The sequence below is a fragment of the Blautia sp. MCC269 genome (assembly GCF_018785655.1).
Classification (GTDB): Bacteria; Bacillota; Clostridia; order Lachnospirales; family Lachnospiraceae; genus Blautia_A.
The window spans coordinates 1-41,594 of the sequence record NZ_WQQE01000018.1 but is presented as its reverse complement, the minus strand read 5'-3'; the positions used below and the strand labels follow the sequence as shown (position 1 = coordinate 41,594).

Sequence of the window (41,594 nt, the reverse complement as noted above, 5' to 3'; positions counted from 1 at the left end):
GTGGAAGTGTGGTAACACATGGAGCTGACTGTTACTAATCGGGTGAGGGCTTGACCAACTAGCCGAGGAAGCGGGCAGGAAACAGCAGGAATGAATCGGAACAAGCTTGCTTGTGGAGAGGCATTCATGATGATTCCTGGACATTTGCGAAGCAAATGACATCGAACGACGGAGTCGTGAGATGACCACCGCTGGAGTAGCCTAAAAAAACAGGCGATGCAGCTTTAGCTGCGAGCCCGTGAAAAAAAGGCAAATCGGCACGCAGGTAAAACTTGATTCAAAAAGATTAACCATCAACAAACATGTATGTAGTTTTGAATATACAATACCAAAGAAAGTGGCTAAAACAGCCGCTTTTTTTATTACCACAAAAAACTGTCCCCTAAAAAAACATAAAAATTGCCCCTTGTAATACACCCAAACAAGCAGTACCATAACACCCGTGTTATTACATTCATACACTAAATTATTCACACACTAAAGTAATAACAAAACACGAGAGGGGAATTATTATGAACACACAGAACAACACAGTAGTCAAACTTGCAGAAACTGCATTATTAGCAGCTTTATGCTACGTATCCTTCACATTCCTGCAGATCAAGATCCCAGTACCAGGCGGAGATGCAACATCCATCCATATCGGAAACGCATTCTGTGTACTGGCAGCACTGCTTCTGGGCGGTGTATACGGAGGCCTTTCCGGAGCAATCGGAATGGGAATCGCAGACATTATGGACCCTGTTTACATCACAGGAGCACCAAAAACTTTTGTACTGAAATTCTGTATCGGTCTGATCGTAGGTCTTGTAGCACACAAAGTTGCAAAGATCAACGAAAGTACAGATAAGAAATATGTATTCAAATGGAGCGTGATCGCATCCATCGCAGGACTGGCATTTAACGTAGTAGCAGATCCTATCGTAGGATATTTTTACAAACAGTACATTTTAGGACAGCCTCAGGAGCTTGCACAGGCACTTGCAAAAATGAGTGCGGCAGCAACCTTCATCAATGCAGTGGTATCTGTAATCCTGGTAGCAATCATCTACAACGCAGTACGTCCGGTACTGATCAAGAGCCATCTGATCACCGTTACCAACAACAAGAATCAAGTTGCATAAAACAACATAACACAAACTTATTAACAGAAAAAACATTAAACAGTGAAATGGAAACGAATATCCATTTCGCTGTTTTTTTATGCAGGCAGAGGATCATTTTATTTATACGTTTGTCCTTACGATTTTTCCTATATTTTGTGCAGACTGAAATAAAAAAAGCTCTCTTTTTTGTACAGAATTCCAACATATTTTAAAAATAATATTGACATACGCCATCAATATAGTTATAATTCTAAACGTTTGAATTATAACTATTAAAAAAGGGAGAAAGATATATGAACGATTCCTTTCACTATCTGTCCATGGCAAACCACATGATGGTCCAGAAAAAACTGATGGAACAGCTGAAAGATACAGGCCTTACCCTGGGTCAGCCCAAAGTCCTGGATTACCTGAAAGATCACGACGGCGCCAGCCAGAAGGAAATTGCGGCAGGATGCCTGATTGAAGCAGGATCCCTGACATCGATCCTGAATCGTATGGAAGAAAAAGGGTTGATCGAGAGAAAAATGCTTAACGGAAACCGTCGTACCTTTCATATTTTTATGACAGAATCCGGAAAGAAAAATCAGAAGCTGGTAGAAGAAACTTTTGAAAAGATTGAAGAAACGGCCTTAAACAATATTTCAGAAGAAGAGCAGAAAGTATTTATGGAGATATTTCACAGGATCTACAGAAATCTTGCTGAGATAAAATAAACAGGCGGAGGTCCGCTTTATGATAACCGGATAATGGCTGCATAGGCATAATTATCCGATTAAAATCTGTACAACGAGGAGGAGACAAAAAATAATGGAGAAACTAAAACGATACTTGATATTTCTGGTGGGACTGTTTGTAAACTCCCTGGGAGTCAGTCTGATCACCAAGGCAAACCTGGGAACTTCACCGATTTCATCGATTCCCTATGTGTTAAGCCTGAATTTTCCATTTACACTTGGAAACTTTACCATTTTTTTCAGTATTTTTTTGATCGTGCTGCAGCTGATCATCCTGAGAAAGAACTTTAAACTGGAGCACATCCTTCAGATTCCGGTATCCATCATATTTGGATATTTTATCGATCTCACCATGATCCTTTTTTCCTGGGTCAACCCGGAAGCGTATGTCATGAAGATCGTATACCTGCTCATCGGATGTCTGATTCTTGGTGTCGGTGTATATATGGAAGTTCTGGCAGACGTTGTTATGCTTCCTGGAGAATCCTTTGTCCGCGCCATTGTCCTCACATGGAAAACAAACTTCGGAACAACCAAGATCTGTTTTGACGTATCCATGGCAGTGATCGCTGCAGTACTTTCCTTCGTATTCGCAGGAAGACTGGACGGCGTGAGAGAAGGTACGGTTATCGCAGCCCTTCTGGTAGGCTTTATTGCCAGACTCATCGGAAAGAAACTTGCATTCCTGAAAGACATGATCTTCCTGGAAACAGCATCTGTGGAAAACGAGAGCGAAGCAAACGAGCAGACAGCAGGAACTTATGGAAAAAATGTCATCGCCATTGGAAGGCAGTTTGGAAGCGGTGGCCACGATATGGGCAAGGCACTCGCAGAAAAGCTGGGCTACGATTTCTATGATGCAGAGATCATCCAGATGACAGCAGGAACCACAGGCTACACACCGGAATTCATTAAGAAAAATGAGGAGATCATGACAAACAGCCTTCTCTACGATCTGGTCAATCAGATGTATCTGAACACAGATATGCAGGACGAAGCATCGAAGGACAAGATTTTTGAAGCAGAATGTCAGGTCGTACGTGATCTTTCGGAAAAAGGCAGTTGCGTCATCGTAGGCCGCTGTGCAGATTACGTTCTCAGAAATTCCGCAAACTGCCTGAAAGTATTCTTCTCCGCGCCACTGGAAAGTAGGATCAAAAGAGTAGCAAGGAGACAGAACATCTCCGAGAAAGAAGCAAGAGCTGTTGTCCAGAAAAACGAAAAACTCCGCGCAGACAACTACCGTTATTACACACGCCGTATGTGGGGCGCAGCAGGAAATTTTGATCTCAGCCTGAATACAGATCTGGGTGAAGAGTATATTGAGAGCTGCATCCGCGGTGCTATGAAACTGTAAAAACATAGAAAGCCTTATTATATTTGCTGTAAATAGTATAGTTACTCAAAGACTGGCAATTTAAAAAGTCAGATTTTAGGACATATCAGACCTATCATTTACAGTAATATTATAAGGCTTTTTCTTTTCTTACATATAGAAACACATACAGGTTTTATAAGGTATTCCGGTACTCCGCAGGCGTCATATGGAACTTTTTCTCAAATATTTTGTAGAAGTGTGTAATGTTGGAATAACCGATTTCTTCCATAACAGCAGTGACGGAACGGTCCGGCTGTTTTAACAGCTCCGCCGCTCTGGACAGGCGGATATTCTGGATAAGAGAGGAAAAAGTCTGTCCTGTATAGTTTTTCAGGATTCGGGTCAGCTGCCGTTCGCTGTAATTAAAAAAAGAAGCCAGCTCCGGAAGGGTGAGCGTTGCGTAATGAAGTTCAATATATTTTAGTATAAAAATAATATTTTTTTCCTGCTTCTTTCCTGCCGGGTTTGGTACGATCATGTTTTTCTCATGGTTTCTGAGAAGACAGATAAAGAAGATTTCAAGCAGAGCGTTTATCATAGAAGGACTGTACCGTTTTTGCGCCCGGTATTCCTTCAGGATTTTTTTGAATAAATTTACAAGCTGTGGGTCCTTTCCGGATTTAAAATACAGATAAAACTGAGAACCGGGAGAATAAAGTGCACGGCTGAAAAAATCATGTAAAGTACCATATTTAGGAAGCGAATTTAAGAATACAGCTTCAAAAGTCTGGCTCTTTATCAGAAAATTATAGATCACGCAGTCATCGCTAAATGCACTTAAAGCATGGATGATGGAAGGTGCCACAATACAGATATCACCAGCCTGCATGGAAATCGTATGAGAAGTAAATATATTTTCACAGGTTCCACGAAGCACATAGATCATCTCAAAAAAAGTGTGAGAATGTAAAAACGCAGGAGAATATCGGTTGTGGCGGAAAATGATCGTATCTTCATCAGAAGGAAGAATGGTTTCATCCAGAGCATTTCCCGGATGATAAGTAAAACCGGCTGCTGCATGGGAAGATGCTTCCGGACAGAGTTTTTCTATTTCTTCCACTGTATGTGCCTGGTCCAGATGAGCCTCCGGATATTCCAGAAAAATCCGTTTATAAAATATTTCATCAGGTTCCATTTCAGGAATCAGTTCTGTTAAACTTTTGTATTCTTTCATAAAATCACCTAAATTACTTGTCGACAAGCTTCAACAGGAAACACATATATGTCCGAAAAGGATAAACTATATGTCGTTTAAAGACGTTATCCTGTTCCCTTATTTCTGATAATATCACTATCAACAGGAAAACACAAGAATGACAGAAGGTGATAAATAAAAGTAATTTTATAAGAGCAGAAAACACGGAAGATGCAGAAAACCCATCAAAAGAAAAAGGGAAAAGGAGAAAGAGATATGTTTAGTTTGGCAAGTAAACACAACGATCCCAATGCCAGCCTGGCATGGAGCGAACGTATCGGTTACGGAACAGGCGGATTTGCCTTTAATATGATCAATGGTATCATTGGTTCTTTTCTGACGATTTATTTTACCAGTACAGTAGGACTGAACGCAGGTATCATTGCCACAATTTTTGCAGTATCCAAAATCTTTGACGGAATCTCAGATGTGATCGTAGGACGTATGGTAGACCGTACAAAGTCAAAACTTGGAAAAGGCCGTTCCTGGCTGTTACGAATGTGTATTCCATTTGGAATCACCACGATGCTGTTGTTTTTTGTACCGCAGAACTTCCCGGAAATGGCACAGTATGTATATATTTTCCTGATGTATAACATTGTAAATGCTGTATGCCTTACAGGAATGCTGGTACCGTATTATTCCATGATCTCATTGATGACAGCAAATCCTTATGAGAGAGGATTTCTTGGAAATATCCAGCAGATTTTCCAGACACTTGGAAATGTAGTTGTAAACTCAACATTTGTTACCTTACTTGGAATCTTTACAAGCAGTACAGAAACCATTTATACACAGAGAGCATTTACGATCACAATGTTAATCTACTGCATCGCAATGATCGTAATTACTTTCTTCAGTGTTTTCTCAACAAAAGAGAGAATACATTCTGCTGAAAGCGCAGAGGAAGATACTCAGAAATCAGCAAGTGCAGGCAGAGAAGCAGGCACATGGGAAACTGTAAAAGCACTTTTTAAGAACAAATACTGGGTGATCGTAACAGTTGCAAGTTTTGTAGTATTTTTCGTAATCATCATGTATGCAATGGGAAATGTATATTATTGTCAGTACGTTCTCTATGATATGGGACAGTACAGCTGGGTATCCAACTCCATTTCCATTGCACAGTTTGCAGTCATGTTTGTAACACCTGCATTTATGAAAAAGTTTGGAAAAACAGCTGTTTATGAAGCTGGAATGGTAGTTATGGGACTTGGATTCCTTGGATTCGCTGTTTTCGGCGGTTCCAGCACGATCGTAATGATCATCTTCAATGTACTGAAAGGTTGCGGCGTTGGGATGGCCGGCGGTATGGCACTTGGAATGGTTGCAGATACCATTACATACGGAACAAAGAAAACAGGAATTGATACCGTTGGCCTTGGAAATGCCGGTGTTTCTGCAGCACAGAAGATCGGTCTCGGACTTGGAACAGCTGTATTTGGCTGGGTTCTCAATGGTGCAGGCTATGACGGATCTCTGGATGCACAGGGCATCGCACAGCCGGAAAGTGTTTCCACAGCAATTAACTTCCTGTACAACTGGCTGCCATTTATCATGGTAATCGCTATCTTTGTACTGATGGTAATCCTGTATCATTGCGAGAGAGATTTAAAGAAAATGGAAGCAGCTGAATAAAGCTGATAAATAAATAACTGAGAAAAAGCAGAGAAAACTGCTTGCGCCTCCGAAAATTAGACATACATTCTAGTCTTTGGGGGCGTTTCTGAAGTTGTGATCGTGGATATTCCAGAGTAAGAGGAGAAATATAAATATATGAAAGTTGCAAATATAAGAATCAATGGCATGGAAAATCCGGTGGGATTTGACTTTGAGACCGTATGTGTATCATGGAAAGTTCGTGAGACATCTGCCAGAAGACAGCAGAATGCAAAAATAGAAGTATCTTTGAAAGAAGATTTTTCAGAGATTCTCTGGGAAAAAGAAGGAAAAGATCTTAACAGCGCGGCAGAAAAACTGGAGTTTACCAGGAGTGCATATACAAGATATTATGTAAAAGTAACCGTCACAAACGATAAAGGAGAAACAGCTGTTTCAGAACCTGCATATTTTGAAACCGGAAAGATGGATGATCCATGGATGGGAAAATGGATCACAACAGAAAAAGAAGATACTTTTCATCCTCTCTTTATAAAAAACTTTGAAGTAAAGAAAAAAACTGCTTCAGCCAGACTTTATATTTGCGGTCTTGGACTTTTTGAGGCAAAATTAAACGGAAAAAAAGTCGGAGAAGAAGTTCTGACTCCTTATTACAGCAATTATCACGATGAAGAACAGTACCTTACATTTGATGTTACAGAAGATATTAAAAATATTGATAACCATACAGAAATGCAGAAAACAGCAGAAAACCAGCTGGCCGTATCGCTGGGAAATGGCTGGTATAAGGGAAAATTCGGACTGAACAGTCAGAGTAATAATTTTGGTGATACCTTTAAACTGATCGCAGAACTTCGGCTGATCTATGAAGATGGCGAAATTCAGGTGATCGGAACAGATGAAACCTGGAACTATATTGGTTCTGATGTGGAAGATGATGGAATTTATGACGGCGAGATCATTAACCATCTGTTATGGGAAGAAAAAGAAAATCAGGCAAGACCGGCAGTTCTTACAGCGGCAGAAGGAAAACTGGTTGCCAGATACAGCCTTCCTGTAATGGAAATGGAAGATATGCCGGTAAAAGAAGTGATCCATACACCGGCAGGAGAAACAGTCCTGGATTTCGGACAGAATTTTGCCGGATATGTAACATTTAAAAATCACCTGACAAAAGGAACCAGAATTATATTTGATCATGGCGAAATTCTCCAGGATGGCAATTTTTATAATGAAAATTACCGTGCTGCAAAATCTCAGTTTGTATATGTATCTGATGGCAGGGAGGAGCTGGTACGTCCTTCTTTTACATATTTTGGATTCCGTTATGTGCGTGTGACAGGATGGCCGGGAGAAGTAAATGCAGAAGATTTTACAGGAAAAGCAGTTTACTCAAAGATGAATAGGACCGGATATGTGGAAACAGGCCATAAGGGAGTAAACAGACTGTTCCTCAATGCACTTTGGGGACAGAAATCAAATTTTGTGGACTTTCCTACAGACTGCCCACAGAGGGATGAACGACTTGGCTGGACCGGGGATGCTCAGGTATTTGCCGGAACAGCAAGTTTTAATATGGACACTACAGCTTTTTATCAGAAATTCATCCACGACCTTCGAAATGAGCAGGTAAAATACGATGGAATCCTTCCGGGAGTGATTCCGGTACTTGATCCAAACGGACCGATCTTTTCCAGTGTATGGGGAGACATTGCCACATTCCTTCCAATGGTGGTTTATGAACATTCAGGAAATACAGAAATGCTGAGATCCAGTTATCCGATGATGAAGGACTGGGTGGATAAGATCACCAGGGAAGACCAGGCAAGAGGACAGAAATATCTTTATGATTTCGGAAATCAGCTGGGTGACTGGCTTGCACTTGACGGAAGAACCGAGCAGAGCATGGAAGGTGGAACAGATGCCTATTATATTGGCTCCAACTACTATGCAATGTCTGTGCAGAAGACTGCAAAAGCAGCAGAAATTCTCGGCTATGAAGAGGATAAGCGTTATTATGATGACCTCTATCAGAAGATCAGAGAAGCGATCATCCGGGAATATTTTACAGAAACGGGACGTCTGGCAATTGATTCCCAGACTGGATATATTGTAGCTTTATATTCCGGGATCTACAGAGAAAAAGAAGCTGTTGTGGCAGGACTGAAAGCAAGATTTTACAAAGACTGCTACAAATTAAAGGGCGGATTTACAGGGGCACCGATCCTTTGCAGGGTTCTCGCCGAAAACGGATTCGAGGAAGACGCTTTTTATTTCCTTCTTCAGGAAGATTATCCGGGATGGATGCACTGCATCAATCTTGGAGCAACAACAATCTGGGAAAGATGGAATTCCGTTCTGGATGACGGGCATTTAAGCGGTACGATGATGAACTCCCTGAACCATTATTCTTATGGCTCTGTTGTAGAATATCTCTACAGAGATGTGGCTGGCTTAAAAGCCCTGGAGCCTGGCTTTAAAAAAGCTCTGATCACACCGTTGATGAACGGAAAACTGAAATATATGCATATGACTTATGACTCTGCATATGGCGAATACAAAGTAAACTGGGAAATCCTGAAGAACGGAAAAGTAACAGTAGATATCCAGGTTCCATTTGGATGCAGTGCAGTGATCGGACTTCCGTTCTATGAAGGGGAAGTGATGGAAGTGGAAGCCGGAAATTATCACTATGAATATTGTCCCACAGAAGATCTTCGCCAGCGCTATAATAACAAAACCATGTTTAAGGATATGATGCATGATCCGGAGGCTATGAAAGTGATCGAGAGAGTATCTCCAATGCTGATGTATTTCCTTTCTACCGGAAATCAGGATTATTTTTACGAGAGTATCCAGAGTCTGGAAAAACTGTTTTATATGGGATTTACCAGAGAAATCGTGGATAATCTTCGAACAGAGTTATCCAAACTTCTTGATATGGAGGAAGAATAAAATGGCCGATTTTTACAGAGCAGAAAAAGTAAACGACAGAGTCACAGCAATCCTGAGTCTCACCGGTGAGATCATGTATCTGGTAAACGGATCGGAACGCTCCCTGCTGATTGATACCTGTGTGGGAGCCGGAAACCTTCGGGATTTTGTGGAAAAACTTACGGAGAAACCTCTTACAGTACTTCTTACCCATGGTCACGTGGATCATGCAATGGGAGCTCCGGAATTCACCGGGAACGATGGAAAAAAAGAATGTGAGATCTACATGAACCATGCAGATACCCAAGTTTATCTGGGGATGAATTCCATAGAAAACAGAAAAGGATATGTACTGGCAGGACTTGGCGGCCAGATGCCGGAAGGACTGGAAGAGACCTTTCTGCCGCCTGCACCGATGACTTTTAAAAATCTGAAAGATGGTGACAGATTTGACCTGGGAGGGATTTCCGTGGAAACCTATGCCCTCCCGGGGCACACTCCAGGAACCATGGTCATGTTGATTCCGGAAGAAAAGATCCTGATCCTTGGAGATGCCTGCAATAATGCAACATTCCTTTTTGATGAGAATTCCCTTACAGTGGAAGAATACAGGGAAAATCTGCTTCAGATCCAGAACAGGCTGGAGGGGCGTTTTGACACAACCTGTCTCTGCCATCATGTGATCTGGGCTTCCAAAGATATGATCCACAGTGTGATCGAAGTCTGCGATACGATCATGAAAGATCAGGCAGATGATGTTCCCTTTAACTTTATGGGGCAGCAGGCCTTTGTTGCAAAAAAAGCCAATGAATATTTCAACCGTCTGGACGGCGGCGAAGGAAACATCATCTACAGCAAAGAAAAAATCCGCAAAAAAGAGGTGACACCATGAATTACTTGGCGATTGATGTAGGAGGAACATTTATCAAATATGCAGTGATCACTGAGAACTGTTCCATCCTGGAAAAAGACAAAACCCCCACAAAACAGGATTCTCTGGAAATATTTATCCAGTCTCTGACAGATATCTGTGACAGAATCAAAGGGCAGTATGAGATTGAAGGAATTGCCTTAAGCATGCCGGGGATCATTGATTCCAAAAAAGGCTTTATGTACACCGGCGGAAGTCTTTTCTGCATCAGCAATGTAAATATCGTAGAGATTCTGGAGAAAAAAGTCGGGATTCCGGTAACTGTGGAAAACGATGCCAAATGTGCAGCCTTGGCCGAAATCTGGCAGGGATCTTTAAAGGACTGCCAGAATGCTATCGTTGTTGTCTGCGGAACAGCAGTAGGCGGTGCCGTGATCGTTAACCGTGAGATCGTAAGTGGCAAAAATTTCATGGCAGGGGAATTCAACTATGTGATCACAGACAGCAAGGATGACTACAAAATGTCCAACAGTCTTGCAGAAACAGCCGGTGCCCAGGCACTGCTTAACAGTGTATCCGTAGAAACCGGCATACCTGTAGAAGAATTAAACGGGGAAAAAGCGTTCTCCCTTGCAAACCAGGGTAATGACAAAGCTCTGGCAGGAATCCGGAACCATGCCAAAAAACTGGCTATCCACATCCACAACTGCCAGTACATGTTCGATCCGGAAAAAATCGCAGTAGGCGGCGGGATCAGTGAACAGCCTTTGCTTCTTCAGCTGATCCGTGAAGAACTTGCAAAGATCAACGGCATGTATCCCTGGACACTTCCGGTCCCGGAGGTGACAAGCTGCCGTTTTTACAATGACGCAAACCTGATCGGTGCTGTTTATGTACATATGAAAGCAAGAGAGAAAAAGATCAGTCTTGAAAAAGTAAATGAACTCATGGAACTGCTTGAAAACAGAAGAGAGGGCGAATATTTGAGAGCTCTCCTTACAGAATAACAGGAGGTAATTATGATCCGAAAATATCCAAACTTATGCAAACCGATCCAGATTGGACGTGTAACATTTCGAAACCGTATGTTTTCTGCTCCGATGGGCGGAACAGATATTACAAACGATGGATGTATCGGCCCGAAATCTACAGCCTTTTATGAACTGAGAGGAAAAGGCGGTGCAGGTGCCGTAACAGTCAGCGAGTGTATGGTACATCCGAAAACCGATGGCTCCCATGCCTATCATCTGGACACATCCATCCTGAATTCCCTGGCATCCGCAACTTATACTGCAGACGCCATCCGCCGTCACGGTGCCATCCCGAGCATTGAACTTTCCCATTCCGGAATGTATGCAGGAACTTATATGACAGATAAATCCAGACAGAAATCCATGAACCAGTGGGGCCCGTCTGATACTGTCCGTCCGGATGGCGTGGAGGTAAAAGCCCTCACAAAAGAGCTGATCGACGAGATCGTAGCTTCCTATAAAGAGACCGCGTCCCTGGCAAAAAGAGCAGGTTTTGAGATGATCATGGTCCACGGCGGACATGGCTGGCTGATCAACCAGTTTCTTTCTCCGTATTTTAACAAGCGTATCGATGAGTATGGCGGAAGCCTTGAAAACCGCTGTCGTTTTGCAGTGGAGGTTCTGAAGGCAGTCCGTGAAGGTGTGGGACCTGGATTCCCCATCGAGTTCCGTATGAGCGGTTCTGAACTTTTTGAAGGCGGCTACACACTGGAAGACGGTGTGGAGATCGCAAAAGTTCTGGAGCCGTATATCGATCTTCTTCATGTTTCTGCAGGAACTTATCAGAGAGGTTTTGGTGACACCCATCCATCCATGTTTAAGGAGCATGGCTGCAACGTTTACCTTGCGGCTGAGATCAAGAAACATGTGTCCATTCCGGTTGCAACCATCGGTGGCCTGAATGATCCTGCACAGATGGAACAGATCATTGCAGAAGGAAAAGCCGATATTGTTTACATGGCAAGAGCACTTCTTGCAGATCCCTTCCTTCCGAGAAAGGTCATGGAAAACAGAGACGAGGAGATCGTAAAGTGTTTAAGATGCTTTACCTGCATGGCAGAAAGAGCGGCAACTTCCACAAGAAGATGTACCGTCAATCCGCTGATCGGACGTGAGATGGAAGGGGATGAAGTACAGCTGGCACCTGTTAGGAAAAAAGTCCTGGTAGCAGGCGGCGGCCCGGGAGGTCTGTATGCAGCTTACACAGCGGCAAGAAGAGGACATCAGGTCATCCTCTGTGAAAAAGAGGATACTGTGGGCGGAATCCTGAAAAGCGAGCAGGCCCTTCCATTTAAGCATGAGATGTATGAGCTTGCAGGAACTTACGAGCTTCTTGCAAGAAAAGCAGGCGTGGAGATCCGTACATCCACACCGGTGACAAAAGAGTATGCGGAAAAGGAAAACGCAGATGCACTGATCATCGCGGCAGGTTCCAGACCGCTGGTACCTCCAATCCCGGGACTGAACGGAGAAAATGTGGTAATCGTAAACAACTACTATAAAGAGAAAGAAAAAGTAGGAGATGAGGTAGTTGTCTTTGGCGGCGGCCTTGCAGGATGCGAGTGTGCCATCCACCTCGGAATGGAAGGAAAGAAAGTCCGCATTGTGGAGATGAGAGATGTTCTTGCACCGGATGCCAATGTAAGACACAGACCGCTTCTTCTGAAAGAGATTGACAAATACGCAGAAGTTTATACAGGATACAAGGGCCTCGAGGTAACCGAAGAAGGCGTATGGTGTGAGGATAAAGAGGGCAAAAAAGTTCTGGTTCCTGGAAACACCATTATCTGTGCCCTGGGTCAGAGATCCAGAACCGACATTGTGGATGAGCTTCGTGACTGTGCGCCATACGTGGCTGTGATCGGTGATGTAAGCAGAGTTTCCACCATCACCAATGCAGTATACTGGGGTTATCACGCAGCGCTGGATATCTGATGTCCGGAAGGAAAGGAATGAAAAAAATGTTTCCCAAGAATTTTTTATGGGGCGGCGCAGTAGCTGCCAATCAGTGTGAAGGTGCATACAACGAGGACGGCAAAGGACTTTCCATCCAGGATGTCCTTCCTCACGGGATCAAAGGCCCGAGGACGGAAGCACCCACAGAAGACAATATGAAGCTGGTAGGAATTGATTTTTACCACCATTACAAAGAAGATATCAAGCTGTTTGCAGAGATGGGATTTAAGGTATTCCGTACTTCCATTGCCTGGAGCAGGATATTCCCGAAGGGGGATGAGGAAACTCCCAATGAGGCAGGCCTTAAGTTCTATGATGATCTGTTTGACGAGTGCAGAAAATACGGGATCGAGCCCCTGGTAACCTTATCTCATTATGAGACTCCGCTTTATCTTGCAGAGCATTATGACGGCTGGGTAAACCGTGATCTCATCGGATTTTATAAACGGTATGTGACTACAGTTTTCAACCGTTATAAAGATAAGGTAAAATACTGGCTCACATTTAATGAGATCAACTCCATCCTGGAATCTCCATTTATGAGCGGCGGGATCAATACGCCGAAAGAAAAATTTTCCCAGAGTGATCTTTACCAGGCAGTTCACCATGAGCTTGTAGCCAGCGCCTGGGCGACCAAGATCGGTCATGAGATCAATCCGGATTTCAAGATCGGCTGTATGATCTTAAGTATGCCGGTATATCCGCTGACACCTGATCCCTCGGATGTTCTTGCTGCCATGGAACAGGATCACAAGAACATGATGTTCGCAGATGTCCATGTCCGCGGCTGCTATCCGGGATATGCGAAACGTTATATGCGGGAAAACGGCATCAGCATTTCTGTGACGGATGAGGATATGGAAATCCTGAAAAACACCGTAGACTTTGTTTCCTTCAGTTATTATGTCAGTGTCTGTGCCACAGCAGATCCGGAAAAAAATGTCCGGGGAGAGGGAAATCTTCTGGGCGGTGTGCCAAACCCGTATCTGAAAGCCAGCGACTGGGGCTGGCAGATCGATCCGAAGGGACTTCGCTATATTCTGAACACACTCTGGGACCGCTACCAGAAACCACTGTTTATCGTGGAGAATGGTCTTGGTGCGTTTGATCAGCTGATTCAGGGTGCAGATGGCGAGATGACCGTAGAAGACGATTACCGCATCGCTTATCTCAGAGATCACATCCGCCAGATGGAAGAGGCTGTCATGGATGGCGTGGATCTGATGGGATACACCACCTGGGGATGCATCGACCTTGTCAGCGCATCCACGGCAGAGCTTCGCAAACGTTACGGATTCATCTACGTGGACCGCAACGATGACGGAAGCGGAACTATGAAGCGTTATAAGAAAAAGAGTTTCTACTGGTATAAGCATGTGATTGAGACCAATGGACAGGAACTATAGATAATAAAACTTCCGGGAGTATGTTGTCCAGCTCCCGGAAGTTTTGATATTTAAGAAAATTTATTTCTTCATATTCTCCCGTACCTTCGTAGGTGTGCACCCGAAGTGTTCCTGGAACATCCGGCGGAACAGCTTATAATTGGTGAAGCCGTGGCGTTCCAGGATCACATGCACGGGGGCTTTTGTGTTGATCAGATCTTTGTAAATGAAAGAAAGTCTGTATTCATTCTGATATTCCAGAAACGTAACCCCCATCTTTTTCTTAAAAAAACGACAGAAATATCCGGTCTGGAGATAAGCGACACCTGCGATCTCATCCAGGGAAATGGGCCTCTTATAATTTTCAGAAATATAATTCAGTACAAGGTTCAGCCGATCCAGATCTTTTTTCTGCTGGCTTAAATCACTTTGAAAAACTTTTACACGGAAATTGTGGTACAGCTGGAACAGAAGTTCAAAGATCAGGCTGTTAAAGCGCAGGATAAATCCATCCGGCCGGATATCATCAATGATCTGCAGCTGTTCCAGGGTGGTTTTCAGCATTTCAATCTTTGTCTTTTTAACAGGATCTTTGGTCTGATAGTCCCAGAAAAATACCAGCTGCTGGACATTGGGAATATATTTTTCCATAAAATCCAGCGGAATCTGAAGAACGATAGCTTTATTTGGAACGGTACATTTTGTGGAATGGATGATGTTGGCATTGATCAGGATACAATCTCCGGGGTGGAGGGTATGACTGGAAGATTCCACGATAACATCCAGTTCGCCCTCCTGTATATAAATGATCTCAACAGCCCGGTGCCAGTGGAAAGGAATGTAGCTTCCATTATCTGTGGACGTATAAAATTTGACATTTGTGATACCTGAGTAATCTATGATCTCATAGGAAATTCCGTTTTTATCCATATAACCTCCTTAAAAAGAGAATATCGACCTATATATTAGAGCTTTTCTGACCTAATCTGTGCAGAATCATTATGATAGTATAATACCATAAAACAAAGCTCCATGGCCATGGAAAAGCGAAAGAAAAAACAGGGAGAGGTAAAAAAATATGAATCAAAAGAGTAAATTGACCTTTGGAAAAATATTTGAGCGTTTTTCTTATGGATGTGGTGATTTTGGCTGTAACATCATCTACACGGCGATGTCTGCATTCCTTCTGTTTTACTACACAGACTATGCGAATGTAAGCGCAATGGCAGTTGGAACCATTATGATGGTCTCCAGGATCTTTGACGGTGTCAGTGATATCATCATGGGTGTGATCGTAGACAGAACAAGATCAAAATATGGTAAAGCAAGGCCTTGGATCTTACGTATGTGTATTCCCTTTGCAGTGTCTGGAATTCTTCTGTTTTCTGTTCCTGCATCCTGGGCTTCCACGCCGAAACTTGTATATGTATTCATTACATACAACCTTGTTTCCACAGTGATCTACACAGCCATCAACGTGCCATATTCCGCACTGAATGCGCTGATGACACAGGATCCCTATGAGAGATCTGTTTTAAGTATTTTCCGTAATCTTCTGGCAACAGCCGGAACACTGACCATCAATACCTTCACACTTCCGCTTGTAGAATATTTCGGAAACAATGCAGCAGCATGGACAAAAACATTCGTAGTATTCGGTTTCGTAGCGATCGCCGCATTTTTATGTACCTTCTTTGGAACAAAAGAGCGTGTACGGGCAGCAGAAAATGAAGGTGAAGTACAGACAGAAGATGTACCGTTTGTAACAGGAATCAAAGCACTTTTTAAGAACAAATACTGGATCATGATGACAGGAATGCTTGCCCTTTTCTTCCTGATGTATTCTGTCAACGGAGGAGCAACGGTATACTATGCAAAAGATATCCTGGGCGATAAAAATCTGGTAAGTACCATCAACGGAATCTTTAACATCGTACAGATTTGCGGCATGTTCTTCATTTCCATGCTGGTAAAAAAATTCGGAAAAAGAAATGTATTTGCACTTGGTCTTGTTCTGGATATTGTGGGAATGCTGGTACTGAATTTTTCCGGCGGTTCCATGGCGATCATCGTGGTTTCCAGTGTGATCCGTGGAATCGGTAATGCCTGCGGCGGTGCTACCATGTGGGCTATGGTTTCCGATACCATTGATTATGGTGAGTGGAAAACAGGCTGCCGTACAGAGGGACTTGTAAACAGTGCCTGCAGCTTCGGATACAAGATCGGTAACGGAATCGGTTCCGCACTTCTTGGTCTGATCCTTGAGATCGGCGGATATGTTGGAACAGCAGCAGTACAGACAGAATCTGCACTGACGTCCATCAAAGTATGCTTCGTATGGATTCCGATCCTTGTTTATGCCTGCGGCCTTGTGATCATGAAATTCTATCATCTGGATAAAGAATTCGATGGAATCATCGCAGATCTGAAGGCACGTGCACAGAAATAGAAAAGGAGATCAGAGAGAGTGAACATCAAAGGCGTTAATCTTGGAAACTGGCTGGTGCTGGAAAAATGGATGAGTCCGGCATTATTTGAGGGAACCACCGCAGAGGATGAATATTATCTTCCCACACAGCTTTCCCCGGAGGCATATGAGGCAAGAATAAAGATCCATCGTTCAGAATACATTACAGAGCGTGATTTTGTAACCATAAAAAGCATGGGAATGGAGTCTGTCCGGATTCCGGTGCCATACTTTATCTTCGGCGACCGGAAACCATTTATCGGCTGCATCGAAGAACTGGATAAGGCCTTTAACTGGGCGGAAAAATACGGACTTACCATTCTCATTGATCTTCATACAGTACCCTTAAGCCAGAACGGTTTTGACAACGGAGGCATCAGCGGTGTGTGCAAATGGGCACAGAATCCTGATGAAGTAGAGTTTGCATTAAGCGTTCTGGAACGTCTTGCAAAGAGATATGGAAACAGAAAAGGCCTGTTTGGAATCCAGCCGTTAAATGAGCCCATCACAGAAAATATGTGGGAAACCATGGATATCCAGAACCGTTATGCTCCGGCAGATCAGGAGATGGCAAAAGGCTCCGCACCGATCACAATGAAATTCCTGAGACAGTTTTATCTGGATGCCTACGACCGTATCAGTGCCTATATGCCAAAAGATAAGTACGTTGTGATCCACGATGGCTTTGAACTGATGGAATGGAAAGATTTCATGCAGGAAGAGAAATATTCCAATGTGATCCTGGATACCCATCAGTATCTCATGGTTGCGGAGGCCAGAGGATGCAGCCAGACTATTGAAGGCTATCTGAAATATATCAGAGAAGAACTGGAACCACAGATCACAGAGATGGAAAAATATTTCCCGGTGATCTGCGGCGAGTGGTGTCTGTTTAACTCCCTTGCCTGCGGCTGTGACACAAAAGGCGGCCAGAGCGTGCTCAACGGAGTGGAAGGGAGCCGGCAGGAAAGCTTTTCATCGGAGAAGAAAAAAGAAATCTATGAAGCCCTTGCAAAGGCACAGCTGGAACTCTGGGAGAAAGGCAGCGGTTATTATTACTGGAGCTACAAGCTTCTGACTGATACGGTAAATACTCCCGGATGGATCGGATGGGACAGCTGGGATCTGGGAAGATGTTATGACTTTGGCTGGTTTCCGGCTGATAAAGGAGGATGTTAAAATGATCGTAAATCCAATACTTCCGGGTTTTAATCCGGACCCTTGTATCTGCAGAAAAGGCGACGATTACTATATGGCAGTTTCCACATTTGAGTGGTTTCCGGGAATCCCGGTCTACCATTCCAGAGACCTGAAAAACTGGGAGCTGTACACACACGTAATTACAGACGATGAAAAAGTAGATCTCAAGAAACTTCCAAGTGCAAAAGGAATCTGGGCGCCCTGCCTGACCTACTGCGAGGAAGAGGATATGTTCTACGTTGTCTATGGAGTGATGAATTCCATGAACGCCAGATATTTTGATGTGGATAATTTCCTGATCTGTGCAAAAGATATCCGCGGACCGTGGAGCGAGCCGGTTTACCTTCATTCCTCCGGTTTTGATGCGTCACTTTTCCATGACACCAACGGCAAAAAATACGTGGTATCCCTGGAGTGGGAAACAAGGGAAGGCTACGAGAAGCCAGGGGCTATCTGTATGGTAGAATATTCTCCTGAGAAAAAAGAGATCATCGGTTATCCGAAGCGGATCTGGAGAGGCGGTACAGACAGAGGCTGCATCGAGGCACCGCATCTCACAAAACGAGGCGAGTATTACTATATCATGTGTGCAGAGGGTGGCACCGGATATAATCACTGCGTTACCATGGGACGTTCCAAAAATGTCTGGGGCCCATATGAAAAAGATCCGAAGAATCCCATCGTTACCAGTGTTCCGGGAGAATCCTACGAGCGCCAGGATCCAGACCATCTGAAACCAAAGTACTATAATCCGGACTCTGTACTTCAGAAATCCGGTCATGGAAGCTATGTGGAACTTCCCACAGGAGAAGTTTATCTGGTCCATCTCTGCTCCAGACCTTTTGTACCGGAACTTCGCTGTACACTTGGAAGAGAGACGGCCATTCAGAAAATGATGTGGACCGAAGATAACTGGCTCCGCATGGCAGATGGAAGCAATCTGGCGAAAATTGAAGTGCCGGAAACTTCCCTTCCGGAATACCCAGTGGAAAAAACTCCGGATTTTGATGATTTTGACGGAGATGAGCTTGGGAACTTCTATTACTCTCCAAGGATCATGCCCCAGCGTTTTGCAGATGTGAAAGCAAGAAAAGGCTATGTGCGCCTTCGTGGACAGGAATCCAGAACCTCTCTCAACAAAGTAAGTATCCTGGCCAGAAAGCTTACAAGCGTATACGCACGGATCACCACAAAAATGGAATTCACACCGGAAGTACACCAGCACAGCGCAGGTCTGATCCTGTATTACGACAACATGAATTACATCAATCTCCGGAAATATTACAGTGAAACCCTGGGACAGAGCGCCCTGTCCATCATCCATCTGGAAAATGGAGAAAAAACAGAGTTCCTGAATACCAGAATCCCGGTAGAAGATAAACCGATCTATCTGAGACTCTACATTGAGGGAAGAAAATCCTGGTTTGAGTGGAGCTATGACGGAGAAAATTATGAAAAGATCGGACGCATTTTTGATACCACAAGGTTCTCTGATGAGTACTGCAAATACGGAGAGTTCACAGGAACCATGGTGGGAATCACCTGTGCAGACCGCGTTCTCCACAAAAAATGTGCAGACTTCGACTTCTTCGAATACATTGCAGATGAGAGCCGGATGGTAGAGTAAAAAGATATTAAAAAAGCTATTGAAAAAAGAAAATGTTTGTAGTAATGTAGTAGCTACAACGCTTACGAAAAAGAAGACTGTTTCGGAGGAGCAGTCTTCTTTTTGTGAAGAATTTTGGATGGAGGAAAACGAAAAGAACAAGGGGGAAAATTATGGAGAAGGTAAAAGAAAAAACATCTTTTTTCTGGAAGTTCGTAGGGGATAAGAAGTTTTATCTGATGGTTCTGTCCATTGCGGTGCCGATCATGATCCAGAATGGAATCACAAATTTTGTCAGTCTTCTGGATAACATTATGATCGGGCGGATCGGTACAGAGCAGATGTCCGGTGCGGCGATCGTCAATCAGCTGATCTTTGTGTATAATCTCTGCATTTTCGGAGGGGTTTCCGGTGCGGGAATTTTTACAGCTCAGTATTTCGGGCAGAAAGATCACGAGGGTGTCCGTCAGACACTTCGTTATAAACTGTGGATGGCAGTAATCCTGACAGCGGTCACCATCGTACTGTTTCTGACAGCAGGGGATTCGCTGATCAGCATGTATTTAAAAGGTGACGGAACCGCACAGGAGATCCGGGATACACTTGTCTATGGAAGGCAGTATTTATGGATCATGCTTCTGGGACTGCCTCCATTTATGATGGTGCAGGTCTATGCGAGTACTTTACGTGAGTGCGGTGAGACTGTGCTTCCTATGAAGGCTGGAATCGTGGCGGTGCTGATCAATCTGACATTTAACTATCTTCTGATTTATGGTAAATTTGGATTTCCGGAACTGGGAGTGAGAGGTGCTGCTGTTGCGACGGTGCTTTCCAGATATGTGGAAGCGTGTATTGTCCTGATCTGGACGCATAAGCATACGGAAAAGAATATTTTTGCCCAGGGCCTGTATTCCACATTGAAGGTTCCTGCAAATCTGACAAAGAAGATCCTGATCAAGGGAACACCGCTGCTTCTCAATGAGACTTTATGGGCAGCAGGAGTGGCCATGCTGACACAGTGTTATTCTGTCAGGGGGCTGAATGTGGTAGCTGGATTAAATATTTCCAATACGATCAACAATGTATTTAACATCGTATTTATTGCCCTGGGAGATTCCGTAGCTATTGTTGTAGGACAGCTTCTTGGTGCCGGTAAGATGAAGGAAGCCAGAGATACGGACAACAAGATGATCGCATTCTCGGTGTTCTGTTGTACCTGTGTGGCAGCCGTGATGTTTGTGATGGCACCACTGTTTCCGAAACTTTACAACACCAATGCCGAGGCTCGTACTCTGGCGAAATATTTTATTATGATCACAGCATTTTTCATGCCGCAGAATGCATTCTTACATGCAGCGTATTTCACGTTGCGCTCTGGTGGAAAGACTATCATCACATTCCTGTTTGACAGTGTGTTTATCTGGGTGGTCAGTGTGACGATCGCATTTACCTTAAGCCGTTTTACAGGACTTCCTGTACTTGGGATTTACGCAATGGTCCAGGCTGCGGATATGCTGAAATGTGTCATTGGGTTTATCCTCGTAAAAAAAGGCGTATGGCTTCAGAACATCGTCTCATAAAATTTTTTGAAATCTTCCGGGAGGGGTGCTTCCAGGGAGATTTCTTTTTTGGCATTTTCAGTGCAGGGCATGGAAGAAAGGATGCCTGAAGTCGTTTCACCAGCTGGAAAAGGTGGATGAAATTTAAGTTTCCATGCGTGGAGGGCAGCCCTGGAAAAAAGATTCGTTGTGTCCGATAAATGGTACAGGGAATCACCCAGAAGCGGATGCCCCAGAGATGCCATGTGGACACGGATCTGATGGGTGCGGCCGGTTTTCAGGCGGAGCATTACAAGGGATGCAGAGATCCTGGAACCGGGGGCAGTGGATTTCAGGACGGAATATAAAGTTACCGCCGGTTTGCTCCCTGGGAGGGAACTGCCCGGAGAGATGACCATTTTCAGACGGTTATCCGGATCTGGGGCAAGGGGAGTTGTGATCGCATGAAAGGTTCCGTCTGTATCTTCCAGCATGGAACCGGAAACCGCGGCCAGATAGGTTTTCTCTGAAATTCCATTTTCCCGTTGTTTTTGTAATCTGGCGGCAGCAGTCTGATTTCGGGCAAAAAGCAGGATGCCGGAAGTTTCTTTATCTAGTCGTCCGATAGACCGGACTTTGGTAGGCTCATCTTTGGAACGGAAATAGGCGGCAACCTGGTTGGAGAGGCTGTCGCTGTAGTGGGAACCGGAGGGGTGGGTGACCAGTCCGGCGGGTTTGTTTACTGCGAGGATATCCTGGTCTTCGTATAGGATTTCCAGTTCAGGAAGAAACTGTGGAGCTGGAGCAGATTCCAGCTGTGCAGAGTCAACATCATTCGTTTCTAGACATACCGTAATCTGATCCCCTGGATAAGCAGTTTCCGTCACCCGGCACTGCTGTCCGTTTTTTTGGACACCACCGGGACGGAACTTCGCCTGGCTGATCTGCTTTTTTGTAAGACCGGCCTGGGTGCGAAGAAAGTGGGAGACAGGTGCCGGGGCAGATGTTTCCGGGATATGGATAGTAAGATAGCGGTTCATTGTAGTTCTCCTTATCTATGCTGATAATAAAACACCGCAACCTGTGTCCGGTCCCTCAGCTGCAGTTTATCCAGAATGGAACTGAGATAATTCCGTACCGTTCCTTCGCTGAGAAAAAGTTCCGCGGTAATTTCCTTATTGCTGTATCCGTTGGCGATCAGCCGGATGATATTCAGCTCCCGTTCACTGATATTTCTGGAAGCATAATCAAATCCGTCGGAGGACTGCAGAAGTTCCGGGATCTTGGACATGATCTCTGTGCCGAATACGGTCTGACCGGAGTAAACTGCCTGGAGAGCCGGAAGGATGCTGGCATAATCCTGCTTCAGAAGATAGCCCTTTGTGCCAAGGCGGAGGGCTTTTATAATATATTCATCATCAGAAAATGTAGTCAGAAGAAGAATTTTTGCCTCAGGAAATTCACCCAGGATCTTTCTGGAAGCTTCCAGTCCGTCCATTCCTTTCATACGGATATCCATCAGAAGGATATCCGGAAGATATTCTTTATACAGGGAGCAGGCCTCTTTACCATCAGAGCCGGTGGCAGCCACCTGGATATCCGGATTTGCCTCAAGAATGGTTTTTAATGCACCTGAAACCAGGCAGTCATCGTCTACGATTATAATCTTCATGTTAAAATCTCCTGTTTGTCTTAATTAGAACCAGATTTCGGAATCGTCACAAAGATCCGAAAACCCTTCTCCTGTGTAATCTGGACCGTACCACCCAGCGCTTTCACACGGTCCCGGATATTGGACAGTCCCATGCCGCCAGAAACAGTTTCCATTTTATTGCTGTCCGCATCTGTTTGTATATCCGGAATTTTACTTCCCAGCGTACCATTATCCTCAATGCACAGCTGATAAAGTGCAGGATGCTCCCGGAGAAGAATATTGACGGAATCTGCATTACTGTGCCGCATCACATTGGAAAGCCCTTCTTTTGTAATACTGATCAAACTGTATTTCACCTCTCTTGGAACCTGCCTGGACATATCATAGGTGAGGGTTACCGGGCAGAAGCTGAAATCTTTTACAAGTCCCTTTATGGCATCTTCCAGATTCACCGCATCATCGTGAAGATCATGGACACTGGAACGGATGCTGTTCATGGCGCCGTTCAGAGATTCTTCCAGATTTCCAAGAAGCGGATCAAGTGCTTCATTTTTGTTGATGGTTTTGCAGGCCGCAGTCATAAGAATGGAGCGGGAGAGCACATGGCCTACGTTGTCGTGGATCTCTCGCGCGATCCGGTTTCGCTCCCTGAGAGTTGCAGCATAGATCTCATAATCCTGTTTTTCCAGAAGCGCCTTGTTTTTTTCGGAAAGAAGAAGTGCGTGTTCTTCGCTGTCATCACGGCTCTGGCGGAAATTCCGGGTAAGGATCTCATATTGTCTGGTATGAGACCAAAGAAAAAACGCGAGGATAAAACCAAAGATCCCGGCGAGACAGAGAAATTCCGGAAACTTATGGAAACGAAAAGCGAGGAGTCCCCAGAATGGAAATTCCACCACTGCCAGAGGAAAAAGCCCGGCAGATAAAGTCTGATACAGAAGCAGGGGGAAAAATAAAAGAAGATCCGGGATCCACAGGGAAGAGAACCCAAAGATCACATAACTTCCGGTGAGAACCAGGATCCTGTTGTCGAAGCGTTTCAGCACTGGTAAAGAATTGTGGGACCAGGATTCTGTTTCAGATGCCCTGCACAGATAAGTAACGCATCCAAGGATCACTGTAAAAAGGAGGGAGAATACAAGGGCCTGGTCTGCCGGTACATAAAAAAATGCCAGCATACTGTATAAAAGCAATATAGCGGAATCTGTAAAATAACGCATAAAAAATAAACCCTCCTTTCCCGGAATTACAGCAATGTATTTTTATTATAGTATACCAGCTCCTTCCTGCAAAGAAAAATCTACGCTCTTACAAAAGACATGACATTTGTCATCTGCAGGTAATGACATCACACACTTGGAGCATACAGAAGAAAAAGTTATAATGGCATCATAAAAGAAATATAAATTTTTGAGATAAAACAGAAAAGTCCCGTTTAACGGACTGTGAAAAAGGAGGAAAACATATGCCACAGGGTATGGTTCACATAGAAAATCTGGTAAAACGGTACGGTGATCTTACCGCACTGAATCATCTGGATCTGGATATTCGGGAAGGCGAGATCTTCGGATTGCTTGGCCCCAACGGTTCCGGAAAAACAACGGCCATCAGCTGTCTGTTGTCCCTGCTGAAATACGACAGAGGTCAGGTGGAAATTTTCGGGGAAGAGATGAAACCGGACAGCTATAAGATTAAAGAACAGATCGGCATCGTGCTTCAGAATATAGCCGTTTTCGAGGAGTTGACAGTACAGGAAAACATCGATTATTTCTGCGGCCTTTACATAAGAGACAAAAAACGAAGAAAAGAGCTGGTGGAGGAAGCCATTGAATTTACAGGCCTGGAAGATTTCCGAAAAATGCACCCGAAGAAACTTTCTGGAGGTCTTCTGCGCCGACTGAACATTGCCTGCGGGATCGCTCACAAACCAAGGCTGATCATCATGGATGAGCCAACGGTAGCCGTAGATCCTCAGAGCAGAAACAAGATCCTGGAAGGAATCCAGACACTGAACCGGCAAGGCTCCACCATTATCTACACTTCCCACTACATGGAAGAGGTAGAGCAGATCTGCACCAGGATCGCCATCATGGATCACGGAAGAGTGATCGCGCAGGGAACAAAAGAGGAACTGAAGCAGATGATCAAAACAGGAGAGACCATCACAGTGGAAGCCATTGCCCTGGAAGAAAAAAATCTCCAGGATATTCGCACACTGGATCATGTGTTTGATGTACAGTATGAAAAACAGGTGCTGATCGTGCGCTGTACCGATGCCAAGCATAACCTGATCCGGCTTCTCAATTATCTGCAGAGCCAGGATATTTCTTTTGGAAGAGTCTTTTCGGAGCTTCCTACACTGAACGATGTATTTCTGGAGATCACCGGAAAACAGCTGAGAGATTAGGAGGTGAGCTGAAATGCTGCATTTACTGAAATACAGTTTTCTTTCCAAGGTCCGGAATTTTAATATCATCTTCTGGCCGCTGGTTTTTCCACTTGTGCTTGGAACTTTTTTCTACTTTGCATTTGGAAATATCAATGAAGCAGATTTTCAGACGGTTCCGGTGGCAGTGGTGAAGGAAGATTCCGCAGATCCGTTTTTTATGACATATCTGGATGAGGTGAAAAAAAGCAGCCCGGATCTTTTAAAAGCAGAAGAAATGCCGGAAAAGGAAGCTTTGGAAGCATTACAGGATAAAAAAGTAAAAGGAATTTATTATGTAGGAAAAGAACCTTCTCTTACAGTAGCAGGAACCGGAATGGAGGAGAGCATCCTCCAGACGGTTCTCGACAGCTGCGAAAACACCAGAATGACCATCACTAACATTATGGAAAAAAATCCCCAGATGGATGTGGAAACCATGAAGACCCTGTTAAGTTCCGGCAGCCTGGTAAAAGAAGTATCACTTGGGGGCCGTACCATTGACGGAAATGTGCAGTTTTTTTACGCACTGATCGCCATGGCCTGTCTGTACGGATGTTTTATCGGCTTTGGCTCTGCTATGGGGATTCAGGCTAACATCACACCTCTGGCAGCCAGGCGTTGCGTGACGCCAACTCACAAGCTGAAACTGATCCTTACAGACCAGCTTGCATCTTTTGCCCTGGGCTATGTGGACGTGATCATTCTGATCCTGTATCTCCGGTACATTCTCAATCTGGATTTTCAGGGACAGATGGGAAAAATGCTGGTGGTATCTTTTTTCGGAAGTCTTATCGGTGTGTCCATGGGAATGTTTATCGGCAGTTTCGGAAAAATGCAGGAAGGTGCCAAGATCGGGATCATGCTTGGAATCTCCATGGTAAGCAGTTTCCTTGCGGGACTGATGAATGGAAACATGAAAGATATGGTGGAAAAAAGCGCCCCGTTTGTAAACCGGATCAATCCGGCATCACTGATCGCCGATGCGTTTTACTGTATCAATGTATATGATGATACAGCCAGATATTACAGAAGTCTGGCTACACTGGCAGTGATGTGTGTGGTGCTGGTGATGGCATCCTTTTTCATGGTCAGGAGGGAACGTTATGACAGTATTTAAAGGCTATATGAGAATTATGAAAAAAAATACAGGTCTGATCCTCCTGTATCTGGGCATCTTTTTCGGGGTGACAATGGCACTTCAGGCAGCAGCCGGTAAGGAAACCTATACCAGTTATGAAAGCGAAAAAATAAAGATTGGTGTGGTGGATAAAGATAACGGGCCACTGACAGAAGGACTGGTAAAATGGCTTGAAAACACCCATCATGTGACCATGCTGGAAGACAGCAGGGAGAAGCTTCAGGAAGAGCTTTTTTACAGAAATGTAGAGTATATCGTGGTGATCCCTGAGAATTTTTATGAGAGCTGTATGGTAAACGGGGAAAGTATTTCCGTGACAAAAGTGCCCGGATCCTACTCAGCATATTATGTAGATCAGCAGCTTGAGAACTGCCTCAACACCATGCGGACATATCTGGAAGCCGGTTTTTCCAAAGAGGAAGCGGCAGCAGCGATCCTGGATGAAAAAAGAGGAGAAGTCACCATGCTGAATACAGACGGAAATGGCAGTACCCCAGGATGGCTCTATTATTTTCGCTATATGCCGTATCTGTTTCTTGCAGTACTCTGCTATGTCATGGGATATGTGCTGATGGCTTTCAAAAAAAATGATATTCCTGAAAGAATGCAGGCGTCGGCAGTCTCGGCAAGAAGACAAAGCCTGGAAGGACTTCTGGCCATGTTTGTCATGGGCGGGGGCTTATGGGGAATCGGTATGGCAGGTGCCATTCTTATGTATGGAAAAACATTTCCAGGTTCAGAGAACTTCGGATACTATGTACTGAACACCCTGGTGATGATGGCAGTGGCACTTTCTCTTTCCTACCTGATCGGGCTTTTTGTAAAAAACAGCAACATGTTAAGCGGGATTGCCAATATCCTGTCTCTTGGAATGTGTTTTCTGTGTGGTGTTTTTGTTCCCATGAATGTTATGGACAGAAATGTCCTGAAGGTGTCTCAGTTTCTTCCTGTATACTGGTATGAAACGGTAAATGAGACTCTTGGAAGCTACAGCCACCTCACAGGTGAGGCAGCTGCATCCGTTTGGAAAGGTATCGGGCTGGAAGCTATGTTTGCGATTGCTTTTGTCTGCATGATCCTGGTGGTGACCAGGTATCAGAGGCAGAAATAAACAGAAGTAACTGAAGAAGATCAGTCCCAGTTTTCATCCGGGTATTTCATATTCCATTCTTTACGAAGATAGGTCATGATATCCATAACGTCTTTTGTATAATTCAGATATAAGCCGGAGGTATCACGTGTAAGAACTGCATGTTCCATATCCTCCATCTCATAAAGCAGTGCATCGGAAGTGTCACCGCAGGAAATTTCAGTTTTTTCTCCTGTCTCTGCATCCACGATCACTGCTTTATCTGCACGTGGATATTCCATGATCTCGATATAACCTTTCTCACAGCTGATCATGGCACGTTTCGGCTGTTTGGAGTGCATGGAAAGTGCGACAGTCGCCATCTGACCGGAAGGATTTTTAAGAAGAATGGTTGCCTGCTCATCAGAACCGGTAGGAGAAGGCTTCCACTGGCTTAAGATCTCATCCGGTTTTTCATCCATAAAACTTCGGACAATGGAGAGTGCGTAAACACCGATATCCAGCATGGCACCGCCTGCCAGGTTCATATTGAAAAAGCGGTTGTTCATGTTATATTCTTTAAAACTTCCAAAGTTCATGGTGATCATCTGGACTTTTCCAAGAGAACCACTTCTAACTGTTTCCCAGAGTTTTTTGTAAATGGGCATATGCCAGATCGTCATGGCCTCGGCAAGAATGAGATTTTTTTCCCTGGCCAGAGCGATCATTTCATCCAGCTCACGGCTGTTAAGGGTGATGGATTTCTCCACAAAAAGGTGCTTGCCGTGAAGCAGTGCTTTTTTCATAAAGGCATAATGGGTATTGTGAGGACTTGTAATGTAGATAATATCCACATTTTCGTCAGTAAACATTTCATCAATTTCTGAATAAACCTTCTGTACACCGTATTTTTCTGCAAAGGCAACGGCTTTCTCATAGGTACGGTTTCCAACTGCATACAGCGGTTTTCCCATTTTCTGAAGTGCCTGCGCCATCTGATTGGCGATCACACCGGTACCAAGAACTGCCCAGTTTAAACGTTCTTTCATGATCAAATCCTCCCTGTGAATGAAAAATATAAAAAGTATATAAATTTTCACTTTTAAAATATGAGGTTATTATACTAACCTTACGAAGAAAACGCAATGGGCAGATTTACCAACATTGCGAATATCTGTTTTATAAAAAGAAAAGCAGGAAAAATTCCGTACCTTAACAAATATTAAGAAAAATATTATTTCTCCTGTAAGGTTACGACCTTACGATAGCTTCAGATGAACAAAAGAACACAACATAAAGGTTCCGGCAGCAGTTATGTTACCGGATCAAAAGGAGGATAAACATGGATATCGTAAGGCCAGCCATTGCAGGAACTCTGGAATCCAGCGACTGCCAGGTAACTGTAGAAAAAGGAGAAGGAAATGTAGATTTTTCCATGGAAAGCTCCGTGATCAACCAGTATGGAAACCAGATCCGTAAAGTAGAACTGGAAACTCTGAAAAATCTTGGCGTCAGCGACGTAAAACTTACCATCGTAGACAAAGGTGCATTGGATTGTACGATCAAAGCACGTATTGAAGCAGCAGTTTACCGCTCTGTATTACAGACGGAACATTTACCATGGGGAGGGGATATCCGATGAACAATCCGAACAAAAAAAGACTGAGAAGAACAATGATGTTTCTGAATGCTCAGAAACCGGGACTTATCAAAGATCCATACATTTATAAACCAGATTCTATCATGCTGGACCTAGAAGACGCAGTAGCAGAGAACCAGAAAGACGCGGCACGTTTTTCCCTGTATCATGCACTGAAAACAATTAACTATCGTGGATGTGAACGGGTAGTCAGGATCAACGGCCTGGACAGCCCGTACTGGAAAGAAGATATCCGCTGCTCCGTTGCCGGTGGATGTGATTCCATCCGTATCCCGAAGACAGAAAGTGCACAGGATGTAAAACTTGTGGAGCGTGAGATCGCCTATGCGGAAAAAGAGTTCGGCCGTCCTGAGGGAAGCGTCCTGATCATGGCAGCTGTGGAATCTGCCAGAGGTGTGATGAAGGCTCTTGATATCTGCGAGTCCAGTGAGAGACTTTTCGGCATTGCCCTTTCCGGCGGTGATTACACAAAAGATCTTCAGACACATATTACAGGAACAGGAATCGAGCTGATGGGTGCGAGACAGAATCTTGTGATCGCGGCAAGAGCAGCAGGAGTACAGTGTTTTGATACGGTTTATACAGACCTTGACAACATGGAAGGATTCCGTCAGGATGTGGAAACCATCCATCTTATGGGATTTGACGGAAAATCCATTATCAATCATCTCGTCATAATACATCCCGCAGGTATAATCCAGGTTTGCATCTCTTCGGATCCCCTCAGCAGCAAGCAGCTCATCGACCAGATGATTTCCGTATTTATCTGCCTGACGGATCTGGGTGATAATATAATCAGACATGGCAATCTCCTTAGAATTCAAAGATGTTTATATAGCAATCTTATAACAACCGGAAAAAGATGTAAAGAAAAAGTCGGATTCACAAATGGAATAAAGTGATAGAGAAAATGAGGAATCCCCGTAAGTGTTATAGTTTTACATGGACAGAAAATGTCAAAATGATTATAATAAAAGAATTAACATTATTATCGTGTGAAGAGGGTTTTTATGGAAAAATATTTTACTATTGTAAGTGACGGTTCCTGCGATCTGCCGGAAGAGATCGTGAAAGAAAAAGAAATCGGCGAGGTGCATTTCCTGGTTTCTTTTGACGGAAAAGAATATAAAAAAGAAGGTGTAGAAATCCGTCTGGAGGATTTTTACGGGAAAATGGTGGCGGAGTCCAATGTTTTTCCGCTGACAGCGGCACCGTCTCCAAATGATTATTATGAAGTTTTTAAAGAAAAGGCAAAAGAGGGAAAAGATATCCTTTGTATCTGTATTTCCACCAAGCTTAGTTCCTCCATGCAGTCCGCAGAGATCGCAGCAAAGATGCTTGCAGAGAAGTATCCGGACATTCAGGTGAAGATCATTGACTCTCTGGCCTGTACGTTGATGCAGGGGCTTTATGTGCTGGAAGCCTGCAGACTTCGTGACCTGGGTTATACTCTGAAAGACAGCATTGAAAGAATGAACCAGCTGACAGATACCCAGAGGATCTTTTTTACGGTAGGAAATCTGGAATATCTGGAGCACGGCGGACGCATTGGAAAGGTTGCCAGCATTGCAGGTAAGCTTCTCAATGTGAAACCGCTGATTACCTTAAAGGACGGTGAGATTTATTCACCGGGGCTGAAAAGGGGCAGAAAAAAATCTATGGCAGGAACCATTGACCTGCTTCTTGATTACATGGAAGAGAACGGGTATACTCCAGAGAACTGTTCCCTGGTCATTGGTTACTGCTATGGATATGAAGAAGCGGAGAGCTTCCAGAAAATGCTGATGCAGAGCCTGGAAGAAAAATTCGGAACAACAGAGACAGTTCCCATTCACCGGATCGGAGCTACCATCGGTGTGCATACAGGCCCGTATGCCATTGGGATTGGAATCATCCGGCGGAGTGATATGGTATAAGTTTAAGAAAGAACAGGGCCGGCAGACGATTAATGTCTGTCGGTCCTGTTTTGGTATCTGCGGGCCGGATGATAAACAAGCACTGCGATGAGAATAAGCAACGCTGTTGTGGACAGGCTGACAGGATAAACCATCATCAGGCTGGAAAAACTGCGGTGGTTCGGGAATACGGCATATACCCATGCAATCCTGGTTCCGCAGACACCGATGGTTGTAAGCAGTGCCGGGACAAAAGAAATCCCGAAACCCCGGAGATAGCCGGACATGATCTCATAGAGCAGACTGAAAATGTATGCGGAAAAGATAATGACCAGACGGGTATAACCGATGTCAATAACCTGGGGATCACTGTTAAACAGGGAGAGCAGGAATTTTCCGCTGGAGAGGATCAGGATGGCAGCTGCAGCAGTTGTTACCAGACCTTCGGCTACACATAACAGCAGAACTTTTTTGCATCGCCGGATCTGCTTTGCGCCATAATTCTGTCCCACGAATGTTGTGCAGGCCTGGCTGAATGAATTAAATACATAATATACCAGGATCTCAATATTGAAGGCTGCACTGGATGCTGCGATCACAAGAGTTCCAAGACTGTTGATAGCAGACTGGATCACCAGATTGGCGATATTAAATACGGCACTCTGGATTCCGGCAGGAAGTCCGATCCGCAGGATCTTCAGGAGACAGGCTCTGTCAATGGATAGTTTATGTAAGTCAAGATGTACCCATTTCTCTGTTTTTGTCAGTTTGATAAAAAGAATGGAGGAGCTGACAATATTGGCGATCACAGTGGCTGTGGCAACTCCGTTCACATTCATTCCAAGGACGATTACAAAAAAGAGATTCAAAAGCACATTCAATACACCGCCGCAGAACAGGGCCAGAAGAGGTGTCCTGGTATCGCCGGTACTACGGAAAATAGCAGCCTCAAAATTAAAGAGAAAGATCACAGGCAATCCCAGAAGATAAATACGGATATACAAAAGTGCATATGGAAAAACATCTGCCGGAACATTAAGCAGATTTAAGAAATTTCCGATCAGCCATTCTCCAAGCAAAGTAGTCAGGATACCTGCCAGAAAAGCGGCCAGAACGGAAGTGTGCACAGCTTTCTGGACTTCATGCTCATCTTTTCTCCCGATAGCATTGGCAATGACAACATTGGTTCCCAGGGAGAGACCGATGAAAAGATTCAGGATCACGCCGATCACAGGGCTGTTGGCACCTACCGCAGCAATGGCAACAGTACGGTCTGTGCTGGCAAAATTTCCTACGATCGCAATATCCGATGCGTTAAACAGCTGTTCCAGAATTCCGGTTGCTGCTACAGGGAGAGCGTACAGAGGAATCTTATTCCAGATAGAACCGTTCAGGATATCCAGCTTTGCGGTCTGTTTTTTTGATTTCATAAAGAACACCTCATTGATTTTAGTAAAATGATAATGCAAACAGAAGCTTTTTTGCCTCATACCATATACAGTATATATCCTTGGAAAAATAATAGCAAATACCTATTAACTATGATATTATATAGCTAATAAGAATGATAGGAAGATGCTTATGGAAGTTCGTGAATTACGTTATTTTCTGGCAGTGGCAAGGGAAGAGAATATCACAAGGGCAGCAGAGAGCCTGCATATTGCACAGCCTTCTCTGTCAAAGCAACTGATGGAACTGGAGAAGAAACTGGGGAAAAAACTTCTGATCCGTGGAAAACGGAAGATCACTCTGACAGAGGAGGGGGTTCTTTTGCGCAAGCGGGCAGAAGAAATCCTGGAACTGGTGGAGAAGACCCAGCAGGAAATCAGCTCAGATACGGAAGATGTCATCGGAGATATTTATATGGGTGGAGGTACGCCGCCATCGGTTCTTGGGGCAGCTGCGAAGCTTCGGGAACGATATCCGGATGTGAAGTTTCATTTTTACAGTGGAGATGCCACAGACGTGTCGGAGCGATTGAACCATGGAACACTGGATTTTGCAGTTATGCTGCAGCCCATTGACAATGTGAAATACGATTTTTTTTCCCTGAAAGAGATTTCACAATGGGGAATCCTTGCAAAGAAAGACGATCCATTTTCCAGCGGAAAAGTGATAACAAAAGAAGATATCAGGACAATGCCTCTCATCATGCATCAGAGAATTGGTCTTCAGAATGAGATTGCGCACTGGGCAGAAATGGATGTGGAGGACTTAAATATTGCGGCAACCTATAATGTGGTTCATGGAAGCCCCATTTCTTTTGTACAGCAGGGGTTAGGGTATTTTCTGACAACCAGAGAGATGCTGGCACCGGAACTGGATCCGGAAGTATGTTTTCTTCCGCTGGAACCCCAGCTTCCTACCAGACAGGCTCTGGTATGGAAAAAGCATGCGGTATTCAGTAAGGCAGCAGAGATATTTAAGAGTATAATTATAGAATAGATCAGGAGGAAAAAGTAATGAAAACAAGAAGATTAGGAAAAACAGAGCTTCAGGTCAGCGAGATCGGTTTTGGAGGAGAGTGGCTGGAACGCCATCCGGAGGAAGAAAGTATTGAGTTGATCCATTATGCATCTGCACAGGGGATCAATATCCTGGACTGCTGGATGCCGGACCCGAAATCCAGAAATATCATTGGGGAGGGAATCAGGGAGAACCGTGACAAATGGTTTATTCAGGGACATATCGGATCAACATGGAAGGACGAGCAGTATTACCGTACCAGAGAGATGGAATATGTGCGTCCTGCATTTGAGGATCTTTTAAAAAGGCTCCAGACGGATTATATTGATCTTGGCATGATCCATTATGTGGACTCTGAGGAGGAATGGGAAAATCTCCAGCATTCGGAATATATGGATTACGTGATGGAACTGAAGAGAACCGGCGTGATCCGTCACATCGGCATGAGTTCCCACAACCCGAAAGTAGCGAAAAAAGCAGCGGAATCCGGATATGTGGAAATGATCCTTTTCAGTATCAATCCGGCTTTTGATATGCTTCCTGCAAGTGAAAATATTGATACCATGTTTGCGGAAGAATTTGACAGCAGCTTAAAAGGAATCGATGCAGACCGTGCTCGCCTGTACAAAGCATGCGAAGAAAATGATGTGGGTATCACAGTTATGAAAGGTTTTGCAGGGGGAAGACTTTTTGATGAAAAACGTTCTCCTTTCGGTGTAAGCCTGACACCGGTACAGTGCATCCATTACGCACTTACAAGACCTGCAGTCTGTTCCATCATGTGCGGCTATGACACAAAAGAGCAGGTCAATGATGCCGTAGCATATGAAACAGCAACGGAGGAAGAAAAAGATTACGCATCTGTGATCGCTAATGCACCGTTCCATTCCTATAAAGGAGAGTGCACTTACTGCGGACACTGCAAGCCATGTGCGGCAGAACTGGACATTGCCATGATCAATAAATTCTACGATCTTGCCACCATGCAGCCGGAAGTCCCCGCAACCATAAGATCCCACTATGAACTTCTGGAGCACAAAGCTTCCGAATGCATCGGCTGCCAGGAATGCGAAACCCGCTGCCCGTTTGGAGTGCCGATCGCAGAAAGGATGGAGAAAACTGCGAAGTTGTTTGGGTGTTGATATCTGATACAGGAGGCCTTGGAAATGATGAAACAAAACATAGAAAAGTCAAGAGAACTGGAGTTTGCGATATTTTGTATTGAAAATATAGCAGCAAAACTGGGTGTAAGTGCAGAAAAGGTATATGATGCGCTGACAGAAAAAAGTGATATTTTGAATGATTACATCATTCCGGAATATGAGATACTTCATACCCAGGGGAAAGAATATATTGTGGATGATATTATTGAGGTTATGAAAGAGAGAGGTGTTTTGTAATGATAGTATATCATGGCTCATGGCTTGAAGTGAAAAATCCAGATTTAAAACATTCCCGGTCAGATGTTGATTTTGGTAAAGGATTTTATGTGACACCTCTCAGAGACCAGGCTGTGAAATGGTGTGGAAAATTCAAACGGCGCGGTAAACAAGGGATTGTTACAACCTTTGAGTTTGAAGAAAACGCACAGGAAAATCTGAAAATTTTGAAATTTGATTCTTATTCTGAAGAATGGCTGGATTTTATTATGAATTGCAGAAGAGAAAAGGATGATTCAGATTATGATATTGTTATGGGCGGAGTGGCCAATGATAAAGTGTTCAATACGGTTGAACTGTATTTTGATCAGTTGATTGACAAAAATGAGGCAATTAGCAGACTGAAGTATGAAAAGCCGAATATGCAAATCTGTTTTCGCACAGAGGAGTCTTTGGAGCATCTTCATTATGAGAGGAGTTTTGAAGTATGAATGCTAATCCGATTTTGTTACAAAAGAAATATGTACGGATAGTAGAATTATTTGCAGAAAAAATGGGGATTTCTGTTGAAACAGCATTGGGTATTTTTTATCATTCACAGCTGTATCAGTTGATAAGTGAGGGAATTTCAGATATGCATTGTATGAGTGATGGATATCTGGCGGAAGAGCTGGAAATAGAATATAATAAAAAACAGCCATGGAACATGGAATAAGTAACAAGGGGAAAAATTCATGCAGGTAGAACAATACGTAATGGCCTATGGCATTGAGCAGGACAGGATCAGGGCGATCATTCCGGAGGGATTTGTTTCTCTGCGTCCGGTTCTCAGAATCAATGCAGAGATCCAGGACAACAGTAATGGTTATCTGGAATTTAACACACCGGTAGAAAAAGACGGAAACAGAGGTTGGCTGAATATCGGTTACTGGAATGAAGTACAATTTCAGAAAGAAGGACAACTACTTTTCAAACAGATTTCATTGAAATTTCATTTACAGGGGTAGGAATCGAAGGCTCCTGCCCGGCAGAAAAAGACAATGCGGGATGTTATTTCCTGAAAGAAACACCGGAATTAAAAAAGCCGGAGACGATCACCGAGAATAAAGAATTCTGTGACTGCACATTTCAGTGGAAGTTTACTGAAAAGGATGCCCATGGTGTCAGCATCGGAAAAACCCTTCCAGCCTATCCACAAGAGCCGGAAACGACCTATCCCAGAGATACATTTACAGCAGAAAATGCAGCAAAAATTCCATGCAGACAGGTGCTGGGAACATATAAAGTTATTTTTGAAAGATAGTAAAGTAAAGATAACGAAAAAACAGTCATAGCAGACAGAAAATAGACTAATACAGGGCAAGAGGAGGACTAGCTTATGTTTCGAAAAATGAGAAGATCCAAACAGGAATTAACCAAAGAAGAATGTATCGAAATCCTGAAAAAAGAACCAAGAGGCGTGCTTTCCGTGCAGGGAGAGGATGGATATCCCTATGGAATGCCTATGACCCACTGGTATAACGAGAAAGATGGAAAAATCTATTTCCACGGAGCAAAATCTGGTCATAAGATTGATGCCATCAAAAATTGTGACAAAGTTTCATTCTGTGTTATGGACGAGGGATATCGAAAGGAAGGAGAATGGGCACTAAACATTCGAAGTGTGATTGTGTTTGGACGCCTCCGTATAGTGGAAGAACCGGAAAAGGTCGTGGAAATCTGCACAAATTTATGCAAAAAATTCACGGATGATAAAGCATACGTGGAACATGAACTGAAACATTCCGGTCCTGCAGTTCTCTGCCTGGAGCTGGAACCGGAGCATATGACCGGAAAACTGGTAAATGAGTCCTGAAAATCGCCTGCGGAGAAGAACATCATGGAAAATACAGAGAAGAAAATAAAAGTCCTGATAAAGCCACAGTGTGACGCGGAAATCCGAAACAGGTTTATAACAAAATTTGGAGAGAAATGTGAGTTTGTTTTTGAAGAAAATGAAATCAGGGACTCCATTACAACAGCAGAGGTTGTGATCGGAGAACCGGAAGAATCGGAACTTCGGAAAGCCGAAAATCTCCATTGGATCCAGCTGACCTGGGCTGGCGCAGACAAATATACAAAAATGAAAATATTCCCGGAAACTATTACATTGACCAATGCTTCCGGAGCTTTCGGAAAAATTATATCGGAATATGTGATCGGGAACATCATTGCCCTGTATCGAGGACTTCCTGTTTACTGGAAAAACAAGCAGGAACGTCTCTGGGTACAGAATAGATCATCAGACACCATATATGGAAAAAATGTTCTTATCCTGGGAACCGGTGACATCGGAAAAAACATCGCTCACAGAATGCAAGCATTTGAAACCCATGTGACTGGAATAAAAAGAACAGCGGTCTCAGAACATTCGCAGCAGCTGAAAGACTTTGATGAGGTATACGATCTGACAGCACTGGATGATAAACTGCCACAGGCGGACATTGTGATCGGCTGCCTTCCGGGAACTTTGGAAACAAAAGGACTTCTGAATTACGACCGTCTGCATTCCATGAAAAAAGATGCAGTTCTAATCAATGTAGGAAGAGGAAGCCTTATTCCAACAGAAGACCTGATCCGGGCATTACAGGAGTGCCACTTAAAAGGCGCAGTCCTGGATGTATTTGAGACAGAACCACTTCCGTTCGATTCTCCGCTGTGGGAAATGGACCAGGTTATTCTCACCCCACACATCGCAGGCCCAAGTTTCGGAGGAAACGCAGAAGTTCAGGACATGATCTGGAACATTTGCATGGAAAATATGGAACGATATCTGAACGGAAAAGAATTAAAGAATATTGTCCGGTTAAATGAGGGATATTAACAAAGGCGATGAATATCGGTGCAAGGCTCGTACCCGGAAGTATCTCAGGAAAATTTGCCGGGAAAATTAACGGATGATTTCGCTTCAGTTCGATATTGAGAGGGAGATTTTCCTACAAGTTTTTTAAAGATCCTGCAAAAATAACTGACATTGTCATATCCGACTCTGACAGAAACGCTGGCTATTTTGTCAGAGCTTTCCCTTAATATTTTGCAGGCGATGCTGATACGATATTGAATAAGATACTCGACCGGGGATATTCCGATATTTTCCCGGAAATAGCGCAAAGTGGTGTTGGGACTGATATTCGCGGCAGCTGCAATATCTGTCAGTGATATTGGGGCGGCGTAGTGTGTCTGGATATACTCGAGCATTATTGGAATCATGCGTTCAGAGTGTGAAGGCAGAACACTTGATCTGGGAGTAAGCTGTTCCGGGGAAAGATGCTCTGTCATAATAAGCCAGATTTCACTTAAAAGGTTATGAATGAGAAGCTCCTGTCTTTCCGGTGAGGCCAGATTAAGAAACAATTGACCGCAGAGATCCAGAATATGTTTTTGCCATGTTTGCTGCTTGAAAATAACGCAGGGAAGCATGGCATTTTCTAATGGCAGAATATATTTTTTGTAAATAAGACTTTCATTTGGAGCAAGAAAAGTGGGGGAAAATACAATATTAGGCATGACGCCATAGTTTTCGGCTGTGAAATGATGCAGCATACCACTGTTGATAAAAATTCCTTCGCCGGAATGTAAGGTATAGGTTTTCTGCTCAACCTGGCAAGTAACAGTACCCTCTGAAACGCAGATGATCTCAAATTCCTTATGCCAGTGCCAATTGATATCGTTATTATAAAATTTTCGAGTATCATCTATATAAAATTCCAAAGGAAAATCAGGTCCGCCGTGTTTTGTGGTTTCCTGCAGATTGCTGTTTGTATGAATGTTCTGCATGAGATTACAAAATTCCTTTCTGTTATATATAGTGATATTGTACTATAAAATGAAAGAAAAGTGCAATTACAATTTTAAAATGTGGTGATATAATACAAAAGATTGAAAAGGAATTACAATAATATGGAGGAGGATTTCTGATGAAAGACAAATATCAGAAAACGGTATATGCCTGTTTTGTGGGTTACATCGTGCAGGCAATCGTAAATAACTTTGTGCCGCTGCTTTTTCTGACATTTGAAAAAAGCTACCATATTCCACTGAGCCAGATCACAATGCTGATCACATTCAATTTCGGGATCCAGCTGCTCATTGATCTTCTGTCTGCAAAATTTGTAGACCGGATCGGCTACCGGATTTCCATTGTTCTGGCTCATGTATTTTCAGCGGCAGGACTGATCTGCCTGGTGATCCTGCCGGATCTTTTGCCTAATGCATTTGCGGGATTATTTATTTCCGTAGTGATCTATGCAGTAGGCGGCGGATTGATCGAAGTGCTGATCAGCCCTATTGTGGAGAGCTGCCCAAGTGATAATAAAGAAAAGGCAATGAGCCTTCTGCATTCCTTTTACTGCTGGGGTCATGTGGCAGTGGTCCTGCTTTCCACGATCTTTTTCCGTATATTTGGAATTGAAAACTGGAAGATCATGGCACTGATCTGGGCGATTGTTCCTATTGTAAATGGTATTACATTTACAAAAGTTCCTATCGCAACTCTGATCGAAGAGGGCGAGACAGGAATGACAATAAGAGAATTATGCAGGAATAAGACATTCTGGATCCTGATGTTAATGATGCTGTGTGCCGGTGCAAGTGAACAGGGTGTCAGCCAGTGGGCTTCAACATTTGCGGAGCAGGGACTGGGAGTAACCAAGACCATCGGAGACCTTGCAGGTCCTATGGCATTTGCGATCCTGATGGGAAGTTCCAGAGCCTTTTATGGAAAATTCGGAGACAGGATGGATCTGGACAAATTTATGATCGGCAGCAGCATTCTCTGCATTATTTCCTATCTCTGCATTTCCCTTGCACCATCTGCATTTGTGTCACTGATCGGCTGTTCCATCTGCGGATTTTCCGTGGGAATCATGTGGCCGGGAAGCTTCAGCAAGGCATCCATGGCACTGCGAAGAGGAGGTACATCCCTGTTTGCGCTTCTTGCACTGGCCGGAGATGTAGGATGCTCCGGAGGTCCGACTTTAGTTGGATTTGTGTCCGGGATATTATCAGACAACCTGAAAAAAGGAATCCTGGCAGGGGTTATTTTCCCTGTATTTTTGCTGGTGGGAATTCTGCTTTTGGGAAAGAGCCGGAGTGCAGAGTGAAATAATTCTTAAATTTTATAAATTGCTATTGACAATAGTACGATTTCGAACTAATATCTAACGGTACGAAATCGTACTATTTTTTATGGAGGTAAATATCATTGACGAACCGGGAAAAAATTGACCGGATCTATGAATCAGCACAGAAAATAGATCAGGTATATGATGTATGGGCTACGAAACATAAATTAACTTTATATGAAATGATGATGTTTTATGAAATTTTTCAGAAGGAAAACAGGGAGATCACACAGAAAGAGTTAAGTATGAAACTGGGAGCACCTAAGACTTCTGTTAACAGCCTTATTAAGAAACAGTTAAATGCAGGATATATCTGGATGCAGGTTAATCCACAGAACAAAAGAGAAAAGATCATATCACTGACAGAAAGTGGAGAACGTTTTGCCAGAAATCTGGTTCAGCCGCTGTTTCAGTATGAGGAAGAAGTCATAGGAATGCTGGATGACAGAGATGTGGAAACTGTTATTACAGTACAGAATAAATTTGCGGATATCTTACTGAGTAAGATGGAAGATATATAAGAGAGGAGATATTTTTTGGATACACAAGTTAAATTAGAACATGAAGTCAGTTTCCGCTGGCTGATCGTATTTGCATTGCCAACGATTTTATCCAGTATTTTTTCCAGCCTGTATTCTACGGTGGATGGGATTTTTATTGCAAGACTGGTGGATACAGATGCGTTATCTGCGATCAATATCACAATGCCAATGATCTTTCTTGCGTCGGCAATCGGAATGATGTTTGGCAGTGGTGGAAATGCACTGGTAGCAAAAAAATTAGGAGAAGGTAAGCAGAGAGAAGCACAGGAAGATTTTTCACTGGGAACTGGCAGGCGCAGCTATTGCAACAGGAATCGGATATGCATTTCCGTCCATTGCAGGAATTTTATGGTTCAGCTTCAATCGAAAACAGATTTTGCACATTGTAAGACCAAAGTGGAGAATGCAGACTATTGTGAACAGCTGTATTAATGGCGCTTCAGAGATGGTCAATGTGCTTGCATTTTCTGTAATCGCGATTCTGTTTAACCGTATTCTGATGAAGATTGGCGGATCAGATGGAGTGGCTTCTCTGACGATTATCCTGTATGAACAGGAACTGTTCGGCGGATTGTTCCGTGGTTATATAAATGGAATTTCTTCTGTTGTCAGTTATAATCTGGGACGTGGAGATAAAGAACGGCTTTCCAAGCTGTTCTGCATCAGTATATGGACTTTGGGAATTGCAGGAATTGTGGTCACTGTGCTAAGTTATCTGGCAGGCGGTGCTGTAGTAGATTTTTTTGCAAAAAACAACGCCCAGGTGGAGACGATCGCACTGTATGGATTCCGGATCGTGGCAACCAGCTTCCTGATGATGGCCTACAACGTATTTGCATCCGGCTGGTTCACTGCATTAAACGATGGAAAAACATCTGCGATCTTATCTTTCTGCCGAACTGTCATTTTCATGATCGCGCCGGTACTGATACTGCCAGGGATCTTTGGCATGGATGGAGTATGGATGTCCATTACAGCTGGTGAGGTTTTGAGTATTCTTATGAGTATTTTTTATTTCAGAAAATACAGAAATATGTGGAGCGTAAAAGTATAAAATGGGACAGGGCAGCTTCCGAAATTGAGGAGGCTGCTCTGGCTTTTTGTGTGACAGTAAAAATAAACCCCCTGCTATGCAGGGGGAGGGAAGATCTTTAGATATAAGTAATCTCCTGTGTTA

39 protein-coding genes are annotated in these 41,594 nt (G+C 43.7%); 31 read left to right on the top strand and 8 right to left on the bottom strand.

What is annotated here, in order from left to right:
* Positions 1-512 precede the first annotated feature (512 nt).
* From GPK88_RS06725 to GPK88_RS06715, 3 genes are all read left to right on the top strand, one after another.
* Positions 513-1,124: an ECF transporter S component gene (locus GPK88_RS06725; RefSeq protein WP_148448061.1), complete on the top strand. Its 612-nt coding sequence runs from the start codon at positions 513-515 to the stop codon at positions 1,122-1,124.
* 275 nt (positions 1,125-1,399) lie between these two features.
* Entirely contained in the window at positions 1,400-1,822 is a 423-nt protein-coding gene (locus GPK88_RS06720) for a MarR family winged helix-turn-helix transcriptional regulator (RefSeq protein ID WP_148448063.1), read from the top strand.
* Between the two features lie 94 nt (positions 1,823-1,916).
* Positions 1,917-3,200 carry a cytidylate kinase family protein gene (locus GPK88_RS06715; protein WP_215707623.1) on the top strand — a complete coding sequence of 428 codons (1,284 nt, stop codon included), beginning with the start codon at positions 1,917-1,919 and terminating at the stop codon, positions 3,198-3,200.
* A gap of 154 nt (positions 3,201-3,354) precedes the next feature.
* On the opposite strand, the gene GPK88_RS06710 is transcribed toward GPK88_RS06715, so the two are convergent.
* Entirely contained in the window at positions 3,355-4,395 is a 1,041-nt protein-coding gene (locus tag GPK88_RS06710; RefSeq protein ID WP_148448067.1) for an AraC family transcriptional regulator, read from the bottom strand.
* Positions 4,396-4,632: 237 nt separating this feature from the next.
* Between GPK88_RS06710 and GPK88_RS06705 the strand changes: the two genes are divergently transcribed.
* The 6 genes from GPK88_RS06705 to GPK88_RS06680 all read left to right on the top strand — a co-directional run bounded on the left by GPK88_RS06705 (position 4,633) and on the right by GPK88_RS06680 (position 14,234).
* Positions 4,633-6,054, top strand: coding sequence for an MFS transporter (locus GPK88_RS06705; RefSeq protein ID WP_173762779.1), 1,422 nt, complete (start codon positions 4,633-4,635; stop codon positions 6,052-6,054).
* 138 nt (positions 6,055-6,192) lie between these two features.
* Positions 6,193-8,991, top strand: a complete 2,799-nt coding sequence (locus tag GPK88_RS06700) for an alpha-L-rhamnosidase (protein WP_173772355.1) — start codon at positions 6,193-6,195, stop codon at positions 8,989-8,991.
* Position 8,992: 1 nt separating this feature from the next.
* Positions 8,993-9,862, top strand: coding sequence for an MBL fold metallo-hydrolase (locus tag GPK88_RS06695; RefSeq protein ID WP_173772352.1), 870 nt, complete (start codon positions 8,993-8,995; stop codon positions 9,860-9,862).
* Positions 9,859-10,848 (top strand): ROK family protein, encoded by a 990-nt coding sequence (locus GPK88_RS06690; protein ID WP_173772351.1) that lies wholly within the window; start codon positions 9,859-9,861, stop codon positions 10,846-10,848. Before GPK88_RS06695 ends, GPK88_RS06690 begins: the two co-directional genes overlap by 4 nt.
* A gap of 12 nt (positions 10,849-10,860) precedes the next feature.
* The gene (locus GPK88_RS06685) at positions 10,861-12,807 is read left to right on the top strand and encodes an oxidoreductase (protein ID WP_173762775.1); all 1,947 of its coding nucleotides are present in this window, start codon (positions 10,861-10,863) and stop codon (positions 12,805-12,807) included.
* A gap of 26 nt (positions 12,808-12,833) precedes the next feature.
* Complete coding sequence (locus GPK88_RS06680; RefSeq protein WP_334292277.1) at positions 12,834-14,234, top strand: glycoside hydrolase family 1 protein; 1,401 nt, start codon at positions 12,834-12,836, stop codon at positions 14,232-14,234.
* 60 nt (positions 14,235-14,294) lie between these two features.
* Here the strand turns inward: GPK88_RS06680 and GPK88_RS06675 are convergent, their stop codons facing one another.
* Positions 14,295-15,143, bottom strand: coding sequence for an AraC family transcriptional regulator (locus GPK88_RS06675; protein WP_148448079.1), 849 nt, complete (start codon positions 15,141-15,143; stop codon positions 14,295-14,297).
* Between the two features lie 148 nt (positions 15,144-15,291).
* Here GPK88_RS06675 and GPK88_RS06670 point away from each other — a divergent pair, with 148 nt between their 5' ends.
* From GPK88_RS06670 to GPK88_RS06655, 4 genes are all read left to right on the top strand, one after another.
* Positions 15,292-16,662 (top strand): MFS transporter, encoded by a 1,371-nt coding sequence (locus GPK88_RS06670; RefSeq protein WP_173772347.1) that lies wholly within the window; start codon positions 15,292-15,294, stop codon positions 16,660-16,662.
* 18 nt (positions 16,663-16,680) lie between these two features.
* Positions 16,681-17,859 (top strand): glycoside hydrolase family 5 protein, encoded by a 1,179-nt coding sequence (locus GPK88_RS06665; protein WP_173772345.1) that lies wholly within the window; start codon positions 16,681-16,683, stop codon positions 17,857-17,859.
* A 1-nt stretch (position 17,860) separates the two neighbouring features.
* Positions 17,861-19,507: a glycoside hydrolase family 43 protein gene (locus GPK88_RS06660; protein ID WP_173772343.1), complete on the top strand. Its 1,647-nt coding sequence runs from the start codon at positions 17,861-17,863 to the stop codon at positions 19,505-19,507.
* Positions 19,508-19,659: 152 nt separating this feature from the next.
* The gene (locus GPK88_RS06655) at positions 19,660-21,066 is read left to right on the top strand and encodes an MATE family efflux transporter (RefSeq protein WP_173762769.1); all 1,407 of its coding nucleotides are present in this window, start codon (positions 19,660-19,662) and stop codon (positions 21,064-21,066) included.
* On the opposite strand, the gene GPK88_RS06650 is transcribed toward GPK88_RS06655, so the two are convergent.
* The 3 genes from GPK88_RS06650 to GPK88_RS06640 are packed head-to-tail and all read right to left on the bottom strand — an operon-like array spanning position 21,048 to position 23,898.
* The gene (locus GPK88_RS06650; RefSeq protein ID WP_215707622.1) at positions 21,048-22,064 is read right to left on the bottom strand and encodes an RluA family pseudouridine synthase; all 1,017 of its coding nucleotides are present in this window, start codon (positions 22,062-22,064) and stop codon (positions 21,048-21,050) included. The genes GPK88_RS06655 and GPK88_RS06650 overlap by 19 nt on opposite strands.
* Before the next feature lie 11 nt (positions 22,065-22,075).
* Positions 22,076-22,696, bottom strand: a complete 621-nt coding sequence (locus GPK88_RS06645; protein ID WP_215707621.1) for a response regulator — start codon at positions 22,694-22,696, stop codon at positions 22,076-22,078.
* A gap of 20 nt (positions 22,697-22,716) precedes the next feature.
* Complete coding sequence (locus GPK88_RS06640) at positions 22,717-23,898, bottom strand: sensor histidine kinase (RefSeq protein WP_215707620.1); 1,182 nt, start codon at positions 23,896-23,898, stop codon at positions 22,717-22,719.
* A gap of 257 nt (positions 23,899-24,155) precedes the next feature.
* Here GPK88_RS06640 and GPK88_RS06635 point away from each other — a divergent pair, with 257 nt between their 5' ends.
* The 3 genes from GPK88_RS06635 to GPK88_RS06625 are packed head-to-tail and all read left to right on the top strand — an operon-like array spanning position 24,156 to position 27,355.
* On the top strand, positions 24,156-25,085 hold the full coding sequence (locus GPK88_RS06635) for an ABC transporter ATP-binding protein (RefSeq protein ID WP_148448236.1): 930 nt from the start codon (positions 24,156-24,158) through the stop codon (positions 25,083-25,085).
* A 13-nt stretch (positions 25,086-25,098) separates the two neighbouring features.
* Positions 25,099-26,223, top strand: coding sequence for an ABC transporter permease (locus GPK88_RS06630; protein WP_173762766.1), 1,125 nt, complete (start codon positions 25,099-25,101; stop codon positions 26,221-26,223).
* Entirely contained in the window at positions 26,210-27,355 is a 1,146-nt protein-coding gene (locus tag GPK88_RS06625) for an ABC transporter permease (protein ID WP_173762765.1), read from the top strand. Before GPK88_RS06630 ends, GPK88_RS06625 begins: the two co-directional genes overlap by 14 nt.
* A 20-nt stretch (positions 27,356-27,375) precedes the next feature.
* On the opposite strand, the gene GPK88_RS06620 is transcribed toward GPK88_RS06625, so the two are convergent.
* Complete coding sequence (locus tag GPK88_RS06620) at positions 27,376-28,362, bottom strand: Gfo/Idh/MocA family protein (protein ID WP_173762764.1); 987 nt, start codon at positions 28,360-28,362, stop codon at positions 27,376-27,378.
* A gap of 293 nt (positions 28,363-28,655) precedes the next feature.
* Here GPK88_RS06620 and citD point away from each other — a divergent pair, with 293 nt between their 5' ends.
* The 3 genes from citD (at position 28,656) to GPK88_RS06605 (ending at position 30,889) form a co-directional block, all read left to right on the top strand.
* Positions 28,656-28,955, top strand: coding sequence for a citrate lyase acyl carrier protein (gene citD, locus GPK88_RS06615; RefSeq protein WP_173772341.1), 300 nt, complete (start codon positions 28,656-28,658; stop codon positions 28,953-28,955).
* Positions 28,952-29,875, top strand: coding sequence for an aldolase/citrate lyase family protein (locus tag GPK88_RS06610; protein ID WP_244092662.1), 924 nt, complete (start codon positions 28,952-28,954; stop codon positions 29,873-29,875). The genes citD and GPK88_RS06610 overlap by 4 nt, the downstream gene beginning before the upstream one ends.
* Before the next feature lie 108 nt (positions 29,876-29,983).
* A complete protein-coding gene (locus GPK88_RS06605; RefSeq protein WP_021976141.1) occupies positions 29,984-30,889 on the top strand; it encodes a DegV family protein in 906 nt (301 codons plus the stop codon).
* A 29-nt stretch (positions 30,890-30,918) separates the two neighbouring features.
* On the opposite strand, the gene GPK88_RS06600 is transcribed toward GPK88_RS06605, so the two are convergent.
* Entirely contained in the window at positions 30,919-32,298 is a 1,380-nt protein-coding gene (locus GPK88_RS06600; RefSeq protein ID WP_118071657.1) for an MATE family efflux transporter, read from the bottom strand.
* 151 nt (positions 32,299-32,449) lie between these two features.
* Between GPK88_RS06600 and GPK88_RS06595 the strand changes: the two genes are divergently transcribed.
* The 8 genes from GPK88_RS06595 (at position 32,450) to GPK88_RS06560 (ending at position 37,576) form a co-directional block, all read left to right on the top strand.
* Positions 32,450-33,313 carry a LysR family transcriptional regulator gene (locus GPK88_RS06595; RefSeq protein WP_021976139.1) on the top strand — a complete coding sequence of 288 codons (864 nt, stop codon included), beginning with the start codon at positions 32,450-32,452 and terminating at the stop codon, positions 33,311-33,313.
* Positions 33,314-33,330: 17 nt separating this feature from the next.
* On the top strand, positions 33,331-34,476 hold the full coding sequence (locus GPK88_RS06590) for an aldo/keto reductase (protein ID WP_215707619.1): 1,146 nt from the start codon (positions 33,331-33,333) through the stop codon (positions 34,474-34,476).
* A 27-nt stretch (positions 34,477-34,503) separates the two neighbouring features.
* Positions 34,504-34,734 carry a DUF3791 domain-containing protein gene (locus GPK88_RS06585; RefSeq protein ID WP_418721709.1) on the top strand — a complete coding sequence of 77 codons (231 nt, stop codon included), beginning with the start codon at positions 34,504-34,506 and terminating at the stop codon, positions 34,732-34,734.
* Positions 34,734-35,204, top strand: a complete 471-nt coding sequence (locus GPK88_RS06580; protein WP_118063129.1) for a DUF3990 domain-containing protein — start codon at positions 34,734-34,736, stop codon at positions 35,202-35,204. The genes GPK88_RS06585 and GPK88_RS06580 overlap by 1 nt, the downstream gene beginning before the upstream one ends.
* Positions 35,201-35,428, top strand: a complete 228-nt coding sequence (locus tag GPK88_RS06575) for a DUF3791 domain-containing protein (RefSeq protein ID WP_021976135.1) — start codon at positions 35,201-35,203, stop codon at positions 35,426-35,428. Before GPK88_RS06580 ends, GPK88_RS06575 begins: the two co-directional genes overlap by 4 nt.
* Positions 35,429-35,447: 19 nt before the next feature.
* On the top strand, positions 35,448-35,720 hold the full coding sequence (locus GPK88_RS06570) for a hypothetical protein (RefSeq protein ID WP_215707618.1): 273 nt from the start codon (positions 35,448-35,450) through the stop codon (positions 35,718-35,720).
* Between the two features lie 371 nt (positions 35,721-36,091).
* Complete coding sequence (locus GPK88_RS06565; protein WP_118063134.1) at positions 36,092-36,568, top strand: pyridoxamine 5'-phosphate oxidase family protein; 477 nt, start codon at positions 36,092-36,094, stop codon at positions 36,566-36,568.
* Positions 36,569-36,592: 24 nt separating this feature from the next.
* Positions 36,593-37,576, top strand: coding sequence for a D-2-hydroxyacid dehydrogenase (locus tag GPK88_RS06560; RefSeq protein WP_215707617.1), 984 nt, complete (start codon positions 36,593-36,595; stop codon positions 37,574-37,576).
* A gap of 44 nt (positions 37,577-37,620) precedes the next feature.
* Here the strand turns inward: GPK88_RS06560 and GPK88_RS06555 are convergent, their stop codons facing one another.
* Complete coding sequence (locus tag GPK88_RS06555) at positions 37,621-38,529, bottom strand: AraC family transcriptional regulator (protein ID WP_215707616.1); 909 nt, start codon at positions 38,527-38,529, stop codon at positions 37,621-37,623.
* Positions 38,530-38,669: 140 nt separating this feature from the next.
* Here GPK88_RS06555 and GPK88_RS06550 point away from each other — a divergent pair, with 140 nt between their 5' ends.
* The 4 genes from GPK88_RS06550 to GPK88_RS06535 all read left to right on the top strand — a co-directional run bounded on the left by GPK88_RS06550 (position 38,670) and on the right by GPK88_RS06535 (position 41,471).
* Complete coding sequence (locus tag GPK88_RS06550; RefSeq protein WP_021976130.1) at positions 38,670-39,854, top strand: MFS transporter; 1,185 nt, start codon at positions 38,670-38,672, stop codon at positions 39,852-39,854.
* A gap of 101 nt (positions 39,855-39,955) precedes the next feature.
* On the top strand, positions 39,956-40,396 hold the full coding sequence (locus GPK88_RS06545; protein WP_021976129.1) for a MarR family winged helix-turn-helix transcriptional regulator: 441 nt from the start codon (positions 39,956-39,958) through the stop codon (positions 40,394-40,396).
* A 15-nt stretch (positions 40,397-40,411) separates the two neighbouring features.
* Positions 40,412-40,849, top strand: coding sequence for an MATE family efflux transporter (locus GPK88_RS06540; RefSeq protein ID WP_148448108.1), 438 nt, complete (start codon positions 40,412-40,414; stop codon positions 40,847-40,849).
* Positions 40,833-41,471: an MATE family efflux transporter gene (locus GPK88_RS06535; protein ID WP_215707615.1), complete on the top strand. Its 639-nt coding sequence runs from the start codon at positions 40,833-40,835 to the stop codon at positions 41,469-41,471. The genes GPK88_RS06540 and GPK88_RS06535 overlap by 17 nt, the downstream gene beginning before the upstream one ends.
* Positions 41,472-41,594: the final 123 nt, after the last annotated feature.

What these genes read in the sequence shown, in the direction of transcription:
- GPK88_RS06725 (WP_148448061.1), top strand. Translation starts at nt 513, where the DNA reads ATGAACACACAGAACAACACAGTAGTCAAACTTGCAGAAACTGCATTA.
- GPK88_RS06720 (WP_148448063.1), top strand. Translation starts at nt 1,400, where the DNA reads ATGAACGATTCCTTTCACTATCTGTCCATGGCAAACCACATGATGGTC.
- GPK88_RS06715 (WP_215707623.1), top strand. Translation starts at nt 1,917, where the DNA reads ATGGAGAAACTAAAACGATACTTGATATTTCTGGTGGGACTGTTTGTA.
- GPK88_RS06710 (WP_148448067.1), bottom strand. Translation starts at nt 4,395, where the DNA reads ATGAAAGAATACAAAAGTTTAACAGAACTGATTCCTGAAATGGAACCT.
- GPK88_RS06705 (WP_173762779.1), top strand. Translation starts at nt 4,633, where the DNA reads ATGTTTAGTTTGGCAAGTAAACACAACGATCCCAATGCCAGCCTGGCA.
- GPK88_RS06700 (WP_173772355.1), top strand. Translation starts at nt 6,193, where the DNA reads ATGAAAGTTGCAAATATAAGAATCAATGGCATGGAAAATCCGGTGGGA.
- GPK88_RS06695 (WP_173772352.1), top strand. Translation starts at nt 8,993, where the DNA reads ATGGCCGATTTTTACAGAGCAGAAAAAGTAAACGACAGAGTCACAGCA.
- GPK88_RS06690 (WP_173772351.1), top strand. Translation starts at nt 9,859, where the DNA reads ATGAATTACTTGGCGATTGATGTAGGAGGAACATTTATCAAATATGCA.
- GPK88_RS06685 (WP_173762775.1), top strand. Translation starts at nt 10,861, where the DNA reads ATGATCCGAAAATATCCAAACTTATGCAAACCGATCCAGATTGGACGT.
- GPK88_RS06680 (WP_334292277.1), top strand. Translation starts at nt 12,834, where the DNA reads ATGTTTCCCAAGAATTTTTTATGGGGCGGCGCAGTAGCTGCCAATCAG.
- GPK88_RS06675 (WP_148448079.1), bottom strand. Translation starts at nt 15,143, where the DNA reads ATGGATAAAAACGGAATTTCCTATGAGATCATAGATTACTCAGGTATC.
- GPK88_RS06670 (WP_173772347.1), top strand. Translation starts at nt 15,292, where the DNA reads ATGAATCAAAAGAGTAAATTGACCTTTGGAAAAATATTTGAGCGTTTT.
- GPK88_RS06660 (WP_173772343.1), top strand. Translation starts at nt 17,861, where the DNA reads ATGATCGTAAATCCAATACTTCCGGGTTTTAATCCGGACCCTTGTATC.
- GPK88_RS06655 (WP_173762769.1), top strand. Translation starts at nt 19,660, where the DNA reads ATGGAGAAGGTAAAAGAAAAAACATCTTTTTTCTGGAAGTTCGTAGGG.
- GPK88_RS06650 (WP_215707622.1), bottom strand. Translation starts at nt 22,064, where the DNA reads ATGAACCGCTATCTTACTATCCATATCCCGGAAACATCTGCCCCGGCA.
- GPK88_RS06645 (WP_215707621.1), bottom strand. Translation starts at nt 22,696, where the DNA reads ATGAAGATTATAATCGTAGACGATGACTGCCTGGTTTCAGGTGCATTA.
- GPK88_RS06640 (WP_215707620.1), bottom strand. Translation starts at nt 23,898, where the DNA reads ATGCGTTATTTTACAGATTCCGCTATATTGCTTTTATACAGTATGCTG.
- GPK88_RS06635 (WP_148448236.1), top strand. Translation starts at nt 24,156, where the DNA reads ATGGTTCACATAGAAAATCTGGTAAAACGGTACGGTGATCTTACCGCA.
- GPK88_RS06630 (WP_173762766.1), top strand. Translation starts at nt 25,099, where the DNA reads ATGCTGCATTTACTGAAATACAGTTTTCTTTCCAAGGTCCGGAATTTT.
- GPK88_RS06625 (WP_173762765.1), top strand. Translation starts at nt 26,210, where the DNA reads ATGACAGTATTTAAAGGCTATATGAGAATTATGAAAAAAAATACAGGT.
- GPK88_RS06620 (WP_173762764.1), bottom strand. Translation starts at nt 28,362, where the DNA reads ATGAAAGAACGTTTAAACTGGGCAGTTCTTGGTACCGGTGTGATCGCC.
- citD (WP_173772341.1), top strand. Translation starts at nt 28,656, where the DNA reads ATGGATATCGTAAGGCCAGCCATTGCAGGAACTCTGGAATCCAGCGAC.
- GPK88_RS06610 (WP_244092662.1), top strand. Translation starts at nt 28,952, where the DNA reads ATGAACAATCCGAACAAAAAAAGACTGAGAAGAACAATGATGTTTCTG.
- GPK88_RS06605 (WP_021976141.1), top strand. Translation starts at nt 29,984, where the DNA reads ATGGAAAAATATTTTACTATTGTAAGTGACGGTTCCTGCGATCTGCCG.
- GPK88_RS06600 (WP_118071657.1), bottom strand. Translation starts at nt 32,298, where the DNA reads ATGAAATCAAAAAAACAGACCGCAAAGCTGGATATCCTGAACGGTTCT.
- GPK88_RS06595 (WP_021976139.1), top strand. Translation starts at nt 32,450, where the DNA reads ATGGAAGTTCGTGAATTACGTTATTTTCTGGCAGTGGCAAGGGAAGAG.
- GPK88_RS06590 (WP_215707619.1), top strand. Translation starts at nt 33,331, where the DNA reads ATGAAAACAAGAAGATTAGGAAAAACAGAGCTTCAGGTCAGCGAGATC.
- GPK88_RS06585 (WP_418721709.1), top strand. Translation starts at nt 34,504, where the DNA reads ATGAAACAAAACATAGAAAAGTCAAGAGAACTGGAGTTTGCGATATTT.
- GPK88_RS06580 (WP_118063129.1), top strand. Translation starts at nt 34,734, where the DNA reads ATGATAGTATATCATGGCTCATGGCTTGAAGTGAAAAATCCAGATTTA.
- GPK88_RS06575 (WP_021976135.1), top strand. Translation starts at nt 35,201, where the DNA reads ATGAATGCTAATCCGATTTTGTTACAAAAGAAATATGTACGGATAGTA.
- GPK88_RS06570 (WP_215707618.1), top strand. Translation starts at nt 35,448, where the DNA reads ATGCAGGTAGAACAATACGTAATGGCCTATGGCATTGAGCAGGACAGG.
- GPK88_RS06565 (WP_118063134.1), top strand. Translation starts at nt 36,092, where the DNA reads ATGTTTCGAAAAATGAGAAGATCCAAACAGGAATTAACCAAAGAAGAA.
- GPK88_RS06560 (WP_215707617.1), top strand. Translation starts at nt 36,593, where the DNA reads ATGGAAAATACAGAGAAGAAAATAAAAGTCCTGATAAAGCCACAGTGT.
- GPK88_RS06555 (WP_215707616.1), bottom strand. Translation starts at nt 38,529, where the DNA reads ATGCAGAACATTCATACAAACAGCAATCTGCAGGAAACCACAAAACAC.
- GPK88_RS06550 (WP_021976130.1), top strand. Translation starts at nt 38,670, where the DNA reads ATGAAAGACAAATATCAGAAAACGGTATATGCCTGTTTTGTGGGTTAC.